This window comes from Vibrio sp. STUT-A11 (genome assembly GCF_026000435.1).
Classification (GTDB): domain Bacteria; phylum Pseudomonadota; class Gammaproteobacteria; order Enterobacterales; family Vibrionaceae; genus Vibrio.
This window is the reverse complement of record NZ_AP026764.1, coordinates 171,929-229,599: the sequence shown is the minus strand read 5'-3', so window position 1 is coordinate 229,599 and position 57,671 is coordinate 171,929. Positions and strand designations below refer to the sequence as shown.

Genomic DNA, 57,671 nt, shown 5'->3' with positions numbered 1-57,671 from the left:
CTCTTCTTTAACTTTATTGGTGATACAAATCGTTTTCTGATGTTGTTGGTACATCAGGTATTCCATAAACTTAAAGGCAGGGTAATCTCTGCGCCTGTTCGTCGTGTTGTGTTCTGTTTGCACCCGTTTCTTACCAATCGCTAATAAAGCGACATATATTGAAGGGAATAAGTGGCTATGGATCAAGTTGGGCCAGCGTAACAAAGCCCATTTTTCTTTGATCGACAGGGAAGACCAATAGTAGCAACTGACCCCATTTTCATCTAACTGCGTCTCGAAATCATTGTCTTTATGAAGAACCAGTATTTTTACTTCGTAGTGTGGTTTGTGCTTAACGACAAGGTCAACCAGAAAGCGTTGAGCGCCTCCATTGTTAGATAAGTCATTAATGATATGTAATATTTTCATGTCTCTACCAAACTATTTTTGTGAGTACTTGTTCTTAATGTTGGCTATTTCAGAACTCGTAAAAAAGTGCATCGCAAGCTTTGAAGAAAGCATCTCGTCAACAAACTCTGGTTTGAGCTGGTATGAATTTTTGAACTCGGCAGCAAGTGGTGAGTACCACTTATTTTCCGATTGGTTGTCATGGGTCACTTCGATCTCTTGCTGCAAAAATTCGCTGATCGCCTGCTGTGATTGATCCAACTTGTCGGTTCTAATCACCATCAGGGAGAAGTTTCCCTTTTGGTAGGTTTGATAACCCAGTTCATGATCAAAAGGGTGAATAAAGACATCTATTCCTGTGAGTGCTTTGATTTCGTTATCAAACCACTCAAGAGGATAGTGATGATTGACATGCTTCTCAAAAGTCTCATGAAGCAGTTGCGGGCGCTCTGAACGTACAGCGCTGTCATCTTTGAGGTATTTATCCGCTGTCCAAAATGGCAGTGACTGAAAAAGCATGGATATGTTTCTACCAATCGGCTCTCTGACCATCGAGATAATACGTACTTGCTGTTTACGTTTTAGCATGTTGGTTACAATGGCACGTTTTAGTAACCGCTTGACGTAGTTCGTTGTTGGTTTGTGCAGCTGTGCTCTTACCGGCGATATTTGTTGTGACGCGGCAATGGACATAAGATCGTGCAGATGAATCGAGCCATCGATCGACTTTTCGAGCGCACTGGAGCCCACCTTGCCCATTTGGTAGATCAGTACAGGCTGCTCCTGACGTTTCAGCGCTTGGTACCAAGATACTGGTTGTCTAGTAGGCGTATTTCTGGACATATAGAGCTTCCCCTTGCTTAGATTTTGCTTGTGTAATAAGTACGCCAAGAGATGGTACGGAATGTTGTAATTGTTTGGATAACGCAACATTAACCAGCTGTGCTTTGGTAGACTCTGCGCGGATGACGGTAATCAGTCCATTAGCGTATAGACCTAAAATCAGTGCATCGCTCACAGACAATAGTGGCGGAGTGTCGATGATGATTCGGTCATACTTTTCCTGAAAGTAATCTAATAGCTTATTAAATCGTGCCGAGGCTAACAGTTCCTGTGGGTTTGGTGGAATTAATCCAGCAGGCAAAACATCTAGCTTCGCGTCTTCAACCCTAACAATACAGTCTTTAATCGCTGTATCCATGGTGAGTATGTTGCTTAACCCTGGTTGAGAATCGGCAATGTCGAATCTTTTTGCCAACGAAGGTTTGCGCAGGTCACAATCAATGATCAGTACTTTCTCCATTGTCGAGAAAGAGGCCGCCATGTTAATGCTGGTGGACGTTTTTCCTTCTTCTGGAATCGCGGAAGTGAAAGGCAATATTTTCTGTTTCGTGTTAGTCAGTTTAAGTAAAAGTGAAGTTCTTATTGAGCGACACGCTTCACTAAACAGTTTTTCATCTTTATCCAGGTAAGCTGTGTAGGTGATCCCACTTTTACGTAAACGACGGTTCTTAACCATAGGGATGGTACCCAGGCAGGTTACGCCCAGCTTTTCCTGAACATCAGACGCGGTTCTGATTACTTCACGCAATGTTTCTAAAATGATGACTAATGCACAGGCAATCGCGAAGCCGAATAACGTAGCAATGAATACTAGCTTCATTCTTTGTGGCGCGATAGGAAACAAAGGGATCATGGCCTTGTCTGTGAAGCGAGCGGTGACATTTTTGTAGTCACTGGTGGCGCTGGTCTCTTTTTCTCGGTTTAAGAATGCTTCGTAGAGCGATTTGTTGGATTCAACTTCACGTTTAAGTTGTTCATAACGTGCCTTTTGTGAGCCCAATGATTGGAATTCTGTTTTCTTGCGATCTAACTCTGAACGCAGCATGTCTTCCTGAGATTTTGCTGCCAGTAAGTCTTGCTGTTTACTGAATGAAACTTCACGAATGAGTTGCTGGGTTCTGGTTTGGATCGAATCTAATTGTGCTCTCGCTTGAATCATACGATCGTGCTTCGGTCCGTAACGCTGTGCCAGTTCGGATAAGTTCTTCTCAGCTTGAGCCTCTGAAAGTTTCAGGTCACGAATCTGTACTTGATTGGCAAACTCATCTATCGATAGCAGGCTATCTAAGCTTTGTGATGATTTTCGTCTGAGAAGCTGGATCAAAGACTGAGCTTCAATCCGATTATTAACCGCCGTATTGAGCTTTCGATTGAGCTCTTCCAGCTCATTGGCGTAGATTTCATCGATACCGTTGATATCAATCAGTCCCTCTTGCAATAAGAAGTTTTGCAGAGCCTGTTCTGAATCTCTCAGACGCTGTTCCAATTTTTGCGAGTTGTTGGTCAGCCAGGTTGCAGCATTTTGTGTGATGACTAATTTCGCTTCAAAATTCGCATCGATATAGGCTTGCCCGACTGCATTTGCGACTTGTGTGGCAAGTTTTGGATCTGCTGAGCGAAAACGGATCTTAACCATTTGCGTATTGCGGACAGGTTCGATCTCGAGCTTGTCTTTGAATGTTTGTAGTGCCCGATAATAGGTGTCTGAGTACTGGGCTGTTTCTGTTGGGCTTGGAGCAACGCTTAGCAAGTCTTGGACCAGCGGGATTGATTTTATTTCATCAATCGTTTGTTTTAGGCCACCTGTACTGGTGAACTCGGGGTACTGCGTCAGATTCAGGCTTTGGATCACTTTATCTGCAATATGGTTTGACTGTAAAATCGCCACTTGAGTTTGGAAGTATTCTTTCTTGGTGGTATCCACGCCATAGACCTCTTCTATGGACAAGGCGCTTTTTTGCTCTTCTTGAATTAATAGCGTTGCTGTTGCTTGGTATATCGATGTTTTCGAGTAGATATGCCAAGTGCAGGCTAAAGAGAAAATCAAGGTAAAAGCAGCAATACTCAACCAGTTCTTTTTTAGCGTATTAAAGTGATGACCAAAGCGGATCAGTTCTACTTTGTTCATCGGGAAGTGGTTTGGGTGAGTTCCGTTCATTTGATTACCTGTCACTTAGAAGAAGCTTTGATCAATAAATACAATGTCACCAGGCTCAACATTTAGCTGCATATCGACATTTTCTACCGTGTTACCAGTATTGTGTTTGGTGAGGTTAATTCCCTTGCGTGATGCTCTGTCGGTGAGTCCGCCAGCTAACGCGATTGCTTTCTCTATCGTTAATCCAGGACGATACTCAAACCCTCCGGGCTTACGTACTTCACCATTAACGTAAAAAAGCCGGAAGTTATTGATGGTTACCATCACTTTAGGGTCAATGAGGTAATCGCCTTTTAGCCCGGTCTCTATTTCATCTTTAATCTGTTTAGGCGTCTTTTGGATAGCTTTAATTCGGCCAAGATAAGGGTAATCAAAGTAGCCATCAGACGTGATCAGTATGTTTAAAATAGAGAGATCTTCTTCCCCATAGACTTGTATCGAAATGGTATCCCCGGTATCGAGACGATAATCTTGTTCATTCGTAGCAGCCGTGGCGATCGTGCTAAATAGCAATACAACCAAGCTAATAAATCTCATTAATGGGTTCATTAAAAATCCTTTTTACAGCGAAAATTGAGTGCTTAGTGTCCAAATATTTTGTTGGAAGCTATAACCAGCTCGGTCTGATGTTTTATCTTGGTATTGCCAGTTAGCCTGCAACAAAATCCAACGTTTGATCTGATAGTCGATACCGGCAGACAGCGAGTAACGTTCACTATCTCTTGAAGCAATTCCCGGCAGCTCCCCGGTGTAGTCATCTTCTTGGTATAAGAATCTTAACTCTGTGGCGAGGTAGCTATTCCAGTCATGCTTAAAATCAATTCGATAGCGTGTTTGCAGGTTATAGTCGCCGTCTTGATCTGGATTCACCGCAGCTTGAGTTGTTTTTACCGTAATCAGCGTTTGCTCTTGAGGTAACCACTCGAAGCCGATATCCCAACTGAAGCCTTTAAAAGTTTCTCGCTCATTACTGTCAAAGTTTTTTACTTGGTAGCCAAGTCGAGCAGTACCCTGTGTTTTTCCGGTTACTTCCCACTGTGCCCCGGTATAGTAAAAGCCCGTTGTATTGTCTCTGGATGCCATGGCTGGGTTGCTGTGCTGATAATCGGTTTGAATTTGTCTAGTACCTACCAGCCAATAGGTTCTTGGCGTTGCTCGCAAATAAAACTCAGTGTGAGCACTTGGCGCTTTATAGTCGTTGTATTTGGTTTTCGCATTTGGTGCGAACGTTAAGCCGTCGCGATAGTTTTGGTAGGTTTTGTCGCTATAGTTAAGGCCAAATTCGAACCGTCCTTTAGCCCTCTCGGAACCAAAAATGTAATTGGTTTTTAGATCGTTGCGGTGGAATCTAATCGGCGAGTCAACTACGTCACCGTTACCCTCAGTAATGTTTTCACCTCTTAATTCATGCTGGGCACGGAATTGATAATCGACGACCAGACGATTACGGTGGTTAAACTCAAAGAAGTTGGTGAATTGAAAGGTATGATCATCGTAATCGTTACTGTCATCCGATGAGAAACCCGCTTTCAATCTATAACTAAGATTTGCTCGGTACTGGTTGCGCTCAATTCGGGTAAGCAGGCTTGGCTCTACTCCCCAAGTATTAATGGACTTCGCGTTCTCTTCGTCTTTATTCACGTTGTCATCGCCTTCATAAAAGGCTTTAACCTGGGGAATAAATTCAATACCTGAGCTGGTTGTATACGCCATTGGTTCTGCCAAAGTGAACATTGGCAAAAAAAGTAGCGAAATGATTGGAGTTGCCGTCTTCATCGTCTCTACCTTAGTAAGCGTTAGCGCCGGTGAAGCCTTTAAATACCGTCAGGAATATGATTTTTATATCCATCCATACTGACCATTGGTGGATGTATTCCAAATCAAACTCGACGCGTTTTTCCATTTTATCCAGGGTATCGGTTTCGCCTCGGTAACCGTTAATTTGCGCCCAGCCAGTAATGCCGGGTTTTACTTTATGGCGTAGCATGTAGCGGTCGACAATCTGACGATACTCTTCGTTATGGGCAACGGCATGAGGGCGAGGACCTACAATGGACATGGTGCCTTGTAACACGTTGAAAAATTGCGGTAACTCGTCGAGTGATGTACGGCGTAGAAACCCTCCAAACGGGGTAATACGTGGATCGTTTTTTGTTGCCTGTTTAATGTGGCTACCTTGATCCATGGTGGTCATAGAACGAAACTTCCATACGGCTATTTTGCGTCCATCTAAGCCATAGCGGTGCTGTTTAAAGATGACTGGCCCTTTGGATGTCGCTTTAATGCCGATCGCAATAGCAATAAGTATTGGGGCGATTAAGATCAAAATTAGACTTGAGAAAATGATATCTTCAAGGCGTTTTATCCAAGAGGAAATACCGGCAAAAGGCGTATCGAAAACGCTGAGAGTTTGCACCTGCCCAATCTGATCCCAACGAGAATGCAACAAATTATAGGTAAAGAAATCCGGTATTAGGTACGTGTTCGCAGTAGTGTCAGAGAACTGATTAAGAAGCGCAGCAATACGCTCATTCGCATGCATTGGCATCGCAATATAGACATAATCTACTTCGCCTTTTTTTGCTCTTTCCAGCGCTTGGTCAACAGGGCCCTTAATTGGGTATTGGGAGTGGGGCAGTCGTTTTGTAGAACGTTCGTCGTAGAATCCATCAAACAACACACCATGCTCGGTATGATTTTGAATCTCGTTCGCTAAGGTAATACCGTGCGGGGTTTGGCCGATAATGATGGCAGTACGCGTATTTAACCCCATTGTTCGCAAGTACGCTAACCCCATCCGGAAGGTCAGTCTCCACCCTAAAAGCAACAGCGGAGTAATGGTTACCCAGAGGCCTAAAATACTGCGATCAAACAATGGATACACTTCAGAAAAGTAAAGAACCGCAAACAGTAGTGTCACGGTAATTAACCAGGACATACAGGTAATGAACGCTTGTGCCTTGAATGAACTGGTACGCCAGGAGCGATAAAGACTCCCGCTCTCAGCCATCAGTAAAAATGAGATACCAGCAACAAATGATAGTATGACGTAATCCTTGTCTAGTGTGGTATGTGTTCCCTCTAAGACCAGGAGCAGCATAAATAAGACAATGACGGTAAGATCGGTGATGCGATATAAAAAAGCGAACTCTGCTTCATGAGAACGAATAAGTCCTTTGTATTTCATTACCTAGATTCCCTTCTGACGTGCTACCGCCATTGGAGCTATTGCCCCGTGGTTGTGCCGTAAACGTTTTAATTAGTGTTCAAGATGTTCCAAGGAATTTTTACTGTTCTAACAGTTAAATTCGAAATTAATTTTAAAAATTCATCTTCTAAAGGTAAGTGGAATTAAGAATGAAATTTAAACTTAGTGCTCAGTCCTAGGCTTAGGATAAAGCTGGTACTCAGAACAAAGGGATGAGTAAAAGTATGATGAAATTAGACTGAATATCTAGACTAAGGTTTTATTAAGCAGTGGCCTAATGAACTAATTTTTGAGCAAGAAAATAATGGATTAGTTGAGGGATTCTTTAATTAGGTACATTGCAACGGGTGATTTTAGTGCATATTTATGTGTTATACGGTTAGATATAAAAATCCCTCTCGATTGAGAGGGATTGGTAGAATTAGTTGTTCGATTGTTCGACGTCTACACCGTTTTCTTTAAATAGGCGTCGACATGCGCGACCATCGCTGTGGAATAGGTGGCAACGATGTGCAGGAATACCAATTTCTAATTTATCACCCAGGTCGACAGCGAGCGTATCTGGTTGACGGAATATAACGTCAGCATCTGCACCGTCAAGGTTTAGGTATACTTGAGTTTCGTTGCCTAACTTCTCTACAATCATTACTTCACCGTGGATGCTTGCGTCCGCTTCAGAAGCTGACAGTAAGTGCTCTGGACGGACACCCAAAGACATACGGTCTCCGCGGTTTACGGTTGTGCCGTCAACCGGAATCCAGAATGATACGCCGTTAGATAGCTGAACTTTGACGCGTTCTGCTTCGGCTTCTTCAATGAAAACACTCATGAAATTCATTTTTGGTGAACCGATAAAGCCAGCAACGAAGCGGTTTTGTGGGTAATGGTACAGCTCAAGAGGCCTACCAACCTGAGAAACATAACCCCCATCCAGGACGACGATCTTATCCGCCATTGTCATTGCTTCTACCTGATCGTGCGTTACGTAAATCATGGTACAGCCTAATTGGCGTTGTAGTTTAGTAATTTGAGAGCGCATGTTGACACGCAGTGCCGCGTCAAGGTTAGACAGAGGCTCATCCAGCAGGAACACGTTTGGTTGTGAAACCAGTGTACGACCTATCGCAACACGTTGACGTTGACCACCTGAAAGTGCTTTTGGTTGACGCTCAAGCAAGTGACCTAGTTGGAGGATCTCTGCTGCGTGCTCAACACGTTTGTCAATCTCTGCTTTGTCTGCTTTGGCCAGCTTTAGACCAAATGACATGTTGTCATAAAGGTTTAAGTGAGGGTATAAAGCGTAAGACTGGAATACCATACCAACACCACGTTTGGATGGTTCAACGTCATTCATGCGCTCGTCACCAATATACAAATCACCTGAAGTAATGTCTTCAAGACCGGCAATGCAACGTAGCAGGGTAGATTTACCACAGCCTGATGGACCTACGAAAACAACGAATTCACCTTCGTGTATTTCCAGGTCTACGTTTTTAGAAATCAATACGTCGCCATACGCTTTACAAACATTTTTTAACGTGACACTCGCCATGTAGCTCGTCCTCGATCAAATTTTTATTTTCACCACTCATCATTATATGAATTATCTAGCGAGCAGTAACTGTAGGAATTGGTAAGTTAAGGTAGTTGATAAGAAAAGTAGGGTAGCACTTCAATAAATTGTCCTAAGAAGTGCTACCCGTCACAGCCAAGTACGAGTTTCTCTCCCCCACATTAATAGCGTTGTCTCCCCCGTGAAATAATAACCACAAACAACACCAATCAATGACATTCCACTCGTATGGCAATGCAAAACCAGCATATTTTCACCTAACGCATAAGTGTTGCTGGGAAAGGGTTCTTACCATCCACTCTTGGATGGATGCAGTTTCTAAGATTGTTCCATTTGTCACATCCTCCCAATCGAAATAATTGTGGGGGGAGTAGACGGGGAGGAGTAAAAAAGGAGGAGTAATGAAGGAGTTGGGCGGAAATCACATTATTACACCACCTAAAGTTGAAGTGGATCACGACAAAAGCCCTTTTTGTGATTTGGGTCTCCTATGCTTGACGATATAGATCACGAAAATACGCCATAATTGATAGGGCGTAGGGATTAGGAGGATGAGACATACTGGATTATTTCAGATGATATATGTCGAAATACGGCTGAACCTCAATGGACTAGCCCTACATCAAAAATATAACAAAGGATACGAACATGAAAAAGTTAAGCGCTGTAGCACTAGGTACTCTTGTTGCTTTGGGGTCATTTGGTGCGCATGCTGCCATCGAAGAAGGACAACTAACTATTTGGATCAATGGCGACAAAGGTTACAACGGCCTTGCTGAAGTTGGTAAGAAGTTTGAAGAAGACACTGGTATTAAAGTAACAGTGGCTCACCCAGATGGCCTTCAAGATAGATTCCCACAAACTGCAGCGACTGGTGACGGTCCTGATATCGTATTCTGGGCTCACGACCGTTTTGGTGGTTACGCAGAAGCTGGTCTTTTAGCAGAAATCAAACCTTCTAAAGAAATCCAGGAAGGCATCGTTGATTTCGCATGGGATGCAGTGCGTTACGACGGCAAACTGATCGGCTACCCTGTCGCGGTTGAGTCTCTATCTCTAATCTACAACAAAGATCTTGTTCCTAACCCACCTAAGAGCTGGGAAGAAGTTGCAGAGCTTGACGCGAAGCTTAAGAAAGACGGCAAATCTGCAATCATGTGGAACCTAAAAGAACCGTACTTCACATGGCCACTAATGGCTGCTGATGGCGGTTACGCGTTCAAATACACTTCTGAAGGCTACGACGTTAAAGACGCGGGTATCGCTAAGCAAGGTGTGAAAGATTCTATGTCTTTCGTTAAAGGCCTGGTAGACAAAGGCGTAATTTCTGCAGATATGGATTACTCAGTATCTGAGTCTGCATTTAACCAAGGTGAAACTGCGATGACTATCAACGGTCCGTGGTCTTGGGGCAACATCGAGAAGTCTGGCATCAACTACGGTGTGACTACACTACCTAAATTCCAAGGTCAGTCTTCTAAGCCATTCGTTGGTGTTCTAACAGCAGGTATCAGCACTGCGTCACCAAACAAAGACCTAGCGGTAGAATTCCTAGAAAACTACCTGCTAACTAACGACGGTCTGCGTAAAGTTAATGATGACAAGCCATTGGGCGCGGTAGCACTTAACTCATTCCAACGTGAGCTAGATTCTGATGCACGAATCGCGGCAACAATGGATAACGCAATGAACGGCGAAATCATGCCAAACATCCCTCAAATGAATGCATTCTGGGGTGCGGCTAAGAACGCAATCATCAACGTTGTTGACGGTCGTCAATCTGTCGATGCAGCACTTGCTGACGCAGAAAAACAAATGACTAAATAATTCAGTAACACCTTTTTAAGGAGGGGGTAACTCCTCCTTACTTTTCTATACTTATTCTATATTCGCTAGCAGGTTCCCTATGCAGTCAGTTCAAGGTACAAAAGCTATGACAGCACCAGCAGCCAACCTTCCGAGCAGCAAAAAAGTGTTTGCTAAATGGGCACTTTTAGGCACAGTCGGCATTATTAATGGTTACGCAACAATTCTTATGTATTCGCGCGGTGAGATTGCGTTTGCACTTCTTACGATTATTCTTACTGCGCTAGCACTGTACATTTTTGGTAGTAAAAAAACTTACGCTCACCGTTACATCTACCCTGGTATCGCAGGGATGATTTTGTTCATCCTTTTCCCGTTGGCGTATACCGTAGGTCTCGCGTTTACTAACTACAGTGCAAAAAACCAGCTCTCTTTTGAGCGTGCTCAAACTGTACTTTTGGACAGAACGTATCAAAGTGGTGATAGCTACCCGTTTACTTTGTATAAAACAGAACAGGGACATCAAATTGTGGTCGAAAAAGACGGTGAGCTGCTTGCTACGCCGACTTTCCAGCTGCAAGGTTTCTCTGCAACGGATTTGGATCTTGAGCCTATCCAACAAGCGACGGGTGAAAAGGAACAAATCAAAACCATCGTAAGCAATCGTGCTGCGCTGAGCGGGGTCGATCTTCACCTTCCTAGTGGTGATGACATTCGTATGAGTGGTCTGCGTAAGTTTGCAGCCGTTGTCCCTTTGTACACCCTTCAAGAAGATGGTGAGGCGTTATTTAACAACCGTACTCAAGAAACACTGCTTCCAAATATGGAAACGGGTTACTACCAGCCGATTGATGAAAATGGTCAGTTTGTTGGCAGCACAGTTTCACCAGGTTTCGTCGTTGGCATCGGTACTCATAACTTTGAGCGAGTTTGGAAAGATGACGGTATCAAAGAACCATTTATCAGCATCTTTATCTGGACAATTGTTTTCTCTGCCCTCACCGTACTATTTACTCTAATCATCGGTTTGGTACTGGCGAGTGTGGTTCAGTGGGAAGAGCTAAAAGGCCGTTCGGCTTACCGACTCTTACTGATTCTGCCTTATGCGGTACCAGCGTTTATTTCTATCCTGATCTTTAAAGGTTTGTTTAACCAGAGCTTTGGTGAGATCAACATGCTACTTGAAGGTCTGTTCGGTATTAGTCCGGCTTGGTTCTCTGACCCATTCATGGCGAAAAGCATGATCCTGATTGTAAACACCTGGCTTGGTTTCCCTTACATGATGATTCTATGTATGGGTCTGCTTAAAGCGATTCCAGATGACCTGTATGAGGCTTCTGCTATCGATGGTGCGAACTTTGTCTCGAACTTTACCCGCATTACGTTGCCAATGATGCTTAAACCATTGACTCCACTGTTGATTGCAAGCTTTGCATTTAACTTCAACAACTTCGTACTTATCCAGTTGTTAACAGGCGGTGGTCCAAACATGATTGGTACCTCAGAACCAGCGGGTTACACAGACTTATTGGTTAGCTACACCTACCGTATCGCATTTGAAGGTGCTGGTGGTCAGGACTTCGGTCTGGCAAGTGCGGTAGCAACACTTATCTTCCTGTTGGTTGGCGCGTTGGCTCTACTAAACCTACGTGTAACTAAAGTAGCTCAAGATTAAGGAGACATTATAATGGCAATGGTACAAGGTAAGTCATTAAAGTATCGTGTATGGGCTACTCATATTGCAATGTGGGCGTTCTTGGCACTGATCATTTTCCCTTTGCTGATGATCATCGCGATTTCATTCCGTGAAGGTAACTTTGCAACGGGTAGTCTGATTCCTGATAACCCAACATTGGATCACTGGAAACTGGCTTTAGGGTTCTCTGTGACTAACGCAGATGGTACCGTTACACCGCCTCCATTCCCGGTAATGACCTGGCTATGGAACTCGGTAAAAGTAGGTGGTATCTCAGCGGTTCTGATTGTAGCGCTATCGACAACGTCTGCTTATGCGTTTGCTCGTATGAAGTTTAAAGGCAAGAACACCATTCTAAAAGCGATGATGATCTTCCAAATGTTCCCAGCAGTGTTGGCACTGGTTGCCCTTTACGCTCTGTTCGACAAGCTAGGTCAGTACATTCCGTTCCTGGGTTTGAATACTCACGGTGGTTTGATCTTCGCTTACTTGGGTGGTATCGCACTGCATGTTTGGACGATTAAAGGTTACTTTGAAAGTATCGACTCTTCTCTGGAAGAAGCGGCAGCACTGGATGGTGCGACACCATGGCAAGCGTTCCGTTTGGTATTGCTTCCACTGTCAGTGCCAATCCTGGCTGTAGTATTTATCCTATCGTTCATCATGGTAATCGGTGAAGTTCCTGTAGCATCACTCCTACTTTCTGATGTAAACTCTTACACACTTGCAGTAGGCATGCAGCAATACCTATACCCACAAAACTACTTGTGGGGCGATTTCGCCGCTGCTGCAGTACTATCAGCAGTGCCAATCACTGCAGTATTCTTACTTGCTCAGCGCTGGTTGGTTGGTGGTCTAACCGCCGGTGGTGTAAAAGGATAATCTCAACTGGTCTTTGAGGTTGACAAGAATAACTAGAAAAGGGCGACCAGAAGGTCGCCCTTATACTTAGCACGGATATTACACTTTTGGTTTGGCCGCTGATCAGTAATATCTTGCTTTTATTGGCGTTACGCATAGCTGGCTGTTAGCTTAGTTCCTTACGACACAAATACTAACGGTTTTTGTAACCATAACCTGGGTTTCGGCTCAGGTTTTTTTATGCCCGTAAAATCAGATCTTTACGTAGTTGAACAACCACAGGGTACTGTGATGATGTTTACTATACGAATGAGTACATAGTTTTGTTATTGATGATGCAGGCCAAGATTATCGGCCTTGTAATGGGTTACATAGAACCTTGGAAATGGTCTGCGTGGCACTTCACATAAAACTATCGCGGAAAACCGCAAAGGGAGGGGCAGGTAGAAGGGTTAGCCGTCAAAACTCTCGGCTGGAAGGCGCGCATCCAACATATTGGAGCAAGGTATATAAACTCTCTTGCTGCAGTGCAACACGGCGAAACAGGTTGGCAAAGGTCACATCACCGCCAAAGCACGCTTGAATATAATGGTTTATCTCGGCCTCACTGTAGCCCTCGACATACATCGTTCTTACCCATTGATATTCGACCGCTTTCAAATTGGTCAACGTTTCTTCACTTAAGGTGGTTTTTACAGGTCCCAAGATCCACACTCATCCATTTCCAAATTAGTGCAGGGATTTAAGCAAATCAAGGTGAAAGATTTATGACAAGATAGGAGAGTGTGTGAAACAAATGGCAGAACCATGATATTGCTTCACACAACTTTAGGGGCGGCGGTTATTAACGCTTGTTGTCGGTGGTTACTTGAGGTATTTTACGTGAGCTTCCATCTCTTCGCCGATTTCTTTACGCATGTTCATCAGTGCAATGGCAGAGCGCTCTAACGCTTTATCCTCATCGGATTCAGGTGTCCACTTAGGCACGTCTGTTGGTTTGCCCTCTTCGTCTACGGCCACCATGATGACAATACAGTGCGTGGTTAGACGGTTTTTCATTTCTTTGGGATCGCTTGCCTGTACATCAATAGCGATGTGCATCGAGGTGCGACCGGTGTAAATCACCTTTGCGCTGACTTCAACTAGGTTACCCACATGAATCGGAGCAACAAATCGAATCCCACCCGCATAAGCGGTAATACAGTATTTGCCACTCCAGGCGGCCGAGCAGGCATAAGCAGCTAAGTCTATCCATTTCATTACTGCGCCGCCGTGGACTTTACCACCAAAATTGACGTCGCCAGGTTCTGCTAAAAAGCGAAGGGTAATATCTCTTTGACCACTGCTCATCTGTCATTCCTTTGTGAGTTTTGTTGATGCAACCATACCTTGAATAAATGATCCGCACCACTAGTTTTGGGCGCCAGCTTCATCGCGGACAATCAATATAAAAAACACGCACCGGATTTGATTTTAGCGGCTGCTTTTTTACTACCTAGGAGGCATACCTACTTGTTTGGCTGCATGGTCTCTTTGTATTGACTTAACTCGACTTTTACTTGGGTCATAATCTCTATCGCAGTGTCAAAGTTATAAGCTGACACGGCTTCAGCAAGCGAGCGACTCAGTTCAGCATTGAGCTTTTCAAAACAGATCCGGTGTTTTGAATAATAAAACTCAGACTCTAAATCGCACTCTTCTAGCAAAGACATTAGGTGGTTTACTTTGGATTCAAACTCCTCGATGGACCTGATATCACAGTCTAATTGAACCTCAGTGGTATCAAGAATAACCGATTTTGAGATTTCTTGGTGTTTGGAAATGGCTGATACAGAGGAGTGATCGATTTCAAGTTCAATCGTAAACCAGAAATTGCTTCCCTTATCTAGCTCACTTTCAACACCAACATAGCCGCCCATTAATTCCGCGATACGTTTAGAAATAGTGAGACCAAGGCCAGTACCACCGTATTTTCTGGTCGTAGAGGCATCGGCTTGCTGATAGCTGTCAAACACGACGGCTTGATCGTGTTCAGATAAACCAATACCTGTGTCCATGACGCTAAAGTGCAAGTGAATGCGTTTTTCGGTTCTTTCCATCACTCCAACTACAAGCGTTACTTCTCCTCCTTTAGTAAATTTGATGGCGTTACTAACATAATTTAGGAGGATTTGCTTAATGCGTAGCTGATCGCCAATCAGCTTAGGGATGGACTGGTCAACTTTCGTATAAAGCTCAACACCTTTTTGTTTGGCTTTGTGCTCGAAAATGTCTTGGACATCCTGAATGGTCGCTTGGATACTGAACGGCACATTCTCGATATCAATTTTATTCGCTTCAAGTTTAGAGAGATCCAGAATGTCGTTAATAAGTGAGAGTAAGTGTTTTCCAGACTTATCAATTTTCATTAAGTTATTCTTTTGCTCTTCCGTGAGGTCTGAATTTAATAATATGTGAGATAGCCCGAGAATCGAATTCATCGGCGTACGGATCTCATGGCTGACATTCGATATAAATTGGCTTTTAGTTATGTTTGCATCTTCTGCCGAACGTTTTGCCTCGGTTAGTTCAGAGGTCAACCGATCTAATTTGCTACTCATCTGGATGAGCGCGTTTGCGGTCTCGTTAAGCTCTTTTAAACGGAAGCCTTCATGAGCCAATTGAAAATCACCATGCCCAACTTGATTTACCATCCCTTGGATCTGAGTCAGCGGCTGAGCAATAAACTCGCTCATCTGTTTGGAAGATCGCCAAATAAGGATCAAGAACAGGGTGTAGAATGCCACTAAGCCACAGATAAGAATATAACCAATGTTATGGTATTTTTGCTCAAGCGCACGAGAAGTGGCGTACATCTCGTTCTCACCGACGATCATGAGTAAGCGCCATTGGGTTTCAGGTATTGTCGACCAAGAGATTAACTTATTTTCACCATTAAGCGTAATCTGCATAAGCCCATTGGTGTTTTTAAGTAAACGCATGCTCAAATTAGCGGTGTCGTCGCGTTTGTATAAGTTAAACGCTTCAGGCTTAAAAATTTCTTTCGTAATTGCTTGTTGGTAGCTGTGCTCAGTCAGTTCTCTCAGGCCAAAATCGTGTTCACCCTGTGGTGGCAAAGCCATAATTGTGCCGTTGCTACTCGCTAAAATAGCGTATCCGCCCCAAGGAATGGTTAGATTTTGAATGCTATCTATAATGTCACTGACTTTGATATCAAGCCCAACAACACCCTCGAGAAAACCCTTGTTATAGACTGGCGCAATAGCGGATGCCATCCAGCCATGGCCCGCAGGATCAATGTAAACATCTGTCCAAACAAGTTTCTGGTCGGGATTGTTTTCGGCATTCGCCAGGTAGTAAAAATTGTACTCAGGGATGTCCATGTTAGGCGGGTACTGATCGACGGTGTAGAACCAAGGGTAGATTCGGTTGTAAGAATCCCAAGTATTTAAATAAATCGATGCAACTAAATCACTACTTTGCTCAACTTGTTTCATTAGTGGGTCAAGGTGAGCAAGCTTATACACCTTTTCCCAATCTTTTTCGGCAGTAAACCCAGAGTAGAAAGACGCTGAACCACCTAAATCCTCTTTAGAATACAAGACACCGTCTTCACTCACCGCCAGATTAGGTTTTTCAGAGCGGTCAATGGTATCTGTTTCTGATAACACTCGTTCTGTTTCGCTTCGGTATATTGTCGTTAGGGTCTCTATTGAAAGCAGTTTTTCTCGAATGACAGCCGCTTCTCTCTCCGATGATATTTTTAATTCTTCGTTTACCTGTGTATAGATGTATTCCATGTTGTCAGTACTGATAAAATGGTTACTTATCAGGTAAACGGCAATAAGAACCGACTCCACCAGAATAAGGGGAATGATTCCGGTTTTGACCATTGAACGCCACATCCACGATTGCGTGGTGATTTTCTTGTCTTTCATCTTTATCCCAGCAGCTTCTATAAAAGGTCGTCTTATCTAATTAGAATATTCTTGTGCGATGGTATTGAGTTCATCTGCAATTTCTACAAAGGCATCAATGACTGCAGGGTCAAATTGAGTTCCTTTGCCGGATAAAATGAGCTGAACGGCATCTAAATGTGTAAAGGCAGCTTTGTAAACTCGTTTGCTGATCAGCGCATCATAGACGTCTGCTACCGCCATTAGTCTGGCTGACAATGGAATTTGTTCGCCAACAAGCCCTAATGGATATCCTTTGCCATCCCAGCGTTCGTGGTGTGAGTAGGCGATCTCTTTAGCGACCGTCAAAAATTTCATTGGCTGCTCGCTTACTTTCTCTGCGTTTTTGATCGCTTCGTAACCAAGAGTGGTGTGGGTTTTCATCACCTGAAACTCATCGTCTGTCAGGGGGCCTTCTTTCAACAAGATGATATCTGGAATACCTATTTTACCGATATCGTGAAGTGGTGCTGATTTATACAATAGATCAATGAAACCGTCGCTTAGTTCTGAAGCATAACGCGTGTTTTGGCGTAATTGCTCTGCTAAACGTTTTATGTAAGCTTGGGTACGCCTAATGTGGTTGCCCGTTTCGTTGTCACGTGCTTCCGCCAGAGATATCATGGCGTAGAACGCGATGTCTTGAATCGCGTGGCACTCTTCTTTTTGGCGCAACGCCTCGGCGGTTCGTCTTTCGACCTCTTGCTCTAGTACTTGGTTCTTACCTTTTAAGGTGTCAGAAGCCACTTTGAGAGAAACATGTGTTTTAACACGTGATTTCACGATCTCAGGGTTAATAGGTTTGGTAATGTAGTCGACGGCACCCAGCTTTAATCCTTTCTGCTCATCAGCTCTTTCGGCTTTCGCAGTGAGGAATATGATCGGGATATCACTGGTTACTGGGTTTGATTTTAGACGCTGGCACACTTGATAACCGTCTATCTCCGGCATCATGATGTCGAGCAAAATCAAATCAGGTTTAGCTGTTTTAGCAAGCGTCAGTCCACGCTCACCGCTGTTTGCTCCTTTTACTTTATAATCATCTTTGAGCAATTGGTACATCAGTGTGAGGTTCTCGGGGATATCGTCGATAACCAACACAGTCGGCTTGGATGAAGAAAACTCGAACATCCGTTCTCCTTTGGCAGCAATACGGCAAATGGCCAATGAGTGCTTGTTCTATGTGTCAAAAATCGCTTAATGACTTAGCACTATTATTTTTTATATTAGTTGAAGCTAAAATATCACAAGTCGTTGTTACATATAGTGATGACGTTCAACTTATAGTGATGTCCATTCCAAATTTTACTGACTTTTTTAGTAGAAGTTGTATGCATTTAAGATGTTTTTATTTTTTACGACTTATACTTATGGCTGATCAATAGTTCTTAATTGACCCGTATTGACCCGTGCCTTGTATGTATTTAGGTTGTGTAAAGATAAAGGAACATTCAATGAGTAAAGATAATGGTGGTATTCCCAAACACAGCGGAAAAGCCAACCCGATAGATACCGATTATCAAGTTGGGCAGGACAATGTCGTTTTATCCGTTGGGCCTTTTGGTTTAGATATTCACAACCGAGTGTTTGCGGTTTCTGGGCTAGCAATTGTGATATTTGTATTTGCTACCTTAATTTTCAGGGAGCAAGTAGAGCCGATTTTTGTCCACATGCGATCCTGGCTAACCTCTAGCCTTGATTGGTTTTTCATCCTTTCCGGTAACATATTTGTTTTAGTTTGTATTGGTTTGGCTATTTCTCCTTTGGGTAAAGTTCGGATTGGTGGGACGGAGGCATTACCCGACTATAGTTATGCTGGTTGGCTAGCAATGTTGTTTGCTGCTGGTATGGGTATCGGGCTGGTATTCTTTGGTGTATCTGAGCCAATGTCTCACTTTAGTAGCTCTCTCGCTGGACCTGTGCTTGAAAACGGAATCCGGACAGATTGGGCACCACTAGGCGGCGCTTTAGGTGATGTCGAAGCGGCTCAATCATTAGGTATGGCTGCAACGCTTTATCACTGGGCTTTGCATCCGTGGGCCATTTACGCTTTGTTAGCGTTGGGACTGGCCATATTCTCTTACAATAAAGGGCTACCGCTGACGATGCGTTCGGTCTTTTACCCGGTTTTCGGTGAACGAATTTGGGGCTGGCCAGGGCACATTATTGATATTTTAGCGGTAGTAGCGACGGTATTTGGTCTAGCAACTTCATTGGGTTATGGTGCTTCTCAAGCGGCAACTGGCTTAAATTTTCTGTTTGGCGTACCGCTCAATGACACGACACAAATTATCCTGATTATTGTTATCACAGCTTTTGCGCTGATATCCGTACTTGCGGGGTTGGACGGGGGGGTTAAACGCCTTTCTGAAATTAACATGGTATTGGCGGCATTATTGCTGTTCTTTATTGTTATTGTTGGGCCGACCTTGTTTATCTTGACTGGCTTCTTCGACAACATTGTTTCGTATATACAAAACTTCCCTGCGTTGTCGATGCCATTTAATCGTGAAGACGTGAACTACTCTCAAGGTTGGACTTCATTCTATTGGGCATGGTGGATCTCATGGTCACCATTTGTCGGTATGTTCATTGCTCGTGTATCGCGTGGACGTACCGTTCGTGAATTTATTTTCTGTGTACTCGTTGTACCTTCAACCGTGTGTGTATTCTGGATGACGGCCTTTGGTGGAACAGCAATTAACCAGTTTGTAAATGATGGTTATGAAGCCGTTAAAAATGCTGAACTTCCGCTTAAGCTGTTTGAGATGCTGGAAGTAATGCCTTTATCAAGCATTACCTCTTTTGTTGGTATCATTCTGGTTGTGGTGTTCTTCATTACATCGTCAGACTCAGGGTCGTTAGTTATCGACACTATTGCAGCTGGTGGTAAAGTCGATGCTCCGACTCCTCAGCGTGTATTTTGGTGTACGTTTGAAGGCTTAGTTGCGATTGCATTGTTGTTAGGTGGTGGTCTAGCCGCTGCGCAAGCGATGGCTGTGACAACCGGTTTCCCATTTACTATCGTGTTGTTAATCGCCACGTTCTCTCTGATCTTAGGGCTAATGAATGAGCCAAGAGCTCAAAAATAGGGGCTCTCATCTCAATTAAACAAGGGGCGTATCTTTTAAGGTACGCCCTTTGTCGTTATTAAGAGGTCATTTAGCTAATCTTTACTGTCGATTATATAACCATTAAATGTTGATTAAAGTCACAAATATATAATTTATGAATTATTAATAGATGTATTAATAATTCATTTGTTTGAATATTAGTAACTTAGATGAAATCTCATTTTTGAGTTGCATGTCAAAAAAGCCACCTTGTTGTGTAAGGTTTCTGTCATCGACTTTAAAATTGGAACTGATGTCATATTTATATCTAAAATGAATTATTATTCATTGAAAATGACTTGTTGTTTAATTGTTGTTCGCTTGAATAACAAGTAGCGGTTTCATATCTTCCTGAGCTTATTATTAAATTAACAAATTAGGCTTAGAGTTTGTTTCGCTTTTTTTTCATTATTTTTAGCCTCTTAGTGGCTTCTGGTGGCGTTAAAGCACAGTCTTCAGACCGTTTTTTCTATGTTTCAGGAGTAGGGGAAACGATGAATGAAGCTGTTGTTGATGCAAAAAAGCAACTGGCACTGAATATTTATAGCGAAATAGAAGTTCGTGAGAAGAGCCTGATCAGCAAAAAAGACAATCAAGTATCCAGTTCATTTGAGCAGGAGTCATCACTCCGTTCACTGCCAATAGAAATTCCAAATCTTGAGTTCATCACGTCTGAATGCCAGAACAATCTGTGTGAATACCGTTTTAAAATTGACCGCCAAGCGTGGTCGAAAACGCTTAGTCGGGAATTAAATAACAGTTATGAACGTGCTGAACTAAAGCTTGAGAATTTGGGTAATCGTTGGGTCGATTTTAAAAGATTCTCACAAGCAAACGATATTGTGGGTAGAAATGAAATAAACATGAAGCTTCTGAGCTCTCTTAGCCCAAAAGATGCGCTTGATTTAAGCCCGATATATAAACGTGTACAACAACAACTAGCACGATCTGAGCACCAGTTTTCAGTCTCATTCCGCTCTTCATCAGATGCGTTTGCTGGTCAATTACTGAGTTTACTGTCAAACAACTCAATCTCTAGTCCTCAAGGCGAGATATCGGTCTACATAAAAACTTCCTCTCGCAATGGAAGAGCTGGAAAAAATTTCATCGTACGACAAAACGTACAGTTAAAAGTATTTGATGCAGCAGCACCGGGAGTGATGGTTGCTCAAAAATTGCTGACTGAATTGGGTGAGTCTCCAAAAAGTATGGCTGCAGCAACCAACGACGCTAAGCAAAAATTAATTAAAAAACTAACAAATGAGTCTATCTATTCAATTTTTGATTGAATGAATTAATACAATTAAAGGATAAAAAATGTTTAAGAAAACAGCAGTGGCTACGCTATTCATCTCAGTACTTGCAGGGTGTTCTTCAATTCCAGGCATGGAATCAGCAACCGTAGATCGTAATGAAATGAGCACTCAACTAACAAAAACTTGTGCTGAGTTAGGTTCTGAATACACCCCAGTCTCTGTTGCAGTGGATCAAGTGTCAAAAATCATGGTGTCTATTCAAGAACGCCAATGTTCTGTTTTCCAAGACTACCGTACGCTTGCAGATAAGCACGCTGATGTTGCAGGCTTCCTGAATGTAAACGCGGATAAATCTGATGAAGAACTGTTAGTTGCAATGAATGCGTTTGATGAAGGTAAACCTGCGAACAAAAAGATCCGTCCTCAGGTAGACGCTTACAGATCAGCATCGGATTCTATCTTTGATAAAAACGTAGAATTAACCAAGGATATTGCGATTGAGACAGGTAAAATTGCTTACATTGCATCTCAAAACCCTAAATTACTTTTTGTAGACTCAGCTGGTGGCGTTCTGAAGAATCTCTCTATTTTTGGATCGTCAGAAGATGAAACTGCTGAAACAGAAGTCGCGCCTATCGTAGAAGCCTACAACGAACTAAAAGCGCGTTCAGTACTGGCTTACGACGCTAACGAAATGATCTCTCTGGATCAAAATACGATTGAACAACTAGAAAACTTGGACAACGTTGTAGCGGAGCAAGTGAAGTCATAATGAAACTTTCAAAGATCGCAACGTTAGTCGCTGCTGGTCTTGTGCTAGCTGGGTGTAACACAACACCCAGTCAGCAGACTTACGCAGTAGAAAGCAACGCCGGCAACTCCTCACTCATCATTGGTAAATCCGCTTTTGATTTTGAAGACAGCGATATTGAGGTGCCAGCGTACTTCAATACCCAAGGTCTTCAGTTCTGTTCTTATGAAGCCAATGAAAAGGATGCCCGTTGTCCTCTAGCTAAAAAGACCATTCGCCTTTACTTCGGTGATGTGAAAACGGATGTAAGTGAAAATTTGCAAGGCAAATCTGCCGATGTCTTTAACGCAATGCACAGCAGTATCGGCCAGTTTGAAACAAAAGCACTTGAAAATACCTTAGAAACTCAGTTTGCAGGTGTAAATCGTTTTCGCATTCTCACCCGTGACACCAAATCGGTAAACGCGGCGTTAGAAGAAATTCTCGCTGATGAGGGGGCTGCCAATGTTGCCCACAAGATGAGTAGCCGTGAAAAGCTATCGACCGATTACATTATGAAAGTCGATGTGCTCAAAACTGGTGACATGCTGTTTGGCTCGACTCAATCGCTGTTCCAGACCTCAATGGAAATGACGACAGGCGTTATCGACCCGTATACACGTGAAAAGCTGAGCTATCCAAACATCGGCAAAATCCGTGTTTCTAACTTCGATGTACGTGACAAAAAGAGCTACACAACGGTCATAGCTAACGGTGACTACTACCGTGGTTTTAACTACACAAGCAGTAAAGATGTTGATTCAGTCATGAATGAAATGGCGTCTCGCGGTTTCGATATCATGTTGACTCGTCTATTAAAAGAAATGCCAGCAACCGCTCAGGTTCAGGGTATCAAAGGCGATCGTATTTCACTCGACCGTGGTCAGAATGCAGGTGTTTTACCAAACGAAACCATGGTGGTTTTTGAGTACAGTGCAGGCTTTGTCGAACCGATTGGGGTCGCGACAGTCAACCCTAGCCAACAAAGTGCTCAGGGTAAAATTGTTCGCTGGAAAGACAGCAACCTCGCAGATCAAGTACGCGATGAGGCTGAAAATGGCATCTACCGTCCGGATCGTCAACGTCGAATTTTTGCGGTCAGTGTCGGCGTACCAATGGAATTCATGAAGGAACGCAGCACATGGGCACAAGAAGGCTAAGGACTGCTGTTGTCTTAAGTGGCTTGATATCCGCCTCGCAAGTTAATGCTCTTGAACTCGACAAGAGCCAGTCTGCTCTGGCTCTCGTTGAACAAGGCTGTGCATATGGGCGTGGCGCGTTGGCTATCGAAGCTGCGAAAGCTGATGCACTTAACAATCTGCGTTTTTTCTTGAACGGACAAGTTAGCATGTCATTGTCAAACGATGACTCTGAATTGCTAAACGATCAATTCAACCAGGCTACTCGGGACATGTTGATCGAGGGCATTGACCAAGGATTGATTAGCGCTGACTTCAGCCAGCCAGAGCTAATGGGGGATGATACTTGCCTTACCGTACGTGTTACGCCACCGGAGACAAACCAATCTTTTGACGACGAAAGCATCTCTTGGGATTCTGAACCAACGGTTTCTGTGGTCGTCGTGGGAGAAGGTACCGCAAATGACGCTCGAGGATTAAGTGCGCGCCAGGCAGCAGAACAAGATGCATTTCGCAGAGCGATCAGTCAGGTACTTGGCGTCATGGTGAAGTCCGGTTACTTACAGCAGTCTTATTCGAGTATGTCTGCGAATTCAACGAGTGATGACTTCGACCTTCACGATGTTGCTGTTCAGTCTCTTTCGATGCAATCACAAGGCATGATTACTGGATGGAATGAAATCTCCAGCCAGACCAAGCCTAATGGAGTACTGACTATCACGTTAGATGTCTCTGTTGAGCGTCAGAAAGTGCAAGCGAAAATTGCTCAACTGATAAAGAGCCTGGGCCAGCCTACTGTTTATGTGGATGCTCATCTTCCGGTTGTTCGTTCGACTTTCTCTACTTCATTAGCAAGCATGGGGTTTGACCTTTCGTCTGCGCCTGAGCGGGCTACCGTCATCCTCAAAGTGAAGGAAAAAAAGAGAGTGACACCTTCTGGTTTACAACTGGCGTTGTCAGCTCAAATGCAGGATCGTAGCGGGAATTTATATGGTGAGTGGCATAACGACCCAACGTTAATGACTCTGCCAAATAAAGACGGCATGCTCAATGAACTTGCTTCTGTCCACCTGGCTGTGGAGAAAAACAAAACCGCATTAACACAGGCTTTGCACGGTGCAGTTCAAAAAATGGCGATGCGTGGTGGACCAGTCCGAGAGTTGATCTTCTCGCCAGCGGCAGCAGGAAAACAAGGGCAACTTTATACACTTATCAGTGCCATCAACGGAGTGTCGGATATCAAGATAGAAAGTCGCTCTGGCAGAGTTGTCGTCAAGCTTCGTTCCCTGAATAACGCCAATGACCTCGCGCAGTACATCGAACCAACCTTGCGCATTCATCAGCCCAATTACCCGTCAAAATTACGTGTCTTAAACGACTATCAAATCAACGTACTTTAAGGCATTTAAAGGATTAGTATGTTTAAAAAATCACTCCTTTCATTGGTACTTGCTAGTGCCTTTAGTACTGCACATGCAAGTGCAGATTTCGATCTTAATGATCTCGTCCCTGCAACGAATACTGCTGAAACACAGGCAGTGAATACTGATAGTGTCAAAGAGGTTGGAGACGTAGTCGTTGCTGCAGACCCTAAAGCAGCAGTGCTAGTTGCCCACCAAAGCTTGATTGAAGAAGAAGGTGATGGCGTTAAAATGATCGCTGTCGGCTCGGGTATCGGTATTTTGTCTACGGGTTCTGGCAGCTACGAAACGTACGAAAACCGCAACGCGACGCTACTTTCTAAACGTGCGGCGTACATGAAAGCATTCCAAATTGCTAAAAAGCAACTGGTTGAAAACATGGAAGGCATGAGCAACATGTGTGCGACTGCCATCAATGAAACCATGGATGTTATCGATACCGCAACGGAGAGCTCTGCCAATACAACCAGCATGATGAGTGATAACTGTGCAGAATCGGTACAGGGAGCACTAGCTGGCTATGTGACGTTTGATGTCTTCGATGACCCGAGTGAAAATCTGGTTCGTGTTAGCTTAATTTCAACACCAAAAACGCGTGAGCAAACCAAACGTAAAGTGGGTGCTATCACGCAAACTACTGAGCCGAATGTGATCTTCAAACAGATCATTGCAGACCTTCAAACTGGTGTTTTACCTCCAGTTGGCGCAAAAGTGATTACCAATGCACAGACAGGTGAGTCTTTTGTTCTTGGTTTTGGCTCTTCAATTATTCGCGATAACAAAAACAATGCGGTAAAACGCAAACTGCTAAACATGTCTAAATCTCAGGCTCAGGCCAAAGCACGTAATGGCTTAATTGCGGTAATGCAAGGTGAGCAAGTTTACTGGGAAGGTGGTTTCACTGAGAATCAGCTGGAAAAAAATGAGCAGTTCGAATACGAGCCAGAAAGCATTAACCCAGCAGACGCGAAAGTATTGGCAGAAAACAAACACACTTTCCTAAACAACATGAAGAGTGCGGATTCATACAAGTCGTTTGCGTCCGGTAAAGTTCCTGCTGGTGTATCTGTGAAAACCTTCAAGAGCCATGATGGTGATTGGATGCTTGCAGTCGCGGTTTACGCCCCTTCATTGGAAGCAGCGGCAAAGCAAGCTGCAGCAGAAAACAAAAAGCGTGTGCGTGAAGGCCAGACAGTTGGCTCAAACCATAAGATCTCTACGACAGGTGGTTTGACTGATGGCAGTAACAATACTCAAGGCCCATCAGGCCAAGTGAGTAATGCGAATGATCTGTAACCGCAGATACGCGTTAATACTGGTGGGCCTTATCGGCCTGCCAGCTTTTGCTGCAGAACCACAAGCCTGGTCATTTAACGGCACTGATTATCTTGTAAGCGATGGTGATACTGAAATTTCGGTTGTGGTATCGAGAGAGCACGCGCTGACAACGAAACAGATGAAATCGCTTTGTCGTAAAGGATTAGGACTGAGTCTTAGAAAGCAATACGAAGATAAGCTGGTTGAAGGTGAGTGGATTGATCTGCGCTTTGATACTTGGCCGTTTGCCAACCTGACTTATGAGTTAACCAGTATACAGTTCTCATCGCTGGAGAAAGATCGGGCTTCATGCTCTGCGGTTATCAATGACACTGGGTATAAAACCAACCTTCAAACGACCGCGCTGAACTATGCTATTGCGTATTACCAGACCAAGCAATTTGCGAAAATAAAGCCCATTCTGCCTTTGTTAATGAAAGACTCCAGCGTAGCAATGGATGCGGCAGGGATCGTTAGCTTGTTACTGGCTCAGTCTGACACAGAAAAGGCGGATAGATACTATCAGCAGTATGTTGATCACTCTCGTATTACCCGAAATGAAGTGAAGAACTGGTTGGCTCAGTGGAAATATGACCAGGGCGACTTAGTTGAAAGCCAGTTGCTTGCGAAGTCCTGCACAAGCCAACAATGTGAACGTTTGGTGATGGATATCGAAGAAACTCTATTTGAGCAACAAGCGGAAAGCGCAGGGGACCTCTCCTCTTATTTCTGATACGAAAGATGACGGTAGCAAGAATTATGAAACTAAAAAACTGCGCACTGGCAGTATTGTTGAATCTCGCTGTAACCATGCCAAGTTACGCCAATGACCCATTTGCAGAACTCGATCAAGAGATAGAGCAGCTTACCGTTGATGATACGGCTGAATTCGAGCAATGGTATGCAGAGCACCTGAAAGAATTCAATCAGTGGCAGCAAGCGTACTTAGTGGACTGGGACAACAAACAAAAAGCATCCATTGAAAAATGGAGTGATAACAAAATTCCGTCTCCAGAAGTTATCGTTGTTTACGATAAGCAACACGACGCGCGGACGGTAGTGGATTTGGAGAAAGGCGAAGTCACAGTAAGTTACTTGCCAAAGGACGAAGACAAAACGGGGAAGAATCCAGACGTCGACGTTGTGAATGCTGTGATTGAGAGTAATGCCCAGTTATGGGGAGAGGTTGGTGTACCGCAGCCTGCTGAAGCAAAGCCGACAACGGTTATTGTTGAAGAGGCGAAAGTTCAGGAAAAAACCTTCGAGCAAGTGAAGCAAAAAATCGAAGAGCAGACAGAGCGTCAAATGAGCCAGTTAGATATGTTTGTCGCTCAAGGTGCTTCAGTATTAAGTGAGCAAAAGACTGAACAATTTGTCTCTCAACAAAAAGAGGAGATGAACAAGCAAAAACAAAAGCGCATCGTAAAGGTCAAGCAAGCGATTGTTCAACAAGAAGAAAAGCTGAAAAAGGCACCGCGTAAAGTGGTGGCTTATACCGTGAAGATCCCGAAGTCATCTCTCTCTGACCGAGCAAACAAATATTTACCTGCAATAAAGGAAGAAGCGGGAAAACGTCAGTTAGCACCGGCTTTAGTACTTGCGATCATGCATGAAGAATCTCACTTTAATCCAAAAGCGAAATCTCACGTACCTGCGTATGGGCTGATGCAAATTGTCCCAACCACAGCGGGGCATGATGTGAACAAGCTTTATCGTGGTAAAGACAGACCTATGCGTGAAAGTGATCTCTATGATCCCGCTGTCAATATTGAAACCGGCAGTGCTTATCTGAAAATTTTGCAAAGCCGATACTTGAAGGGCATTAAAGATCCCCAAAGTGCGACTTATAGCATCATTGCCGCTTATAACACTGGTTCAGGTAACGTGGCTAAAGCCTTTGGAGAGCGACGTGTTTCCAGAGCGATTAAAAAGATCAACAGCATGAGTTCTGATGAAGTTTATCAGCAACTTATCAAAAACTTACCTTACGAAGAAACGCGCAACTACCTAAAGAAGGTGAACGATAGAATGCAAACTTATCGAGCGCAGTCAAACTCAGTCATTTAAAAGGAATTGGGATGAAACATCATATTCTTACTGCGGCAATCGGCGCATTGGTTTTATCGGGTTGTGCAAGCCAAAGTGCGCAAGTAGAAACGGCGAAAATCGAAACTAATAATTCGGCTAATGTACCTAAGTGGGTTCTTAATCCGACTTCAGCAAACGGTTTTGCTGCATCAAACTGTGTTCAGTCATCAGGCAATTTTTCAATTGACCGCAACCACGCTGTCTCATTAGCGCGAAATACGCTAGCACAAAACCTGGACATTAAAGTCAGTGTGCTGGAGAAAAATTATCAAAAGATCAGCAGCTCAGTAGATGGACAAGCTGCAGGCACGTCTTTTGAGCAGATCGCCAAACAGATTTCGAATACTTCAATTCAGAAAAGCCAGGTTGAGGACATCTCACTGGTTGAAATTGACGGCGCAAAGCAGGTTTGTGCTCTAGTTGTTATGCCTGTCATTGAATCTGAAAAGCTGTTTAATAGCGCATTAACAGTGTCATCTATCGACCCAACCGATAAGGCGTCGCTGTATAAAGAGTTTGTTAGCCAAAAGACCACAAAACAACTAGAAGAGCAGGCAGAAGCGCTGTAATTCTTTGTTGTATTTAAGAAAAGCGAGTGTGGGGCTCGCTTTAATATCATCAAACTTGGGTTGAGACGCAATATCTCAAGTGGCTAAAACTGATTATATAAGCGTCGATTTTTACAGTTTTTCCTAAGCTGTTAAAGAATATATTCCCTAGAGAAATAGAGCTCTTATTTTGTTCTAAACTTTGAGTACATCATTTTAGAGGTGCTCAAAATGGAGCGATGTAAAAAAGCCACTGTTGGTCTCCTTGCCCTTTTTTTTACTTTCGGCTGTGAAAGTCTATTTTTTTGGCCATCCAAAAACCTTGTAGGGTCCCCAGAACATTTTAACTTCAGCAAACAAGATGTTTACTTCACGACAGAAGATGGTCTCAAACTGCATGGGTGGCGGCTTCCTGTTGGTGGTGTAAATAAGGTCGGAACAGTATTTTTCCTGCACGGTAATGCTCAAAACCTAAGTTATCATATCGCTAATTCCTACTGGCTCATAAACGAAGGGTGGGAGGTCATAATTATTGACTACCGAGGATATGGATTGTCTGAAGGAGAGCCAGATATATCTTCGATACAAAAAGATGCTTTAGCTGGCTATCAATCAATTTTATATGACCGTGAAGATCATTTACCAATTATTGTCTGGGGGCAGAGCCTTGGAGCTACAGTTGCAATTAATATGGTAGCAGATCTTCCTATACCAGATAAACCTCAAGGACTAATCGTGGATAGTGCGTTTAGCTCGCACCGAAAGATAATGCAAGAAACGCTAGGTAAGTCTTGGATTACGTGGCTGTTCCAATACCCTCTTAGTTGGTTTGTACGTACTGACTATTCACCATCATTATTCGTTGGCCAGATAGAAGATGTCCCACTACTAATCGTTCATAGTGAACGAGATCCGCTCATTAATATTGGACACGCGAAGGAATTATACGAATTGGCAAACAGGCCTAAGGAATTGTGGATATCGGAACAGCCAGGACATATTAATATATGGGATGATCTAGTCTGGCGTGAAAAACTAGTTTGTCAGCTTAGGGATTGGCCCGAGCTCAAACCAATTGAAAATGTATGTGAGCATCACAATTGAAGTGATATTACTCACTAATGTATTAAGAAATCGATATTTTTTTCATAAATGCATTGAGTTGATTATGGAACGAAGTTAACATACTGCCATAATTATCTTGACGCATACAATTGATTGAATTTTAAGCATATTATTCTCTGTCTCGTTGTAAGTACTTGTGTTTCTTTATTAGGAATGAGTAGTAGTATGGCGAGCGATAGAGAGTTATTAGAAAAAGCAATACAGGAATCGATAACTCGTGAATTAGCAGTGTCGAAAAAATGGCTAGGTCTTATCCATTTTGAAGATGGTGTAGTGTCTTCGAGAAGCTCAATAAACAATTCGGATTTCTTTTTATCCCCTTTGGGGTATAAAAGTCCACAAGCAGAATTAAAGGCAACATTAGATAAGTTTATTCATTCCCCTATAACTCAGTGTCGCTTTCCGGCAAGAGTGCTCTGGCTAAAGTCGGTTATGCCAAACTTGATATTGCCGCAAGTTCACTGTGCTGAATATGATTCATATATGAAGGCCTTTCGTACTGAAAGTGTAAGCGTTCTGTACGCCAGTGGTTACCTCGGAAACCCGGCCTCAATGTATGGACATGTTCTTTTAAAGTTTAATGGTTCTGAGAAGAACGATTTACTTGACAACACGTTCAGTTATGGCGCTATTGTATCTGAATCTGATAATAAGCTTACTTATATCTATAAAGGCATTATGGGAGGTTATCAGGGACATTTTGCTAACCAGAAATATCACCATCAAAGTTTAACTTACAATGAGTCTGAGTTACGTGATTTATGGGAGTACCGCCTTAATCTAACTCAGGACGAAATAGATCTGTTATTGGCTCATCTATGGGAGATTGAAAACTCGAGCATGACATACTATTTCTTCAAGCAAAATTGTAGTTATCAACTCGCAAAGTTGCTAGAAATTGTTGTCGATAGACCGTTGTTGGCACCAAATAAGTTATGGGTGATGCCTTACGATCTGATTATGATGCTTAATCAACCGGAGGCTGCCGATTATATTGACTATTCTATCTATCATGGTTCGCGCCAAGAGAATTTATACAATAGATATAAACAACTTAATGATAAAGAGAAAGATTGGGTTCAACGCATCATAAACCAGTCGTCTGAAAACACTCGGAGTTTGCTACTTTCAATTGATGAAGTCTCTGCAAAGAGAATAATTGATACACTATATGACTACTATTCATTTTTAGATATAAAAAATGAAGGATTGTCTACTGAGCAAGCTAATAAACGGAAGCAGTTACTATTAGTACGATTTGAACTGCCTCCTGAGAAAATTGAGTGGGAAGTATCGAAGAAGAAACCACCGCATGCAGCACAAAATACGGCAAAGTTACAAGTTTCTCAGCTTTACAATGAGTCATTTGGACAGGGGAATATATTACGATTCCGAGCAAATTATTATGACATGCTGAATTTGAATGCGGCTCGCATTCCATATTCAGAGCTAAGTACTTTGGACGTTAGTTTTTTATACACAATGAAAACCGACGCATTAAGGTTGCGTGAGTTTTCACTTTTTAATGTGGTAAATCTAAATGTTTCTCAGACAGGGTTGCCAGGTGATGAATCAAACGCGTGGGCACTGAAAGCAGGATATAAACCAACGAGTTTAGACTGCATTAATTGTTCAGATATATATCTATCTGGATTTTATGGTAAAAGCTGGCTAATCAGGGACAATTTTGTTGGTTATTCAGCACTAGCTGGAGAATTTCAGGTTTCGGACTTCACAAGTGGTAACTTGCTTGGTGGACCGGAATTTGGATTGGTGTTGGATATAACACCTTCATGGGCGACGTCTTTAATTGTTGGTCGCTCTTATAACTTAATAAGTTTAGCAGAAAGCAAAAACTATTTATCTTGGGAACAGCGCTTTTTTGAGAGTCGTGATTTCGACTTCAGAACCACTGTTCGTTATGACGATGTTTTTGAATATGCTATCAACGTTTCAATGTATTGGTAAATCAATGAAAAAATTATTAGTAAGCGCAGTGGCGCTATCAACTCTATTGGCTGGCAACGCTGTGGCTGCAGATAAGGTTAACCCTTGGAAACACTGTGGTATTGGAGCTATGATTTTTGATAACAACGGCGCGGCGGCAGCGATATCAAACATTATTTGGGATTTAGGTACAACCGCTGTTTCATCTAAGGTGTCTTCTGAAGACTCTTGTGAAGGTGCAAACGTCAAAGCTGCTCAATTTATTCAAGACAATTACAATCAAGTTCTTGAAGAGACTTCTCAAGGCAATGGCGAACATGTGACAGCAATGTTAGACATGCTAAGTGTAGAAGAAGCTAAACAGCCTCAAGTTTTAGCGGCTATCCGTACTGAAATGGCTGGTAAAGTAGCGAATGAGCAAGCAACACCTGAAGCTTATTACAATGTGGTAATGGCTAGCCTCTAAGCATACACCGGACTGAAAAGTTTCTTTACGAGACTTAGTCAAATTAACTTAGCCCTGAGGTATCACTTTCTTTCAGGGCTAGGTTAAAAAATTTTTGACCTGATAAGGATTGTTTAAACTAAGGCCGATAACTTAAAAACCTCATTCTTATTGAGGAGACCGGTAGACTTCGCCATTCCCTTATCTTTTAACTCAAGCCAACTATCTTTCAACCACTTCCATTCTTCATTTCCCATATTAAGACTTCCGTCGTGCTTGAGCGTGTAAAAGAGTACGGGACTACCCTCCAATCTTGATAAATGATTGCACCAAAATAGCTCGCTCTCTGCGGGTTTTTATTTGGTACCGGGTTTATCATCTTATTTCGTCACAAAGCCAGCTTGGGTGGCTTTAATATTCTAGCGTTATACCTTCAGGACAAAATTGGTTTACGCGCAGGCTGGTTCTTAATGGGCGTAGATGTGACAATTATGTTAGTGTCTCTATCCGTTGTCGGTTATGTCGAACTGGCTCTATCAATACTCTGCGGTGTCATATTGAACTTTATCATTGGTTTAAATCACCGTGCAGACCGCTATCAAGTTAATAATTAACAAGGAGAATTTCAGTGCTTAATCATGTAACAGCCTATGCCGGAGACCCAATATTGTCTCTGATGGAACAATTTATGGCGGATGAACGTTCTGAAAAAGTGAATTTAAGTATCGGCCTGTACTACGATGAAAATGGCAAAATTCCAACGCTACCATCTGTTGCAACTTCGCAGCAGCAGCTAGCCGCAGAAGAAAGTCAGCCTTGTATTTACTTGCCAATGGAAGGTTTAGCACCTTACCGTGCAGCGGTTCAAGCTCTTGTTTTTGGTGAAAGTCACCCTGCGCTGGAAGAAAAGCGAGTAGCGACGATTCAATCGCTCGGTGGTTCTGGTGCGCTGATGATCGGTGCGGATTTCCTTAATCATTATTTCCCAAACTCGAAAGTGTGGGTGAGTAACCCTACATGGGAAAACCACCATGCCATTTTTGCAGGGGCTGGATTCGAAGTAGGTACTTACCCGTACTTTAACCCAGAAACGAAAATGCTCGATTTCGATGGCATGGTTTCAACGTTAAAAGAGCTTCCAGAGCAAAGTATTGTTCTACTGCATCCTTGTTGTCATAACCCGACGGGCGTTGATCTTACCAATGAACAATGGGACAAAGTGATCGAAGTGGCTAAAGCACAAAAACTGATCCCATTTTTCGATATGGCTTATCAAGGCTATGGTGAAGGGATTGCGGAAGACGCTTACGTTATTCGTCAAATTTCTCTGGAAAAAGACGTAGTGAGCTTTATAAGCAACTCATTTTCTAAAACTTTCTCACTTTACGGTGAGCGAGTTGGTGGCCTGTCTGTCGTCTGTGGTAACGATGAAGAAGCATCTCGCGTGCTTGGGCAGTTAAAAGCGACGGTTCGCCGTAATTACTCAAGCCCGGCAAAACATGGTGCGGTTGTGGTTTCGAACGTACTCAATACTGATGAATTGAAAGCCCAATGGTTTGGCGAAGTTGAAGGTATGCGTAGCCGTATTCTAACAATGCGTGAAACTCTGCACGAACAGCTAAAAGCGTTACGTCCTGAAAAAGACTTCAGCTTTCTAATCAAACAAAAAGGCATGTTCAGCTACACGGGCTTCTCTCAAGAAACGGTCGAAAAACTGCGTGAAGATCACGGAATTTATCTGATTAACAGTGGCCGTATGTGCCTGGCGGGTCTCAACGAACAGAATGTTGAACGAGTGGCTAAAGCATTTGCTGCTGTTTAATAAAGCATTAATTTAAGCGTTATAATTCAAAACCCTAGTGTTCGTGCTAGGGTCTTTTGATTGTAAATAATTAGGTTGAGTCGAGAATCGGTATTAGTTTGCTCCCCAGCGTCTTACTGCCCGTCGATAGTTACTGACATCGAAAAAGTTCATTCTGCGTGCAATCTGGACATCATCCAGCTTATGAATTTCTTGCAAGTAAAGGGCGTTTTGACGATTGATCTCGCTAAGAAGTAAACGATAAGTACTACTGTGACTTTTGAGTCTTCTTTTCAGAGTAGCAGGGCTGATGTTCATCATTTCAGACAAATCATTGAGAGACGGAAGAACCTGTTGCTGATTTTGTTGAAGCCGCTCACGGATAAAACTCAGCAAGCCACAAGGTCGTAGTGACGTTGTTTGTTGAGCCACTTTATAGAGCGTGGAAGATCGATCCGATATGGTTAATTCCAGACATTCTTTGGGAAGGAAGAGTGAAGCCATGGATTGTTTAAATTCCACTTTCCCCCAATAAACATCGTACTGCTCTTGCCAGCATGGCGCGCTCCAGTCTACTTTTACAGACCAGGGGATCTTCTTATCCGCGCGCCAATTGGTGGCAGATATAATGGATGTAAACACATATTCAATTAACCAGCGACGGTAGGCGATCCTAGCTCCGGAGCTCAATGAACTGGCTTCACCAAAAGGGTCTTCTTCAAATAAGTAGAGACCCGTTTCATCCATACGTTCCCGGAGTTTGAGCAGCGGAAAGTAAATCTCAGAATAAGCCACGAAATTTCCAATCAATTCTCTGACCGTTGCAGCATGGACGATAAGGTGACTCGAATCTGAAAAAGCGCCGGGAATAAGCTGTTGTCCAGACAAAAAGCTCAAGTCGGGAAACTGCTCCAGTTTGGTCATATTGTGAATCAGGCGAGCAAGTTGGGCGGGGCTCACCATTAAATCTCGCTCAATCAAGTCTTGGTAAAAGATGCCTGTATTTCGTAGCGCGTAGTGCATATTGACCCCTCTGTTGCTGAGTAGATCAAGCAACAAAGCGATGTGTTGTCTTGCAGGCACTACTTTATCATTCCGCTCAGTCCATTGTGGTACAAGAGCATGGCTACCTTTCACGCTGATACCTTCAGATACTTTGTAGTTGGTTAAAGGGTTTCATCGAGTCCTGAATCAGTTTTTGAGCGGACTGCGGAGTATGAGTACGCTCATGACTTTGGGTCAGGCTCAATTGCCACTTAAGCTCAATAAAATCGCCGGAATCCAGATAGAAGACAAAACTATTCAGTAACCTTTCTAAATGCTGAGCGATTTGTGAAGCCTCACTTTCACTACAACTTTCCATCAGAATAAGGTAACGGTGTGCAGCGCAATGACACACTAAGTCATGACTTCGGGCCGTGATAAATAACAGTTCTGAAATTGAAATACTCAACCTGCTTACTTCATTAAGCGATAAGGAGTGAATGAGTTGGCGCTCATTGACTAAATGAATCGCTAGTAGAAAAGTGGCCTCGTTATGCGTGGGGATCTGCTTGGTACGGGTTAGCGCCTGGTGAAGATGGCGAATATCAGGGAGGCGATAATGCTCTGCATGAATTGGTGTTCTCGGATTGAGCCTGCGTCGTTGAGAAATATAATTATTGATGACCAAAAGCTCTTTGCGCCATTGCCAGAAAGCATACGTCACTATGCTTAAGCCAATCAGCATGCACTCCATTAAGTTGCCGACAATCGTGTAAGACTCCAGCCTGATAAATTCGTCGATGAAATCTTGAGACAGAGACAGCAAAATACAGATAAAGCCAAAAGAAAAATAGTTGGTAATCTTTCCCGGAGCTCGGGTTGAGAGGATAACGAGCACCCAGACCAGCACCATGATGGTCGAAGAGCCTTCGCCGATAATGTCGAGCCAGTCTAACTGAGATTGCGGTTTTACATACCCATTGAGGTAGTTAAAAGCGAACAGAGCAGTAAGAGAAATAACCAGTACCACTAGCCAAAACCGGTGGCAGCGGAGTCCGTAAAAGATATCGAAGAGTCGGTAATTGAATTGTGTAATTAGGTTTTTTATTTTCATTTGAGAATGGGCAAGGTCAGTAAAATGCGCTTTTTAAGCGTGCAGATTGATAAAAGTCCAAAAAGCTCAGGTGAACTATCTTCCCATATCAATGTGACAAATTATTGATAGAAGCGGCGAGACATTACCTAGTGTTATTCTTAGTCCGAAAAGCTCATTAGGTTAGCTTTCTAACATTAAGTTGTTGATATTAAGTTGTAATTTTATTTTCTGTCATAAATCTTTCACTCGTGCCACCTAGATTCACTCCTGACTTAAATACATGGAGAGAGAAATGCGTCGTTCAATACTGAGTTCAATCATCGTTGCTGCACTGCTTAGTGGCTGTGACTTGGAAGATACCGAAACCGTTTATGTCGAAGCTCAGAGTGCTGATGCAATAGAAGCCGAGTTGCTAACAACATCAGCCACCGCTAACACCAGTTACGACGACATCGGTGATTCAGCCTACTGGATTAATAGTGACAACCGCGAAAACAGCCTATTGTTTGTCACGTTGGAAGGTGATGGTCTGGCTGTCTATAACCCATCGGGTACAGAGACAGAAAAGTTAGCAGGGTTAGAGATCACTGGGGCGGATATCCGATACGATATCAGTGATGATAACGGTGAGTCGGTCGATCTACTCGCGCTGGCATTACCGGGTGACAACAGTTTTGGCTTTTATTCGATTGGTTACGATGACGGCGCAGTGCTTGACGAGATTGGTACGCTTGCGGCAGCGTATTCCGCCGAAGGAGTTTGTCTGCATAAAAATACAACCAATGGTGAGCTGTTGCTCACGGGCGTTACTGAAGACGGCGTGGCACTGCAGTACAAATTGAAGTACGAAAATGGCGAGATCAAAAGTGTTCTGACCGATGATAATGGCATGCCTATCGCAGTGCGTGAGCTCGATGTAGGTGGCGAGTTAAGTGCGTGTATTGTCGATGATGAAACTGCGACCTTGTACGTTGCCGAACAAGATGTTGGCGTTTGGGCTTATGGAGCGGATCCTGAAGATATTAACTCTCGACGCATGGTCGATGGTATTGAGCCTCTGGGGAACCTGCAAGAAATAGAAGCTTTAGACCTTGTGTACATGGCTGACGGTAATGGTTATCTGGTCGTTGGTGATGAAGGCAAAGGAATGATGCTGTATAGACGCGATGACTGGCAGCTTGCAGCCAATATTCATCTAGACGGCGTTGCTGAGATTAAATCGCTTAGTATTGCAGATGATGGTCTTTGGGTCGCGAATTCAGAAGCCGATGAGCCGGTTTACGAGAAGCTAAGCTATGAAACGCTTAATCAAGCAAGTTCGATGAGTGATACTCAAATCTCTCAGGTACTGAGCCCAGAAAACCTAAGCTCGACGGGTATTGCATTGGTTAAAGTAGTCAGTGAAACCGATCCTGTGGACGATGATGGCGATGCGGCAGACGATCCCGCTTTTTGGCTCAATCAAAGCGCGCCGGAAAACAGCCTGATTATTGCGACCAATAAGCAAGGTGGTTTAATGGCTTATGACCTGAATGGTGCAGAACTCCAATATCTCAATGAAGGGGAGCCAAACAATGTCGATATTATCCAGTCTGTGACGGATACCAATGGTGACATCTTCGCATTAGCTGCGGCGAGCAATCGTGAATTTAACACCATCGCGCTGTACAAAATCCAACAAGCGACGGAGAACCAGACTCCGATTGTAGCGCTGGATGCAGTAGGTGAGAACACTCATCAAGAGGTGGCACAGCTCAAATCTGAACTTAACGAAGTCTATGGTTTGTGTACTTATCAATCTTCAGACGGTACGCCATATGTGTTTGTTAACGGCAAGAGCGGAGATATTGAGCAGTGGCGTCTGACCGTTCAGGAATCTGGCATTGAAGGGAGTATTGTTCGCCGACTCAAAGTCGATAGCCAACCAGAAGGCTGTGTGGTCGATGCTACAACGGCAACCTTGTATGTTGGAGAAGAAGATGTTGGTGTGTGGAAGTTCTCGGCCGATGAATCTGCGGCAACTGACGGTGAGATGGTCATTGAAGTGGATGGGCAGCAACTTGTCGCCGACGCAGAAGGCATCACTATCTACAACAACGGCACGGTTAACTATTTGATTGTGTCGAGCCAGGGCAATCATACCTACGCGGTATACAACATTGATGACTCTTATCAGTATGTTGGAAGTTTTGCGCTGGTGGCAGATGACGAGAATGGTTTGGATGGTGCTAGCGAGACGGATGGGATTCACGCAGTATCGACGTCGATTGGTGACCTTTACCCTAACGGATTTTTCATTGCTCAGGATGGCTTCAACGTCAATGCTGGCTATGAGTATGATAATCAGAACTTCAAGATTGCAGACTGGAATGACATTGACGCAGCGTTTGCTGAATAATTTGCCAAAAATCTAGCTAAATAAACGGTAAGAGAAAAGGCTCTCTTACCGTTTTTGTTTTTGCTCATCGATTTAATTAAATTCAATTTCTTCTAGTAGTCGTGCACGGTACGTCCGTGGCGTAACGCCAAACCAAACCCGACAGGCACGATTGAACGTTGCTTGCTCTGAATACCCAAGTAAGCCACTAATTTGGCTCAATTTTAGGTTTGGATCTTTCAAGTATTTTGTCACAATCGCTTGTCGCTCGTTCGCCAAAATCTGTTCGTAAGTTGTACTCTCTTGGGCGAGTTTTCGTTGCAAAGTCCGTTTGTGCATAGAGAGATGCGTGGCAATACTTTCAGTACTGCATTGGCCTGTGGGAAGCAGCGCGCGAATTAATCGTCTTACATCATCAGAAACGGAACTTGCGAAGGGGATGGGCTGCGAATCCAGATAATGCTTTGCCAGTTTGCAGGTCTGCTCATCTTCACTGGAGAGCGGTATGGCAAATGCGTATTTGGGAAGAATAAACCCACACCAGTCTTGGTTGAACTTTACAGGGCAGCCAAATACGGTTTGATAAGACGCCTCATCTCCCAATTGAGCGTGCATAAAGTGTACAGCGAGTGGTCTAAACTCATGCCCACATAATAACTTTATGACCTGCATAGCATTGGCCAAACCCAGCTCGTAGCACTGAACGGAATAGTCTATACCGCGTCCCTGGACTGTGTATTCCAGCTTCATCGCCCTAACTTTTCCATTGGTTTCAGGCGTATACCTGGTTGTCAGTGCGGAGCAATGTAGGTGCAAATAGTCGGATATATTTTCGAGCGCATCACCAACCGTGGCGGAGCTGCGCGCGATGACTGAAATCGGCCCAAGAATACTCATGCCTTGATATTCTGCGAGTCGCAGCCCAAAGTCAGGGCAATCAAGAGCCGTTACGGTATCTTCTAGCAGCGCAATCATATTGCGAAAAATAACAAAGGAGTCTTCATCCCGTCTCTGTTCGTTCGGTATGTGATACTTTGCAAGCAGTGAATTCGGATCTCCGCCCAGCAACTTGGTCAGATTGTCATACCCGCGCAGGTTTGTTGCTCTGATTAAAATGTGCACGACTTCTCCGTAGTCTAAATGAACCATTCCATGGTTATCCATTCCTCTATCTAGCTAAAGATGCAGGTTAACATTTTAGTAACATTGTCGCGTTATATCAAAAAAAAGTCGTCATTCATCAATATTATCTAATGACCTTTCTGAAATATTGAGCAATGTTTAGTCAACAAGGAAAAGATTATGAACGCTGCACACTACGACACAATCATCATCGGGGCTGGTCTTTCAGGGATTGGAACGGCTTGCCACTTAGCGTCTGAGCATCCTGATAAAACACTTGCTATCCTTGAACGCAGAGAACGAATGGGGGGAACCTGGGATTTATTTCGTTATCCCGGCATCCGCTCTGATTCTGATATGGCGAGTTTTGGGTTTGATTTTAAACCTTGGTATTCCGATAAAGTCTTGGCTGATGGACAAAGCATCAGGGAATACGTTGCGGAAACCGCTGAAGAATTTGGCTTTGATGATAAGGTGCAATACGGCTTGGCGATCACTAAAGCCGATTGGTCTGATGCAAAACAGTGCTGGACAGTAACTGCCACTCATGAGCCTTCTGGTGAGGAAAGGACATTTACTTGTTCGTTTTTGATCAACTGTGCCGGCTACTACAATTTTGACAAAGGGCATCGACCTCATTTCGAAGGGGAGGAGTCGTTCCAGGGTGACATTGTTCATCCTCAGTTTTGGCCTGAAGACTTCGATTATTCGAACAAGAAGGTGGTCGTCATTGGTAGTGGTGCAACAGCCATTACGCTGTTGCCAAGTATGGCAGAAAAGGCAGCGGGTGTGACCATGCTTCAGCGATCGCCAAGCTACATTATGTCTGTTCCCGAAACGGATAAAATATCGGTTTTCCTCAATCACTTTTTGCCAAAAAAATGGGTGTTTAACCTGACGAGAAAGCGCAATATTTTATTGCAGCGAGGCATGTATCTGGCGTGTCGTAAATGGCCAAATCGGATGCGTAAAGTTTTGCTGTCGCATGTTCGTAAGCAAGTAGGGCCTGATTTTGATATGAGCCACTTTACCCCGAATTACAATCCGTGGGAGCAACGTTTGTGTGCTGCACCTGATGGCGATTTTTTCCAAACGCTACGTTCTGGCAAGGCGGACATTGTCACTGATCATATCGCTCACTTTACAGAAACAGGCATCAAACTTAAATCGGGCCAACACGTGGAGGCTGACGTGATAGTGACTGCGACTGGCCTAGATATGCAGCTAATGGGGGGAATGGCATTTCAGTTAAATGGCGAGCCTATTAACGTTCCGAGTCGTATGATTTATAAAGGACTCATGATTGAAGGCGTACCCAATTACGGCTGGATTTTCGGCTACACCAATGCGCCTTGGACTCTGAAGGCGGATATCGGTGGTCGTTATCTATGTAACCTGTTCAGACATATGGGTCAGCATGGGTTTGGTGTTGCACGTCCTGTAGACACTGGCAGTTCAAGTACGGGAGTCAGTATGCTTGATGGCTTTGCCCCGGGTTATATGGATCGAGCCAAAGACAGAATGCCAAGACAGGGGAAAGGTGGTCCTTGGGTCGTTACCATGCATTACGGTAAAGATAAAAAAGCGTTGACTAAGGATCCGATAGAAGATGGGGTTTTACAGTTTTCTCCCGCTGTTAACCAAGAGAAAACCTGGGCTGAGGACGTTGAAGTGACAGCATAACCCGACTCGCTAGATGATAAGGACGTGAAAATGACAACACCAGATCACACTAAACCGCCAGTGCTACTTATCCCAGGCATGTGGAGCACGGGGGAAACCTTGTCGGAACTAGGGCAAGCTTTTGAAGCACAGGGGTATGAGGTGGATTCTCTTTGCCTTCCTGAACACAAAGCGAAGCTCGAATACGATCAAGCAGCTAAGAACCGACTTGCAAGAACATCTTTACAAGACTATGTGGATTTTATCGTTGCCAAAGTAAAGGATCATGATGTCGCCCCGATTCTCGTTGGGCATTCTATGGGAGGCTTGTTGGCGCAACTCGTCGCGGCCAGAGTGCCAATCAGTAAGTTAGTCCTTCTCTCATCAGCCGCTCCCGGCGGTATTAATGGCTGGAGTTGGTCAGTAATGCGTACCTTTGGACGTAACTTGTTGATATTTCCACTTTGGCGAAAAGTCACTGAAGTTGGGGAGAGCAATGTTAGATATGGGATTGCCAACTCCCAAAGTGCCTCTGTTCAGACGCAGATCCTGGACGACATGACTTATGAATCGGGCATGGCCACGTTTCAGATTGGTGTCGGTGGCTTTTTCAACAGTGGTTTTTCACGGGTTGATGCAAAGCAGGTGGCGTGCCCAATATTGGTACTAGGCGGAACCGCAGATCGTATTACGCCTATCAAGGTGCAACGCGAGATCGCGAAAAAGTATGGGAAACAGGCTACTCTGGTCGAATTACCAGAGGTATGTCACTGGACAATAGGGGGAAGCAATTTACCCCAAGTCACATCGGTGATCTTTGACTGGCTTGATGACCAAATGAACATGGCGGCGTAATGACACGCTTTTGGTATTGAACTGCACGTTAAAAAAATGCCCTCCTATTAGAGGAGGGCATTTTGTTTACTCTTAGCTAGCGAATTGGAATCTTATGTTCTTCTTCGCTTTGGCCGGCTAGTTTAGGTACCACGACAGTCAAAACACCGTCGGCAAAATCAGCGCAAATTTCTTCGACATTGATGTTGTTACCGAGCGTAAAACTGCGAGACATCTTGCCACTGTAGCGTTCACTGTGGACTACTTTACCTTCTTTTTCTGTCTCTTTTTTAGTTTCGATACTTGCTTCGATGGATAACACACCTTGCTGGCAGCTAAGTTTAATATCTTCTTTTTTCACTCCCGGCAAATCGGCAGTGACTTCGAAGGCTTGGTCTTTCTCTACGATATCAACTCGTGGCGAAAAAGATCCTTCTTCGAATCGTGTCCTCAATGCAGGGAATGAATTGTCAAAAAACCGGGAGAAGTCAGCCCAGCTATCACGAGGAACTAAGCTCATAAGTACCTCCTCATTCACTCTTTCCTAACATCACTATAAGTGTAATTCGAGTGCGCGAAATTTCAGGAAAAATTACTGCTCTGTTTGATAAAAATCAATTCTTCAGCGGGCGATTTTTAGGTTCTCAAAAGAGACTTTATTATTTAATCTCAGACCATCTTGAAGTTTGATTTCGTCCCTTCCTTTTGGATGCATACAATGCTTCATCAGCCCTGTCTACAATGCTATCTATATTCTTATCGCTTGGGTGTAATTCTGCAACACCCAGACTGATTGTAAGTGGCTGGCCTGGAGTGAATAGGAATGACTCCGTTTCTTTTCGTATCGACTCAGCTACTTTTAACCCATTAGCTTCCGATGTATTGGGCAGTAAAATGATGAATTCTTCGCCCCCCCATCGTGCCAAAAGATCACTCTTTCTGATTCGACGCGACACGAGTTCACTTAACTCTTTGAGGTAGACATCACCGACATTATGCCCAAACTGGTCATTGATGGATTTAAAATGGTCGACATCAAACAGGATGATGCTAAACGTTGAGGTAAGGTTTTTGCCTTGTGCAAACTCGTATTGTAAGAGCTTGGTGAACTTGTTGCGGTTAAATACCTGAGTGAGAAAATCGGTATTTGAAGCTGTAGTGAGTCTTTGGTTAAGTCTATGACTCGCGAATATGCTCCAAGCGGTAACGGCAGACACCAACAATATTAGTAATATGTATATCACGTAGTTATTGAAAAGCTCTGTGAGCCTCGCATCTTGTGTACTGGAGATTAAGTAAGCGACATGTTCGCCCTTGATGTTTTTAATCGATAAAAAACTGAGTACGTATGTTTTTCCTCCAATAGTAATGTCATGGGAGAAGCTATGTTCGTATAGGGTTAGTGAACTCAGAGACTTTTTAAGGATGTCTGCGTTATCTAACAAGGCTTTGTACTTTATTTTTGGTAAGTGCTTTTCAAATACGGCTTTATCAAAATAGTAGTTATCGGATAAAAAGCTGGATAGATAATTGCCCACCATGTCATCAAAGAGCTTTGACTCTACCGTCGATTTGTTGATGATAAAATGAAAATCGTCATCGGGGTACAATTCAAACAGTAAGTCTACGATACTACCCATGGAAAGAGACACTTCTATTGTTCCAACTTGTTTATCGTGATCAACAACTGGGTACACGAATCGGTAGCCATTAAAGATACGGCCTTCTTCAAAGCCTTCGACAAAGCGTTCTTCGACATTCGCTAATCTGACGGATTCTCTTATTGAGAATAGGTTATCGCCAAACTTTTCTGGTTTATGGACTCTTAAGAAACTATCGCCATTTTTGAAATGAAAATGCAGTTGCCTGAAATTGTATTCTTTTAACAAGGCGTAGTCTTTTTTCAACTGCTGATAGATCTTTTGCCTGTTCTTGCTACGCACTTCTTCACCAGAATCAGCTGCAGCTGCGAATAAAGGGACGATTTCTTGTTCTCTCTCGATCTGTTTAAACACATAATGAGAAAACTTGCGATATACCCCAATACTCGACTGCACTTTGGATTCAAACGTCGCGGAGTAATTGTTCAGAATACTTAACTTCTGTTCGTGGTAGCTATTGAAGAGCAAAACGAATAAGGAAACCAAAATAAAGCTAAGTGCAGCATAGCGTGTGGTCAGCTTATGGAGCTTTGAGCGAAAAAATTTAGGGGTACTTCGTGGCGACAAACGATAGCCTCTAAAATTATAAAAATGGATTATGATAATAGGGGCATAGTACAAACATGTTGGAAAATTTGATAGGTTTTTTAGTATGTTGTCAGCAAATTTAACTTCTATGCAATCTAGTACATTTATGAAATGGTCGCCGAAGGCTGTTCATGGGGGTGTTTGAGACTTTTACGGCGCACTTTTATCTGCGAGAGAATCACACCGGAAATAACAAATAAGCCGCCAATAATATGGTAGATATGGATCGCTTCTCCCAGTAGTGAGGATGCCAACGCCACAGCAACGACAGGCAACAAATTCATAAACATGGCACTGGAATCGGCGCCAATTAAATCTATCGCCTTTACCCACATTAGTGGTGCAAAAATTGAAGCAGCAATGCCCGCATAAGCAATCAGTGGTATTGATTCTTGGCTAGGTAATAGTTGGTTACTCGTCAACCACAGAGGTGCCAGCATGGTTACAGAGAAGAAACCTTGCATGTAAACCAAGGTTAGGCTGTTAAATGGCATCTTCCAGCGTTTTAGTAGCACGCAGTAAGCTGCGTATACGAAGGCGGCAAGTAACATCAAACCATCACCCTGAGTAATATCCTGACGCAAGAAATAAGTCATGTCTCCATGGCCAAGCATAAAGGCTAACCCCAATAATGAAATTAAGCCGCCCACGATACTCAATTTAGAAATCGACTTACCTAATAAAGGCACGCTAAGAAAGACGCTGATTAATGGGACCAATGAGGTAATCAGTGCCATATTAGAAGCCGTGGTGGTTAAACCAGCGTAATAGCCAAGAGATTGGTTTAACACCATACCTAACAGAGCAAGACAAGCCAGTTTGGTGAGATAAGGGCGAATAACGTGACGCTGTTTGATCACGGCTGGTAGGCAGAACGGTGTTAGGATCAGCAGAGCAACAAACCAGCGGTAGAAACTCATCGCACTTGGTTCTATCGTGCTAGCTGCCACTTTGTTGACGATAGTATTCCCGCCCCAAATCATGACGGTAAAAAACGGAAGCAAGTAAACCATGAAAACCCTATCGCACAATAATTAATGACGATAGTCTGGCAGGTCTTTATAATGAAAAGTATCTCCTAAAAGACATAGTGAGCGATAGGAAGACAATTTTGAAAAAGAGTTCGCGAAACCTGCATCCTTCATTATCAATCGATCGGGCTCCATCCGATGTGTTTATGAATTTCGAAGCGTTTTTGTCAAATACAGAGACACGAATGCATAGCCACCCGTGGGGGCAGGTACAATTGATCAGCGGTGGTATTTTAGAAATAGATGCGGAAGACACACGTTTTTTAGCCCCACCTCATTTAGCTATCTGGGTGCCTGCGGGTATTCGTCATACCAGTTATAACCGTAAACCGCTCGAGTACTGCTCGTTAAACATCTCTCCGGAATTAACCGCGCATTTCCCGACCAAAACCAGTTTAATTAAGGTCACGCCAGTTATAGCTGCGATTATTGAGGATTTTCGTCAACGTGACATCAATGTTGCTGATAGTGATGAAGACAAACGCCTAGTACAGGTGCTGCTCGATCAATTGGCTAAGCAAGAAGTGGAACACCATTTTTTACCGACCACGGATAATAAGTATCTGGAACCGATCCTTAAAGCGGTGGAAGAATCACCCACGGATGACATCAGTTTGGCGGAGTGGGCGGCAAAAGTGCATACAACCGAGCGAACGTTAGCGCGTCACTGTCAGAGTGAGTTGGGAATGAGCTTTACTGAATGGCGATTACGTGTCCGGTATCTGCACTCTATGGAGTTGCTGCGTAAGGGACAAACGGTAAAAGAAGTCGCATTGACGTTGGGTTACAACCAGGCGAGCCCTTTTATCGCCATGTTTAAGAAATATTCCGGCATGACACCGGAGCAATATAAGAATCGCTTGTTATAGCTGATGGGGCTTTAATCATAAGTGTGGTACTTATGACAAAATCGTGCATAGGTTTTGTTGTCGATAGTACAGCCTCAAAATGTCTATAAAACTCTATTTAGTGATATGACCTTCTAAAGGTCACCAACTATCAATTGATTTCATATGCTCTCTTGCCTTACAATTAATGGTAATGATACTTATTTTCAATTGTGTTTAACATTAGAATTAGGATGCAGATGCTCGTGAATTTAATGTGACAAATCTCAATAAGGATAGTTAGATGGCCATTCCTAAGATCGCCCCATACCAAGTACTTCAACCAGAGTCATTTCCCATAAATAAAGTTGACTGGGTGATAGCTCCTAAGAAGTCAGTTGTTTTAGTCCATGATTTGCAAACTTATTTCCTCAACTTTTTTGATAAAACTTTGTCACCTATTCCTGAACTTCTACAAAATGTTAAAAAAGTTACAGAGAATGCTAGAGCGGCAGGCATACCAGTCGTTTATACGGCTCAACCTGCCAATCAAGATCCAAAAGAAAGGGCGCTCCTGACTGATTTTTGGGGCTCAGGCCTAACTCAAGGTACGGAGATAGTGCCAGAAGTACCACCGCAATCTGGTGATATTCAATACACTAAGTGGCGCTATAGTGCGTTTAAGAAAACGCCTTTGCTTGAATGGATGAAAGAGGAGCAAAGGGACCAACTCATCATCGTTGGTGTCTATGGCCATATCGGAATTCTTTCAACAGCACTTGACGCTTTTATGCTAGATATCAAGCCGTTTGTTATTGGCGACGCTATTGCAGATTTTTCTAGAGAAGATCATGTGTACACGCTTAAATACATTTCTAGTCGAAGTGGTTGTGTTAAATCTGTTGATGACTTTGTCACAAGCGTCAGTTCCGATGCCTCTTTATCCACTAGTAATCTCAGTCTAGAAGCGATGAGGAAGGATGTTGCGGATATTCTTGAAGTTGATTTAGATGAAGTAGATGTAGACGAAAATCTTATCTTTCTCGGGTTAGATTCCATTCGTGTAATGACATTACATAGCCGTTGGAAAATGCTAGGTTTAGATATAGAACTTGCTGAAATGGTAGCAAAAAATACTATTAAAGATTGGTGGGAAGCCGCTCAAGTACTAGCTTAAGGCACAACACGATTAATGAACTCCCCCTGTAGTAATACAGGGGAAAGCACCTAAGCGCTGTATTTTGCTCTTAAAGCCTTTTTATTGATTTTACCAACAGGGGTTTTCGGTAATTGCTGGCAAAACTTGATGTGATCAGGGATTTTATACTCTGCAACTCCTTGCGTGTATAAAAATTTCCTAATCGTAACGGGCTTAAGGTGAGCGTTTGCATTACAGACGATTACGGCGCAACTTTTTTCTCCTAAAAATTCATCAGGAACCGCTATTAAAGCGACATCATGAATACCATCATGTCTAAGTAATATATTCTCAATTTCTTCAGTGGCGATCTTTTCTCCACCTCTGTTAATTTGATCTTTTTCTCTTCCTGTCACAATGATATTGCCCTCGGCGGTTTGGCGGACAAGATCTCCTGTCGCATAAAAACCATTTGGGTTAAACGCGCGTTGGTTGTGCTCTGGAGCTTTATAGTAACCTCTTATTGTGTATGGACCTCGAGTCATCAATTGCCCTTCTTCTCCAAGGGCAACAGGTAAACCCGCTTCGTCTACGATTAGTATTTCATCATGTTTCGAAATAGGACGGCCTTGTGTTTTTGTTATGACGTCGATAGGGTCGTCTAGGCGAGTATAGTTAACTAGCCCTTCTGCCATTCCAAATACTTGCTGCAATTTACATCCAAGAACAGATGGAAGTTCCCGAGCTGCACTTTCGCTAAACTTTGCGCCACCTACTTGAATAAGATCTAAACTCGAAAAATCTTGCGTAGCGCTTCGCGCGTATTGCATCCAAAGTAAGGCTAGGGGAGGGACGAGTGCACATGTATTGACTCTGTGCTTTTCAATCAATGAAAAGTTGAGTTCAGGTGAGCCATCTAGACTGAGTACTACGCAACCTCCAGCGAATAGTGTCCCTAAAGTGCCTGGAGAGCTTAAGGGAAAGTTATGAGCGGCTGGTAACGTGCATAAATAGCGAGTGTCTTGATTAAATTGACAGATACTGTTGCTTCCCAAAATACTGTAAGCGTAGTCATTATGAGTTCTTGGGATTAGCTTTGGTGTACCTGTCGTCCCCCCTGACAGTTGAAAAAAGGCAATGTTATCGGCGGTAGTACTTTGACTTGTAGAGGGCTCGATAAACAAATTTTTCAGTGAGTGAACACGGCCTTCCCTTGTTTCACCTGTCGTAATGGCGAAGTCTAAAGTTGCACAGTTCTCAAGTAATTGAGAGGCGATGTTCTGTGTTGCTTTTCCTGAGGTATACTCGGAAAAAATGTAGGCTCTCGCTCCAGCGTGTTCGCAAAAATAGCGCAGATCTAAATAGCGATGTGCGGGCAGAGCGAGAACGGGCTTAATCCCTTTTAGGGTGAGAGCGAAAAACGAGAAATAGAATTCAGCCGTATTATTGATTTGTAAAACGACATTATCACCAGGTCGCAAACCTAACTTTATGAATCCTCCTGCGAGTTGGTGGATTCGCTCCAGTAACTCGTCGTAGCTATAGGTGTTTTCTCCACAGCAGATCGCGGGCGCGTCGGGTGAAGACGTTGCAATCATATGGAGATGGTCGTATAACGTTTTATCTTGCCAATATCCTAAGTTTCGATATTTACGGCTGACGTCCTCTGGCCAAGGTGTAAAATCATAGTTCGTCATTTTCGCCTCTTATGCTGTCAGTAGATCATCAATTTGTAGTCCTGCGGCGTGTAAAATGGTGTTCATCTTGGCGCCAGTTTCATCAAGCTCACTCTGCGGAGAGGATTCATGAACGATTCCTGCACCCGCGTAAAGCGACATAGCTCGTTGACTTACTTCAGCACATCGAATAGTTACTACCCATTCACCGTTACCTCTTGCGTCGCACCAGCCGACCATTCCAGTGAAATAGCCACGCTCGAACTTTTCAATTTCTTTGATAGCAGCATAAGCCGTTTGTCTAGGGAATCCGCACACCGCCGGAGTTGGATGAAGGTCTGCGGCGATTTTTAACGAACTGATATTAGGGTCGTCAGCTTGTCCCTGTAGTAGAGTAGATAAGTGCAGCATGGTTTCTGTTTCTATGACAGAGGGAACCATAGGGGTGTATAGGTTGTGACAATACTGGCCAAGTACCTTTTCTACTTCTTCAACGACGAAGCTATGTTCATTGAGATCTTTCTGCGTATCTAACAAAGAAGCATAGGCCGTTTTGTTTTCGATCTCACAAGACGATTTAGGCCGCGATCCCGCTAGCGGATTGGATGCCACGTGACTCCCTTTTTTAGAGAGAAGTAACTCAGGGCTCGCGCCCATCAGTTTAGAAGCTTCTGATATTTGAGAGCAAAACGTATAGCCGTTGGTGTTTATGGAAAGCAAGTTGCGTAGAAGCGAACATGGGTTAATGTTTTCATTGGTAGTGATTTTAACCGAGCGAGAGAGCACGACTTTTGATAGTTCAGTGGTGTTAAATAGCTCAAGTAAATGTGAAACGCCATTTTTATACTCATCACCAGTTGGTGGTGAGACGACTTTTGCTGTTTGTGGTACACCTTTATCATTGTTATGCCCGCGGGTACTGCTTGAAACATACAGCGTTTCAGGAATACAAAACTGAGTAGGTGTATTTTCATCGAATGGAACGGTAGCAAATAACACCGGATTATCATTTTCCGGTGTTTTAGCGCTTTCTAGTAATCCTTCAGCGATGCTTGCCAATTGCGAGAAAGGAATGGAGCGAGTTAATCTTATTTTGACGCCGACACAAAGCATAGAGTTTTGTGGAGATGAGAAAAAGAACGGGGAATCTTGGAGCTCTTTATCGAACATCTCGTTGGCCATTTTGGAAAAGCCGACAACCTCTCGTTTCATAAATTGTCCTTACTAATGGTTAACTGAATTCAGACGTGTTCAGTGTGGGATAAATGAGAACTTGTATGCTTTAGTGCTGCTGGGTCGTGTATTGAGCATGGCCCAATGATAACGAGCAGCCTAGTATCGTCTTAGCTTTGCTTTTTAAGGAAGTAGCACAGTTCTCTTTAACCTTGACTCTTCCGTCTTCAATTGTGAGTTCCAATGTCGGAGACCATATATTCTGATCGCGATGCGTGACAATAATCGCTGTCGAGTTCAAGGTTTTAATATGTTGAGCAATGCTTTTTTCGGTTGCTTCATCCAATGCTGACGTCGCTTCGTCGAAAACGAGGATTGGTGCTTTTTTAATGAGTGCTCGGGCAATGGCGACTCTTTGCCTTTCTCCTCCTGACAGCCCAGAGCCTCTTTGGCCGACTGTTTGATGTATTCCTCCAGTCGATGAGTCAATAAGCTCGCCTAATTGTGCGTGTCTTGCGTAACTTTCAACTTCGCGATCACTTGCGTTTGGATTACCTAATCGAATGTTTTCCGCCATTGTGCCTGTATAAATGATCGGATCTTGAGCAACATAAGCGATATGCTGGGCGAGCACGTTATAAGGGATATTTTTTAGGTCTACCCCCCCAAGTGAAATAAGACCTTGGTTAGGATCATCAAACCTTAGAAACAGGCCCAGTAAAGTGCTTTTTCCACTACCACTGACTCCATTGATGACGACGGTTTCGCCTTGCTCTATTTCCACGCTAGCATCTTCAAAGAGATCTAAGTGGCTCACAAGGTTCAGTTCGAACTTATGGTTTTTGGGGGAGGTTGCATATTGAGAGTTAGGCTCAGGTAGAACAGGGACATTCGTTAACTGAGCGTAACTTCTTATTGAGGATTTTACGTCGTTAATCGCGAAGCCTGCCAATGCTAATTCACCCAAAGGTGCAGCTGCACGGGTAATCAATATCAATAAAGCTAAGATTAATAAGGGTTGAGTTACTTGCGCTAAAACGAGATAAGTCGCGATACCTGCAAGAGGTAAAATGGTTGCCAATGCCGAGACTAAGGTTGCGACAGAAGCAGTACAATTGATGGTTGAATACACTTTTTCTTGTTCGTGCCAACTTTGGTCAATACGCTCTAATGCGCGCTCTGGACCCGCTATTGAGCGAAGCAGCTCAAGATGATCGATGAGTTCAAGTGTTGATTTTGTAGCTTGAACGTCTGCGTCATGTCGGTCTCTATCTGAGCGACTTAAGTAGTTCTGTGCCTTGTATTGAACTAGCAGCGCAACTACCAACAGTACGGCGCTAAGTAGTGCAATTTCGCCACCTCCAACGACCCCGATACCAACAACTAAAAATATTGGTAACAACGGGGCATGTAAAAACGTTTGTAACTGATGAGCAGGAATGGCCATAAAGCCAGGTATGCCTCGTTCTGCTAGTTGGGTGAGCTGAGTTCTATGTTGATCATCAAACCAGGCTAGCTTTGCTTTACTGAGTGAATGACCCACTGCAGAGTACAAATCCCCAGCCAGTTTCGCGCCAGAAAGAAATCCAGAACGAGTTACAAGAACGGTAACTATTACCGTTAGCGCTGCAGCCATGATGGTGTTCAAGGGTGAAGCTTGTTCGACGATCGATATCGCAAGAAGTGTGTACGCCGTTGCCTCAAATAGTGCAACTAGTCCCCAACCTACAGCGACGTGGTATAAACGATGTTTAGCGCTTTGCGGAATCGCTGAATTGGAAGAGAGGGTATTATGAGATGTCATACTTCTTCATCCTATTGTTGAGCATTTCTGTTTAGTATCAATGTAGAGTCTGCTAGTTTCGCGAGTTCTGAATCATGAGTAATCATGATGAATACTTTGTCATGAGTTTTCGCAAAATCGGCGAGATTTTTAATCACAGTGAAAGCTGTATTTTTATCGAGAGCGCTGGTTGGTTCATCCAGCAATAAAACATTGGCTTGAGTCAAAAATACGTTTGCTAATACGACACACTGCTGCTGGCCTCCAGAAAGTACGTTTGCATCTGAATTAAGGTCAATCTCTAATTGAGCTTGTTGTAATGCTTGGCGAAGCTTTTCGTCATTGGCATTTGGAGCTGATAATTGCAAGTTCTGCCTAATGGTAGTGTTGAGTACACCCATATCTTGAGGTACATAGCGTATGGCTGAGTAGCGTGATATCTCAGAGAGTTCAGAAAGTTCATTGTCTCCCAAGGCAACGAGGCCGGAAAAGGGCTTTTCTTGAACAGCTAAAATACGCAGTAACGTGCTTTTACCCGCACCGCTAGGCCCCATGATGGCCGTGAACGACCCCACTGAGAAGTTGTGGGTAAAGTTATCAATAATATTAACTGTTCCATTAGTAACTACGATTTTTAATGCTTGCAGTGGTTGAGGCTCTTCTCCAACACTCAAATTGCCACTTTCTATCTGTGGTTGCTGTAAAAAGTCACTGATGCTCTTTGCAGCATTCTTCCCTGCGCGAACGTAGTCTAACCCATGTCCAAGCTTAAGTACTGGTGATACGACGGCCAAACCAAAAAAGAATACCGAAGCCATCGCCGCAGGGCTCAATTGATAGCCAACGGTATAAGCTATCGCGAAAGTCGAAACAGCTTGAAGTAATGCGATAGCCACTGCGGCTGGAAGGGCTACGCTACCAACCCACTTTACTATGCCGAGGGTAAAGCGTCTTGTGGCGTCGTTGTAGCTGGCGAGTGCTCCTGTCTGTGTACCGTAAATTCGATTAACTCGGATGCCTCTTGTGTAGTCGTTTACGGCAGTAACGATGTCGCTCATTATTGTCATGCGCTCTGTGCCATGTTTAGCGGCGAACCTAGGTAAAAAGAGCAAATAATACAATGATGCAATCAGACCAGGGAGGAGAGTAAACATGGCTACCGGACCTGTAAGATTCAACATGATTACAATGGAAGTAACGGGGACGACAATGAATGTCACGAGTTCTGAAGGCAAATGTGCAACCATGTGGTGAAGTGTGTTGATGTCTTCGGAAATCAAGCGACGCAGTTGATTATCACCATATTGAGAGATGGTCTTGCTTGGCAAGCGCGTCAAATGCTGAGCAACTTGGCGACGTAATCGAGTGGAAAACTGCGACTCGGCATCATGGACTAACCAAGAGCCTACTGATGAGACAAGCGCGCTAGCAGCCCATAGGCCGATGGCACCATAAACCCATTGGCCTGTAAGGTCGTCGATGAGCTGTATTAAGCATAGCAGTGCGCCAACGTTTCCCAAAGCGGCGAGTACTTCACAAAGCGTCCCCAAAGCAAGCTTCTTAAGCGATGGTTGTAAGGCTGGCATTAAGCTAGGCGTGACGTAATATTGACTGATCTTACTTATCATTTTCTCACCTTATTTAGTCTATCCGGTGAAAATATGGCGAATGTGGTAGAGCAAATAGAGCTCGATAGAGTTTTCATATAAAGCCTTTGGATCTAACGTTGGTTGATTATATTTTTGCTTAATTCTGGCCGCTGGCGTTGCGAATGCCGTAATCAGGGTTCAAGTCGAAAATGACGTCTTCGATCAACGAATCCAATTTTTCGGTGCTATCTAGGTGCGGCATTGTGACAATATGGGCGACATCACCAGAATTGGCTAAAGAGTATTTTCGCCAAACTGGCTCTGATGGGCATGGTAAAACGACTGTATTGGAATTTTTATTACGCCAAGCATTGATCCCTGCTGCTTGGAAGCGTTGAACAGTATATTCAGCCATATCCAAACAAAGGTGTACTTTGTCTTGCCAGTCTGAAAACGAATGGCTTTTGATTGCTGTCCACATGAATAGGGCACTATGACCGTTTCTTGAACCGCTGATGGTTTGATCGCGCGAAGAAATGTAATCAACCTCGACAGAAATCTGGTCAACCATATATCGCTTGGCAAGTACGATCCCACACGGAATCGGGGAGCCTATCATCTTGTGACCTGATACACTGATTGAGTCAATGCCATCTTCAAAGGAGTAGGGATGTGGTTGATCAACAAATGGCATGATCATTCCACTTAACGCTGCATCCGCATGAATGTAGTAGTTTTTTTTCTCTAATCCTATTGTTGCGAGATCAAGCTGAATTCGCTCAATATTATCTATTGCACCACGCATTGTGGTTCCTATATTGGCAAAGATAATAGGGTTGTTCTGTTTGTCTTTTTTAATTTGTTTGACAAGTCGCTGATAATCTATTTCCCCATTTGTCAATGAAGGGATTTTTCTTGCCGTAATATTGAGTAATCTAGCGATTTTATCGACGGAGTAATGTGTTTCTTCAGAATAATAGATGTAGCTGGTTGGAAACAGCTCTCGAGCTAAATAACATGAAAATAAGTTACCTTCAGTGCCTCCATTAGAGATATACCCCCAACTTTCTTGGTGAGATATCTTAAATAGTTGGGAGAAAAAACTAATCACATCTTTCTCAAATTCAAATGAATTGAGTTTGTAATTACTCTCTTCTCTCCAATCACCACAGTTGTTAATGGAGAACTGCATGAACTTGTCTAGTATCGAGTAATTAAAATCAGCAGATTCAGGGTATCCTACATTAAAGTATTGATTTTCCTTGCAGTAAAGCCAAAATTCATTAAGCCTACCTAGATCCTCATCGGATAGTTTCATAACGTTTCCTGTTGAGTCATTTTGAATGAGTTAAGGTACAGGTCACAACCATGTACACTTACACTTTGTTAGTAATTAATGCCCTGAGTAGAATCGTTCCCTATTTTTTTATAAAACTATCTACCGGGTAATACTTGGAACTTAGGTTTTGATATTACTTTCTGTTGTTAGTGGCTTTGATAGAAATGTTAACAATCTTCAAAGCAGTATTATTTTTGTCGAGTTTCTATTTTTTAATTTTAATACTCTTTATCTTTCTTCTCTTCAGGCTAATCCTCGTATGTAATCGTACGTCGTTTCATATTACTTGGTCAGCGTGTGAGAACCTCAGCAAACGCGACTTTTATTTCAAAAACCATTTATAAATGATGCCAATAATAGAATTACTATCAGTCTAGTACGGCACGTTTGGCGTATTTCAAGATGATCAACAACAGTTTCGCCGTATGATCAAAAAAATAGCTCGGCGAATAGAGTATGGTTGACGTCACGGATATAAATTGGCGCTCTTACCTTCCAATAATTTCAATGTCAATGCATTTCTATGAGTATTGTTTCTTATGTCACATTGACTTGATTGTTATTGTTTCAGCTTTACTTGAGAGTCTGTCTTAAGTGACGTATTTCTCTTATCTAATTAATAATAAAAAGTTTTTTGTTGCAAATGATTATCGTTTGCAAAATAATGGCGCCTAACCGATGAATTGTCAACAAAGTGAAAGCAGATGAGTGATTTAACACCAATGCAGGCCGCATGTTGGTTTGGAAGAGAAGCTAATGCCAAACTTGGCGGTGTTGCATCTCACCTTTACACCGAGTTCGATGGTGAAAACATCAACTTAGAAAAGCTCAATTCAGCACTAGTAAGTTTGTACCACAGGCATGAAATGCTACGACTTAAAGTTGATGAGTTAGGCGTTTGTTCTATCGTAGATGTGCCCAACCATAGCCTGTTAGAAGTCGATGATTTTAGCTTGCTATCTAAAGATGAGCGGAATCAAGCATTGAGTAGTAAGAGAAAGAAGTGGGCCCATCAGATGCTTGATTTGACTCAAGGTCAAGCGGCAAAGTTCTCCGTGAGTTTACTACCAGGTGGCGCATTTCGATTACATATCGATACTGATATGATTGCTATAGACCCAGGTAGCTGTCGTATTTTAATTGAAGATCTTGCGAAGCTTTACGAGGAAGTTCCCTTAGAATCCAGCGATCAGTTGACCTTTTTCACTTGGCATGACTTAGCAAAAACAGATCCAGACCTAAAGTTACAACGAAAGGCTGACAGGAAGTGGTGGAAATCTCAGTTAGCAAGTATCGCTCCAGCGCCTTCATTGCCATTGCCAGACTCCAATCCTAGTCAGGTTGACAGCCATCATTATTCAGCTTGGTTGGAACCTGAGCAGCGAAAAGTTCTGTTATCTGTTGCCCGACAACACATGATTACACCCGCAAATCTGATGCTGGGTTTGTTTGCAAGAGCATTAGGTAAAGCGACTGGAGACGCCGCATTTAGAATTAACGTCCCGACATTTTGGCGTCCTCCTATTGTTGATGGCACAGAAGATTTAGTAGGGGACTTCGTTAACTTTGTCATTCTCAGTGTAGAAATGAATGGTTCTGAAACCCTCATTGATTTTTGCCACTCCATCGCTACTAAAATGGCGTCGCTACTTGGGCATAGTCGTTATGATGGTGTAAACGTAATGCGAGACCTTTCGGTACATCATGGCAGCTCGCAGCTCACACCGATTGTTTTTACCTCGGCAATTGATTTACCTAGTGGGGACCTATTCTCACGTCGAGTCCACAAGCATTTTGGTAGCATGAACTGGACTATTTCTCAAGGCTCTCAAGTCGCGCTTGACTCACAGGTTGTGAGTATTGATGGCGGTATCATGATCAATTGGGATGTTCGGCAAGAAGCCTTACCGAAGGACTGGACGTCGGCAATGTTCGAGCATTATGTTGCTTTGACGAAAAGTGTTATTTCTGACCCGAGCTTATTGGATGCCCCGCTGGAAAGCTTACAAACTAAACTGATTTGTCGAACGGGTTCAACGGCTGAGCTGACTCCGATGCAGAGAGCCTATTTGTTAGGAAGGACGACACAGATGCCTCTTGGAGGCGTTGCAATGCAAGAGATGTTGGAATATCGAGGAGTGCTTTCCGCTGCGTGTATTCGTCGTCGATTATCGAAAATGGTGGTCAACTATACGAGCTTGAGGAGGTTTGTTGATAGTCAGTCACTTAAGTTACATGTAAGTCAATGTCCTCAAGTGAACTTCAATCATGTGGATTTAAGTCAGCTGGAAACAGATAGGGTAGAGGAGGAACTAGGACGTTTTAGATATACATATAGCCATGCAATCTTTGAGCTAGAACAGCCGCTATGGAATATCACGACTTTTACTCTCCCTGACACTAAAACACACGTTTTTACTCGCTTTGATGCATTGATTCTTGATGCTCGCTCTATCGCCTCTTTGTTGGTGGAACTCTTTGAGGGAGAGGCACCATACATCCCCCTGATTGAAAATGAACCTAACGCTGAAGACGCACAAACGCAACGCAACAAAGACGAAAAATATTGGATTAATAAACTGTCCAGTGTTGAAAAGTCGATGCGCTTCCCTTGGCGTAAATCGCTCGAGTCGATCTCGCTGTCTCGATACAAGAGACAAAGTCTTGAAATTAGCAAAGATACAGTGAAAAAACTGGTTCGAGTAGGCGGGAAGCAAGGGTTATACAAAAACACCATAATGATGTCAGCTGTGATGGAAGCACTGTCTTCTCATGTCAGTGACGGCAAGTTGTGCGTGGCCGTTCCTGTATTACCGATGATCAGCACATCTTATTCAAGTGAATCGAGTTTTATTGCCGTACAGTGGGACGCGAATCAAAACGAATTTCTTCAACGAGCAAAGGCATTGCAAGCAGATACGTTAGAAGGCATAGAACACCTCGCATTCTCTGGTGTGGATTTAGCTCGTACGTTATTTGATAGATGCGGACCCGGGCCGACGCTTCCTATCGTTATCACTAATGGTTTGTCTTGGCCGGCACTAAGTGAAAACGCACCAATGACACTTCAACGTGGTTTAACACAAACTCCCCAAGTAGCTATCGATGTACGCTTTGTCGCACAGGCAGGGGGCTCAATCATGTTTAGCGTCGACTATGCCAGTGAAGCGTTTGCAGATGAGTTAGTGAAAGTGATGTTGGATCGTATTGACATGATTTTCAATTACATGATTACAACGTCTAAATTTGAAGTCGTATTGCAACAACGATTGTCACCTGATAAGTCAAGAGTCATAGAGCTATTTGAGATGCC

44 protein-coding genes and 1 pseudogene (2 of these 45 running past the window's edge) are annotated in these 57,671 nt (G+C 43.4%); 23 read left to right on the top strand and 22 right to left on the bottom strand.

Annotation, left to right across the window (positions count from 1 at the left end):
• From OO774_RS16740 to malK, 7 genes are all read right to left on the bottom strand, one after another.
• A protein-coding gene (locus OO774_RS16740; RefSeq protein ID WP_264907666.1) for a glycosyltransferase crosses the window boundary here: on the bottom strand, nucleotides 1-408 show its start. 639 nt of this gene lie to the left of the window's left edge; the window shows 408 of its 1,047 coding nt (coding positions 1-408); its start codon is at nucleotides 406-408; its stop codon lies beyond the left edge, outside the window.
• A 12-nt stretch (nucleotides 409-420) separates the two neighbouring features.
• The gene (locus OO774_RS16735) at nucleotides 421-1,230 is read right to left on the bottom strand and encodes a putative capsular polysaccharide synthesis family protein (protein ID WP_264907664.1); all 810 of its coding nucleotides are present in this window, start codon (nucleotides 1,228-1,230) and stop codon (nucleotides 421-423) included.
• Nucleotides 1,208-3,388, bottom strand: coding sequence for a polysaccharide biosynthesis tyrosine autokinase (locus tag OO774_RS16730; protein ID WP_264907663.1), 2,181 nt, complete (start codon nucleotides 3,386-3,388; stop codon nucleotides 1,208-1,210). Before OO774_RS16730 ends, OO774_RS16735 begins: the two co-directional genes overlap by 23 nt.
• A 15-nt stretch (nucleotides 3,389-3,403) precedes the next feature.
• Nucleotides 3,404-3,937: a polysaccharide biosynthesis/export family protein gene (locus tag OO774_RS16725; protein ID WP_264907661.1), complete on the bottom strand. Its 534-nt coding sequence runs from the start codon at nucleotides 3,935-3,937 to the stop codon at nucleotides 3,404-3,406.
• 12 nt (nucleotides 3,938-3,949) lie between these two features.
• Complete coding sequence (locus OO774_RS16720; protein ID WP_264907660.1) at nucleotides 3,950-5,164, bottom strand: outer membrane beta-barrel protein; 1,215 nt, start codon at nucleotides 5,162-5,164, stop codon at nucleotides 3,950-3,952.
• A gap of 10 nt (nucleotides 5,165-5,174) precedes the next feature.
• Entirely contained in the window at nucleotides 5,175-6,575 is a 1,401-nt protein-coding gene (locus tag OO774_RS16715; RefSeq protein WP_264907658.1) for an undecaprenyl-phosphate glucose phosphotransferase, read from the bottom strand.
• 442 nt (nucleotides 6,576-7,017) lie between these two features.
• Nucleotides 7,018-8,148 (bottom strand): maltose/maltodextrin ABC transporter ATP-binding protein MalK, encoded by a 1,131-nt coding sequence (malK, locus tag OO774_RS16710; protein WP_264907656.1) that lies wholly within the window; start codon nucleotides 8,146-8,148, stop codon nucleotides 7,018-7,020.
• Nucleotides 8,149-8,817: 669 nt separating this feature from the next.
• On the opposite strand from malK, the gene malE reads away from it, so the two are divergent.
• The 3 genes from malE (at nucleotide 8,818) to malG (ending at nucleotide 12,553) form a co-directional block, all read left to right on the top strand.
• A complete protein-coding gene (gene malE, locus OO774_RS16705; RefSeq protein ID WP_065298151.1) occupies nucleotides 8,818-9,996 on the top strand; it encodes a maltose/maltodextrin ABC transporter substrate-binding protein MalE in 1,179 nt (392 codons plus the stop codon).
• Nucleotides 9,997-10,075: 79 nt separating this feature from the next.
• The gene (gene malF, locus OO774_RS16700) at nucleotides 10,076-11,650 is read left to right on the top strand and encodes a maltose ABC transporter permease MalF (RefSeq protein WP_264907653.1); all 1,575 of its coding nucleotides are present in this window, start codon (nucleotides 10,076-10,078) and stop codon (nucleotides 11,648-11,650) included.
• 12 nt (nucleotides 11,651-11,662) lie between these two features.
• Nucleotides 11,663-12,553 (top strand): maltose ABC transporter permease MalG, encoded by an 891-nt coding sequence (gene malG, locus OO774_RS16695; RefSeq protein WP_014234862.1) that lies wholly within the window; start codon nucleotides 11,663-11,665, stop codon nucleotides 12,551-12,553.
• Nucleotides 12,554-12,991: 438 nt separating this feature from the next.
• On the opposite strand, the gene OO774_RS16690 is transcribed toward malG, so the two are convergent.
• From OO774_RS16690 to OO774_RS16675, 4 genes are all read right to left on the bottom strand, one after another.
• Nucleotides 12,992-13,237, bottom strand: a complete 246-nt coding sequence (locus OO774_RS16690) for a hypothetical protein (protein ID WP_264908710.1) — start codon at nucleotides 13,235-13,237, stop codon at nucleotides 12,992-12,994.
• A gap of 159 nt (nucleotides 13,238-13,396) precedes the next feature.
• Nucleotides 13,397-13,882 carry an acyl-CoA thioesterase gene (locus OO774_RS16685; protein WP_264907650.1) on the bottom strand — a complete coding sequence of 162 codons (486 nt, stop codon included), beginning with the start codon at nucleotides 13,880-13,882 and terminating at the stop codon, nucleotides 13,397-13,399.
• A 158-nt stretch (nucleotides 13,883-14,040) separates the two neighbouring features.
• Entirely contained in the window at nucleotides 14,041-16,470 is a 2,430-nt protein-coding gene (locus OO774_RS16680) for an ATP-binding protein (RefSeq protein ID WP_264907648.1), read from the bottom strand.
• Nucleotides 16,471-16,506: 36 nt separating this feature from the next.
• Nucleotides 16,507-17,619 carry a two-component system response regulator gene (locus OO774_RS16675; protein WP_264907646.1) on the bottom strand — a complete coding sequence of 371 codons (1,113 nt, stop codon included), beginning with the start codon at nucleotides 17,617-17,619 and terminating at the stop codon, nucleotides 16,507-16,509.
• A 323-nt stretch (nucleotides 17,620-17,942) separates the two neighbouring features.
• Between OO774_RS16675 and OO774_RS16670 the strand changes: the two genes are divergently transcribed.
• The 14 genes and pseudogenes from OO774_RS16670 to OO774_RS16605 all read left to right on the top strand — a co-directional run bounded on the left by OO774_RS16670 (nucleotide 17,943) and on the right by OO774_RS16605 (nucleotide 33,499).
• Nucleotides 17,943-19,580 (top strand): BCCT family transporter, encoded by a 1,638-nt coding sequence (locus tag OO774_RS16670; RefSeq protein WP_264907644.1) that lies wholly within the window; start codon nucleotides 17,943-17,945, stop codon nucleotides 19,578-19,580.
• 515 nt (nucleotides 19,581-20,095) lie between these two features.
• A complete protein-coding gene (locus OO774_RS16665) occupies nucleotides 20,096-20,890 on the top strand; it encodes a hypothetical protein (protein ID WP_264907642.1) in 795 nt (264 codons plus the stop codon).
• Nucleotides 20,891-20,918: 28 nt separating this feature from the next.
• Nucleotides 20,919-21,629: a hypothetical protein gene (locus tag OO774_RS16660; RefSeq protein WP_264907640.1), complete on the top strand. Its 711-nt coding sequence runs from the start codon at nucleotides 20,919-20,921 to the stop codon at nucleotides 21,627-21,629.
• Entirely contained in the window at nucleotides 21,629-22,807 is a 1,179-nt protein-coding gene (locus OO774_RS16655; RefSeq protein ID WP_264907638.1) for a hypothetical protein, read from the top strand. Before OO774_RS16660 ends, OO774_RS16655 begins: the two co-directional genes overlap by 1 nt.
• Nucleotides 22,789-24,186, top strand: a complete 1,398-nt coding sequence (locus OO774_RS16650; RefSeq protein ID WP_264907636.1) for a hypothetical protein — start codon at nucleotides 22,789-22,791, stop codon at nucleotides 24,184-24,186. Before OO774_RS16655 ends, OO774_RS16650 begins: the two co-directional genes overlap by 19 nt.
• Before the next feature lie 18 nt (nucleotides 24,187-24,204).
• Nucleotides 24,205-25,503: a hypothetical protein gene (locus OO774_RS16645; protein ID WP_264907635.1), complete on the top strand. Its 1,299-nt coding sequence runs from the start codon at nucleotides 24,205-24,207 to the stop codon at nucleotides 25,501-25,503.
• A complete protein-coding gene (locus OO774_RS16640) occupies nucleotides 25,493-26,257 on the top strand; it encodes a hypothetical protein (RefSeq protein ID WP_264907633.1) in 765 nt (254 codons plus the stop codon). The genes OO774_RS16645 and OO774_RS16640 overlap by 11 nt, the downstream gene beginning before the upstream one ends.
• Nucleotides 26,258-26,283: 26 nt before the next feature.
• Nucleotides 26,284-27,591, top strand: coding sequence for a transglycosylase SLT domain-containing protein (locus OO774_RS16635; protein ID WP_264907631.1), 1,308 nt, complete (start codon nucleotides 26,284-26,286; stop codon nucleotides 27,589-27,591).
• Nucleotides 27,592-27,602: 11 nt separating this feature from the next.
• Nucleotides 27,603-28,181, top strand: a complete 579-nt coding sequence (locus tag OO774_RS16630) for a hypothetical protein (RefSeq protein ID WP_264907629.1) — start codon at nucleotides 27,603-27,605, stop codon at nucleotides 28,179-28,181.
• A 210-nt stretch (nucleotides 28,182-28,391) separates the two neighbouring features.
• Nucleotides 28,392-29,264 carry an alpha/beta hydrolase gene (locus tag OO774_RS16625; protein WP_264907627.1) on the top strand — a complete coding sequence of 291 codons (873 nt, stop codon included), beginning with the start codon at nucleotides 28,392-28,394 and terminating at the stop codon, nucleotides 29,262-29,264.
• Nucleotides 29,265-29,450: 186 nt separating this feature from the next.
• A complete protein-coding gene (locus tag OO774_RS16620) occupies nucleotides 29,451-31,253 on the top strand; it encodes a DUF4105 domain-containing protein (protein WP_264907625.1) in 1,803 nt (600 codons plus the stop codon).
• A 4-nt stretch (nucleotides 31,254-31,257) separates the two neighbouring features.
• A complete protein-coding gene (locus tag OO774_RS16615) occupies nucleotides 31,258-31,698 on the top strand; it encodes a DUF3015 family protein (RefSeq protein ID WP_020335405.1) in 441 nt (146 codons plus the stop codon).
• 338 nt (nucleotides 31,699-32,036) lie between these two features.
• Nucleotides 32,037-32,291, top strand: a pseudogene (locus tag OO774_RS16610) (YitT family protein); the annotation flags it as partial.
• A 14-nt stretch (nucleotides 32,292-32,305) separates the two neighbouring features.
• Nucleotides 32,306-33,499 carry an amino acid aminotransferase gene (locus tag OO774_RS16605; RefSeq protein WP_264907624.1) on the top strand — a complete coding sequence of 398 codons (1,194 nt, stop codon included), beginning with the start codon at nucleotides 32,306-32,308 and terminating at the stop codon, nucleotides 33,497-33,499.
• Between the two features lie 93 nt (nucleotides 33,500-33,592).
• On the opposite strand, the gene OO774_RS16600 is transcribed toward OO774_RS16605, so the two are convergent.
• Both OO774_RS16600 and OO774_RS16595 read right to left on the bottom strand, forming a co-directional pair.
• Nucleotides 33,593-34,615: an AraC family transcriptional regulator ligand-binding domain-containing protein gene (locus OO774_RS16600; RefSeq protein ID WP_264907623.1), complete on the bottom strand. Its 1,023-nt coding sequence runs from the start codon at nucleotides 34,613-34,615 to the stop codon at nucleotides 33,593-33,595.
• 10 nt (nucleotides 34,616-34,625) lie between these two features.
• A complete protein-coding gene (locus tag OO774_RS16595) occupies nucleotides 34,626-35,492 on the bottom strand; it encodes a hypothetical protein (protein ID WP_264907622.1) in 867 nt (288 codons plus the stop codon).
• Between the two features lie 358 nt (nucleotides 35,493-35,850).
• On the opposite strand from OO774_RS16595, the gene OO774_RS16590 reads away from it, so the two are divergent.
• Nucleotides 35,851-37,956 (top strand): phytase, encoded by a 2,106-nt coding sequence (locus OO774_RS16590; RefSeq protein WP_264907620.1) that lies wholly within the window; start codon nucleotides 35,851-35,853, stop codon nucleotides 37,954-37,956.
• Nucleotides 37,957-38,028: 72 nt separating this feature from the next.
• Here the strand turns inward: OO774_RS16590 and OO774_RS16585 are convergent, their stop codons facing one another.
• Nucleotides 38,029-39,099 carry an AraC family transcriptional regulator gene (locus tag OO774_RS16585; RefSeq protein ID WP_264907618.1) on the bottom strand — a complete coding sequence of 357 codons (1,071 nt, stop codon included), beginning with the start codon at nucleotides 39,097-39,099 and terminating at the stop codon, nucleotides 38,029-38,031.
• Between the two features lie 138 nt (nucleotides 39,100-39,237).
• Here OO774_RS16585 and OO774_RS16580 point away from each other — a divergent pair, with 138 nt between their 5' ends.
• Nucleotides 39,238-40,740 carry an NAD(P)/FAD-dependent oxidoreductase gene (locus OO774_RS16580; RefSeq protein ID WP_264907616.1) on the top strand — a complete coding sequence of 501 codons (1,503 nt, stop codon included), beginning with the start codon at nucleotides 39,238-39,240 and terminating at the stop codon, nucleotides 40,738-40,740.
• 30 nt (nucleotides 40,741-40,770) lie between these two features.
• Complete coding sequence (locus OO774_RS16575; RefSeq protein WP_264907615.1) at nucleotides 40,771-41,574, top strand: alpha/beta hydrolase; 804 nt, start codon at nucleotides 40,771-40,773, stop codon at nucleotides 41,572-41,574.
• A 76-nt stretch (nucleotides 41,575-41,650) separates the two neighbouring features.
• Here the strand turns inward: OO774_RS16575 and OO774_RS16570 are convergent, their stop codons facing one another.
• From OO774_RS16570 to OO774_RS16560, 3 genes are all read right to left on the bottom strand, one after another.
• Nucleotides 41,651-42,073 carry an Hsp20/alpha crystallin family protein gene (locus OO774_RS16570; RefSeq protein ID WP_264907613.1) on the bottom strand — a complete coding sequence of 141 codons (423 nt, stop codon included), beginning with the start codon at nucleotides 42,071-42,073 and terminating at the stop codon, nucleotides 41,651-41,653.
• 139 nt (nucleotides 42,074-42,212) lie between these two features.
• Entirely contained in the window at nucleotides 42,213-43,610 is a 1,398-nt protein-coding gene (locus tag OO774_RS16565; RefSeq protein ID WP_264907612.1) for a diguanylate cyclase, read from the bottom strand.
• Between the two features lie 296 nt (nucleotides 43,611-43,906).
• Complete coding sequence (locus tag OO774_RS16560; protein ID WP_264907611.1) at nucleotides 43,907-44,815, bottom strand: DMT family transporter; 909 nt, start codon at nucleotides 44,813-44,815, stop codon at nucleotides 43,907-43,909.
• A 98-nt stretch (nucleotides 44,816-44,913) separates the two neighbouring features.
• On the opposite strand from OO774_RS16560, the gene OO774_RS16555 reads away from it, so the two are divergent.
• The gene (locus OO774_RS16555; protein WP_264907609.1) at nucleotides 44,914-45,702 is read left to right on the top strand and encodes a helix-turn-helix transcriptional regulator; all 789 of its coding nucleotides are present in this window, start codon (nucleotides 44,914-44,916) and stop codon (nucleotides 45,700-45,702) included.
• A gap of 262 nt (nucleotides 45,703-45,964) precedes the next feature.
• Nucleotides 45,965-46,837, top strand: a complete 873-nt coding sequence (locus OO774_RS16550) for an isochorismatase family protein (protein WP_264907607.1) — start codon at nucleotides 45,965-45,967, stop codon at nucleotides 46,835-46,837.
• A 50-nt stretch (nucleotides 46,838-46,887) separates the two neighbouring features.
• On the opposite strand, the gene OO774_RS16545 is transcribed toward OO774_RS16550, so the two are convergent.
• The 5 genes from OO774_RS16545 to OO774_RS16525 all read right to left on the bottom strand — a co-directional run bounded on the left by OO774_RS16545 (nucleotide 46,888) and on the right by OO774_RS16525 (nucleotide 54,337).
• Nucleotides 46,888-48,495, bottom strand: a complete 1,608-nt coding sequence (locus OO774_RS16545) for a (2,3-dihydroxybenzoyl)adenylate synthase (protein WP_264907605.1) — start codon at nucleotides 48,493-48,495, stop codon at nucleotides 46,888-46,890.
• 9 nt (nucleotides 48,496-48,504) lie between these two features.
• Complete coding sequence (locus OO774_RS16540; RefSeq protein ID WP_264907603.1) at nucleotides 48,505-49,686, bottom strand: isochorismate synthase; 1,182 nt, start codon at nucleotides 49,684-49,686, stop codon at nucleotides 48,505-48,507.
• A gap of 70 nt (nucleotides 49,687-49,756) precedes the next feature.
• On the bottom strand, nucleotides 49,757-51,451 hold the full coding sequence (locus tag OO774_RS16535; protein ID WP_264907601.1) for an ABC transporter ATP-binding protein: 1,695 nt from the start codon (nucleotides 51,449-51,451) through the stop codon (nucleotides 49,757-49,759).
• Nucleotides 51,452-51,462: 11 nt separating this feature from the next.
• Nucleotides 51,463-53,058: an ABC transporter ATP-binding protein gene (locus tag OO774_RS16530; protein ID WP_264907599.1), complete on the bottom strand. Its 1,596-nt coding sequence runs from the start codon at nucleotides 53,056-53,058 to the stop codon at nucleotides 51,463-51,465.
• Nucleotides 53,059-53,176: 118 nt separating this feature from the next.
• Nucleotides 53,177-54,337 (bottom strand): histidine decarboxylase, encoded by a 1,161-nt coding sequence (locus tag OO774_RS16525; RefSeq protein WP_264907597.1) that lies wholly within the window; start codon nucleotides 54,335-54,337, stop codon nucleotides 53,177-53,179.
• 725 nt (nucleotides 54,338-55,062) lie between these two features.
• Between OO774_RS16525 and OO774_RS16520 the strand changes: the two genes are divergently transcribed.
• Nucleotides 55,063-57,671, top strand: partial view of a condensation domain-containing protein gene (locus OO774_RS16520; protein ID WP_264907595.1) — the 5' portion only. Its footprint extends 262 nt past the window's final position; the window shows 2,609 of its 2,871 coding nt (coding positions 1-2,609); the start codon lies at nucleotides 55,063-55,065; its stop codon lies off the right edge, out of view.

Coding starts and splice junctions, on each gene's coding strand:
- OO774_RS16735 (WP_264907664.1), bottom strand. CDS start 1,230: ATGTCCAGAAATACGCCTACTAGACAACCAGTATCTTGGTACCAAGCG.
- OO774_RS16730 (WP_264907663.1), bottom strand. CDS start 3,388: ATGAACGGAACTCACCCAAACCACTTCCCGATGAACAAAGTAGAACTG.
- OO774_RS16725 (WP_264907661.1), bottom strand. CDS start 3,937: ATGAACCCATTAATGAGATTTATTAGCTTGGTTGTATTGCTATTTAGC.
- OO774_RS16720 (WP_264907660.1), bottom strand. CDS start 5,164: ATGAAGACGGCAACTCCAATCATTTCGCTACTTTTTTTGCCAATGTTC.
- OO774_RS16715 (WP_264907658.1), bottom strand. CDS start 6,575: ATGAAATACAAAGGACTTATTCGTTCTCATGAAGCAGAGTTCGCTTTT.
- malK (WP_264907656.1), bottom strand. CDS start 8,148: ATGGCGAGTGTCACGTTAAAAAATGTTTGTAAAGCGTATGGCGACGTA.
- malE (WP_065298151.1), top strand. CDS start 8,818: ATGAAAAAGTTAAGCGCTGTAGCACTAGGTACTCTTGTTGCTTTGGGG.
- malF (WP_264907653.1), top strand. CDS start 10,076: ATGCAGTCAGTTCAAGGTACAAAAGCTATGACAGCACCAGCAGCCAAC.
- malG (WP_014234862.1), top strand. CDS start 11,663: ATGGCAATGGTACAAGGTAAGTCATTAAAGTATCGTGTATGGGCTACT.
- OO774_RS16685 (WP_264907650.1), bottom strand. CDS start 13,882: ATGAGCAGTGGTCAAAGAGATATTACCCTTCGCTTTTTAGCAGAACCT.
- OO774_RS16680 (WP_264907648.1), bottom strand. CDS start 16,470: ATGAAAGACAAGAAAATCACCACGCAATCGTGGATGTGGCGTTCAATG.
- OO774_RS16675 (WP_264907646.1), bottom strand. CDS start 17,619: ATGTTCGAGTTTTCTTCATCCAAGCCGACTGTGTTGGTTATCGACGAT.
- OO774_RS16670 (WP_264907644.1), top strand. CDS start 17,943: ATGAGTAAAGATAATGGTGGTATTCCCAAACACAGCGGAAAAGCCAAC.
- OO774_RS16665 (WP_264907642.1), top strand. CDS start 20,096: ATGAATGAAGCTGTTGTTGATGCAAAAAAGCAACTGGCACTGAATATT.
- OO774_RS16660 (WP_264907640.1), top strand. CDS start 20,919: ATGTTTAAGAAAACAGCAGTGGCTACGCTATTCATCTCAGTACTTGCA.
- OO774_RS16655 (WP_264907638.1), top strand. CDS start 21,629: ATGAAACTTTCAAAGATCGCAACGTTAGTCGCTGCTGGTCTTGTGCTA.
- OO774_RS16650 (WP_264907636.1), top strand. CDS start 22,789: ATGGGCACAAGAAGGCTAAGGACTGCTGTTGTCTTAAGTGGCTTGATA.
- OO774_RS16645 (WP_264907635.1), top strand. CDS start 24,205: ATGTTTAAAAAATCACTCCTTTCATTGGTACTTGCTAGTGCCTTTAGT.
- OO774_RS16640 (WP_264907633.1), top strand. CDS start 25,493: ATGATCTGTAACCGCAGATACGCGTTAATACTGGTGGGCCTTATCGGC.
- OO774_RS16635 (WP_264907631.1), top strand. CDS start 26,284: ATGAAACTAAAAAACTGCGCACTGGCAGTATTGTTGAATCTCGCTGTA.
- OO774_RS16630 (WP_264907629.1), top strand. CDS start 27,603: ATGAAACATCATATTCTTACTGCGGCAATCGGCGCATTGGTTTTATCG.
- OO774_RS16625 (WP_264907627.1), top strand. CDS start 28,392: ATGGAGCGATGTAAAAAAGCCACTGTTGGTCTCCTTGCCCTTTTTTTT.
- OO774_RS16620 (WP_264907625.1), top strand. CDS start 29,451: ATGGCGAGCGATAGAGAGTTATTAGAAAAAGCAATACAGGAATCGATA.
- OO774_RS16615 (WP_020335405.1), top strand. CDS start 31,258: ATGAAAAAATTATTAGTAAGCGCAGTGGCGCTATCAACTCTATTGGCT.
- OO774_RS16590 (WP_264907620.1), top strand. CDS start 35,851: ATGCGTCGTTCAATACTGAGTTCAATCATCGTTGCTGCACTGCTTAGT.
- OO774_RS16585 (WP_264907618.1), bottom strand. CDS start 39,099: ATGGATAACCATGGAATGGTTCATTTAGACTACGGAGAAGTCGTGCAC.
- OO774_RS16580 (WP_264907616.1), top strand. CDS start 39,238: ATGAACGCTGCACACTACGACACAATCATCATCGGGGCTGGTCTTTCA.
- OO774_RS16575 (WP_264907615.1), top strand. CDS start 40,771: ATGACAACACCAGATCACACTAAACCGCCAGTGCTACTTATCCCAGGC.
- OO774_RS16570 (WP_264907613.1), bottom strand. CDS start 42,073: ATGAGCTTAGTTCCTCGTGATAGCTGGGCTGACTTCTCCCGGTTTTTT.
- OO774_RS16560 (WP_264907611.1), bottom strand. CDS start 44,815: ATGGTTTACTTGCTTCCGTTTTTTACCGTCATGATTTGGGGCGGGAAT.
- OO774_RS16550 (WP_264907607.1), top strand. CDS start 45,965: ATGGCCATTCCTAAGATCGCCCCATACCAAGTACTTCAACCAGAGTCA.
- OO774_RS16545 (WP_264907605.1), bottom strand. CDS start 48,495: ATGACGAACTATGATTTTACACCTTGGCCAGAGGACGTCAGCCGTAAA.
- OO774_RS16540 (WP_264907603.1), bottom strand. CDS start 49,686: ATGAAACGAGAGGTTGTCGGCTTTTCCAAAATGGCCAACGAGATGTTC.
- OO774_RS16535 (WP_264907601.1), bottom strand. CDS start 51,451: ATGACATCTCATAATACCCTCTCTTCCAATTCAGCGATTCCGCAAAGC.
- OO774_RS16530 (WP_264907599.1), bottom strand. CDS start 53,058: ATGATAAGTAAGATCAGTCAATATTACGTCACGCCTAGCTTAATGCCA.
- OO774_RS16525 (WP_264907597.1), bottom strand. CDS start 54,337: ATGAAACTATCCGATGAGGATCTAGGTAGGCTTAATGAATTTTGGCTT.